This is a genomic window from Bartonella sp. LJL80 (assembly GCF_054871565.1).
This window is the reverse complement of the sequence record NZ_JBTXLM010000006.1, coordinates 1-56,703: the sequence shown is the minus strand read 5'-3', so window position 1 is coordinate 56,703 and position 56,703 is coordinate 1. Positions and strand designations below refer to the sequence as shown.

Genomic DNA, 56,703 nt, shown 5'->3' with positions numbered 1-56,703 from the left:
GCCTCTATGATCTTCGCCCCGTCGCAAAAACGGATATGAATGAAAAACTGCACCTCAGTGAAGGCGACTGCATGGCGCATAGTGCAGCCTTACTGACACCACGCAATGATATAGATGTCATGTGTATCGTAGGCGGAGAGGAGCGCACAGAACTTGTGCGCCAGACAAGACTTCTTGCAAATATCTGGTCTGGGTTTGACCTGACCATCCACGACGAAGTTGTGGCTGGCTGTCATCACCTCAGCATCGTTGAACAGGTGCTCGATAAAAACCATCCGGTCTTGCGGGCTTTCCTGTCATAGGCAAAAAAAAAACACACCCTCTTCCAAAAACGACAAAAAACCTGTATGAGGCATGCAACCATTTGCGGTGACCATACAGGTTTTGCCGTTTTTCGAAATTTCAGTGAACGAAAAGAAGATATATATGCAATTGCGCAATATTGCCATCATTGCCCACGTTGACCATGGCAAAACAACACTCGTCGACGGCCTCCTCAAACAATCAGGGAACTTCCGCGACAATCAGCGCACCAGCGAGCGCATGATGGACTCGAACGATATTGAAAGAGAACGCGGCATCACCATTCTGGCCAAGGCAACTTCGGTTGTGTGGAAAGATACACGCATCAACATCGTCGACACACCAGGACACGCTGACTTCGGTGGCGAAGTCGAGCGTATTCTCAACATGGTTGATGGTGCAATTGTGCTGGTTGACGCAGCTGAAGGCCCTATGCCACAGACAAAGTTTGTCGTCGGCAAGGCCTTGAAAGTAGGCTTGCGCCCTATCGTTGCAATCAACAAAATCGACCGCCCAGACGCTCGTGCTGATGAAGTCATCAACGAGGTATTTGACCTTTTCGCAGCACTTGATGCGACCGATGAACAGCTTGATTTTCCAATTCTTTATGGTTCAGGTCGTGATGGCTGGATGGCTGAAAATCCAGAAGGCCCGAAAGATCAGGGGCTCGGACCGCTGTTTGATTTGGTTATTCGCCACGTTCCGGCTCCGACCGTTGCCGAAGGCCCTTTCCGCATGATCGGCACCATTCTTGAAGCCGACCCGTTTTTGGGCCGCATCATTACTGGTCGTATCCATTCTGGTTCGATCAAGCCAAACCAAGCAGTCAAAGTTCTCGGGCAAGATGGCAAGCTTCTGGAAAACGGCCGTATTTCCAAAATTCTGGCCTTCCGCGGTTTGGAACGCCAGCCGATTGAAGAAGGCGTAGCTGGCGACATCGTTGCCATTGCCGGCCTGCAAAAAGGCACTGTTGCCGACACATTCTGCGACCCTGCCGTTACTGAACCATTGGTTGCACAGCCGATTGATCCACCGACAGTGACAATGAGCTTCCTTGTCAATGACAGCCCGCTTGCCGGTACTGAAGGCGACAAAGTGACAAGTCGTGTTATCCGTGACCGTCTTTTGAAAGAAGCCGAGGGCAATGTCGCGCTAAAGATTGAAGAATCAAACGACAAGGATTCTTTCTACGTTTCCGGCCGCGGCGAATTGCAATTGGCCGTCTTGATTGAAAACATGCGTCGTGAAGGCTTCGAGTTAAGTGTTTCACGTCCCCGTGTTGTCATGCAAAAAAATGAAGACGGAACGACATTGGAGCCGATCGAAGAAGTCGTTATCGACGTTGACGAGGAATATTCCGGTACTGTTGTTCAAAAAATGTCCGAACGTAAGGCGGAAATGATCGAGTTGCGTCCTTCCGGCGGCAATCGCGTTCGTATGGTGTTTTATGCTCCGACACGTGGTCTGATTGGCTATCAATCAGAGCTATTGACCGATACACGTGGCACAGCTGTTATGAACCGCTTGTTCCATGCTTATGAACCCTACAAGGGTGAGATCGGTGGTCGTGTCAACGGCGTCTTGACGTCCAACGACAGCGGTGAGGCCGTGGCTTATGCATTGTTCAACCTTGAAGATCGTGGCCCGATGGTTATTGATGCCGGTGTAAAAGTTTATCAAGGCATGATCATCGGCATCCATTCACGTGATAATGATTTGGAAGTCAACGTTCTCAAGGGTAAAAAGCTGACCAATATTCGTGCTGCAGGCAAGGATGAGGCTGTAAAATTGACACCACCCATCAAGATGACTTTGGAGCGGGCATTGTCCTGGATTCAGGATGACGAGCTTGTTGAAGTTACGCCAAAGAATATCCGTTTGCGCAAGCTCTATCTCGATCCGAATGAGCGTAAGCGTTTTGAAAAATCACGTTCAACAGGCGCTGCCTGATCTTCGAACTCAATCATGCCGGATACCTGTTGGTATCCGGCTATTTTTATTCTGGAAAGGATGTCTATATGAATATTGATGCAATACCCATCGGCAAAAATCCCCCGGAAGATGTCAATGTCATCATCGAAGTGCCGGTTGGTGGACAGCCGATAAAGTACGAAATGGACAAGAAGTCCGGTGCACTTTTTGTAGACCGCTTCCTTTATACCCCAATGACCTATCCCGGAAATTATGGCTTTGTTCCGCATACTTTGTCGGAAGATGGCGACCCGATCGATGTTTTGGTATGTAATACCCGTCCTTTGGTGCCCGGTTGTGTTATCAATTGTCGCCCAATCGGTGCCCTTATCATGGAAGATGACGGCGGCAAGGACGAAAAAATCATTGCTGTACCGACCCCTAAACTGACGCAGCGTTATGTTGATATTCATGATTATGCCGATATGCCTGAAATTACCTTGAAGCAAATTGAACATTTCTTCGAGCATTACAAAGATTTGGAACCCGGTAAATGGGTGAAAATCGGCGGCTGGCGCGATGAGGATTATGCGCGTGAATTGGTAAAGCAGGCGATTGAGCGCGGCAAAGGCACCTGATCCCGTCTTCATGCGCAATTAAGATTTTTTCAGCGCAAGACGGTCCATTGGATAGTAAAATACCCGCTTGTTTTTCAAGCGGGTATTTTTATATGGTGCTATGTCTTCAACATCGTTGTTCGTCAAGCTTACACAGCCAAAGCGGCTGCGTCAAAACCTCTGCCACATGGCCATGGATGTTCGCTTTGCGAAAAAACAGAGCATTTATTTGACAGCAGCGACGCATGCAGTAAACTGATCAACGAAGAAAAAAAACGAGATGAATCCGAAAGTATGTAAGCTTAGGATTCAGTATTTGGGGAATATCGATATAAACGTTTGAAGCAGCTTTGTTCTGCTTTGGCGTTTATGCGTTTCAGGTAGGAGGCCAAGGTCATGCACCGAGCTGAATTGAGCGGCATGAAAGGCTCACATGTTTCAAAGCATGATGTAGCGGCTGTCGCCATCGGAAATGCCGTCGAATTTTATGATTTTATCGTTTATGCCACATTTGCTGTGATGATCGGCAATACATTTTTTCCTTCAGACAACGCATTTTCCAGCCTTTTGCTTTCGGTTTCCGCTTTCGGCATCGGCTTTATTGTAAGACCCTTAGGGGCCATTCTTATCGGATCCTATGCCGACAAGGCAGGTCGAAAGCCCGCCATGCTTCTGACGATGGGTTTGATGGCTATCGGAACTGGCGGTCTGGTTATTCTTCCTGGGTATGAGACAATCGGTATCGCAGCCCCCATTCTTCTGGTCATTGCGCGGATGGCTCAAGGGCTAGCATGGGGCGGAGAGGCTGGGCCTGCAACAACCTTTATTATGGAAGCGGCTCCTCGGGGTAAGCGTGCATTTTACGCCAGTTGGCAGATCGTGGCACAAGGCGCAGCGGCTATAACGGCTGGTCTCATCGGTTTTCTGCTTTCTCTCGTGCTCAACACGGAACAATTAGGCTATTGGGGGTGGCGCATACCCTTTGCTTTAGGTTTGGCTATCCTGCCAATCGCTATCTATATGCGGCGGCATTTGAGCGAGACACTCCACCCTACGGATGTTGAAAAGGCGGTCACAACACAGAGTTTGTTGAGCGAAGTTTTTGGAAAATATCGAACTTTGGTTCTCATCGGTATCTTTATGTTGTCGGGTAGCACCATTACCCAATATTTTTTAAATTACATGACAACCTATGCACTCACTGAGCTGCATTATAGTGCAGATTTCGCTATGATATCAACGCTTGTTGTCGGTGTAAGCGTCGTCGTCTTTGCTTTAATCGGCGGTCTTTGTGCCGATCGTTTCGGGCGCGGCGTGACCATTGTAGTGCCGCGTATCATCTTATTGGTCGCTTTATGGCCCGGTCTCTACGCCGTCAATAAGTTTGATAATATGTTTGTCTTCTTCGGAGTCATAACGCTGTTTACAGCATTGCAAAATATCAGCGGTGCCGGCATTGTTGTATTTTTATGCGAAAGTTTTCCGCGATACATCCGGGCAACCGGATTTTCTATCTCCTACGCGTTTGGCATAACGATTTTCGGTGGGACAGCGCAGATTGTAGTTTCTTGGCTTTTAGAATTCACCGGCAATCCTTCGTCGCCGGCCTACTATCTCATCATCGCAAACATACTATGTCTTGCCGCGGTTTTTTGGGCGCGTGTAACTGCAAACAAATCATTGGTCCAGCGCAACGACCCAAAGGGTACGGAATCATCCATCGATCATTAGAGGAGCCTAGTTATGTCTCAATGCATGGAATGGAAAGCATGGTCGCACTATGACGCGATCGGCCTTGCCGGATTGCTCGATAAGCGTAAGGTCACTGCCGAAGAATTGGCACGTCAAGTACAAACCGCAACCCAGGCGCTCAATCCTAAAATAGGCCCGGTGGTCGAGCTGTTTGACGATGCCATAGCCGATCCATCCACCGATGGAACAAATTTACACGGTCCGTTTAAAGGTGTGCCTTTGCTGATGAAAGATCTTGGCCCCGCTATCAAAGGACGTCTTCAAGAACAAGGTTCGAAATTTCTGAAGGGCAATCGCAATATAGAAGACGCCTTTTTGACTAAGCGCATCAGAAAGGCCGGATTGAATATTATCGGACGTACCACTGTGCCAGAATTCGGCGTTTGTAGCTCGGTAGAAAATCCGGATATCTATACAACGCGCAATCCTTGGAATCCGGACTATACGTCGTTTGGCTCGTCGGCTGGTGCCTGCGTGGCGGTCGCATCCGGTATTCTACCACTCGCCCATGGAACAGATGGCGGAGGTTCCATCCGTATACCGGCAGCCAATAACGGGCTTATCGGCCTCAAAGCTTCACGCGGGGTATTCTCCATCTCACCCAACCTTTCTGACATTTCCGGCTATGTTTCAACACAAGGCTGTGTCAGCCGAACTGTTCGAGATAGTGCCGCATTCTTGGATTATTGCCGCGGCGGGGATGTTGGGGAGTTTATGCCATATTGGAAAAGCAACACCTCTTATCTTAAGCAAATTCAACAAGATCCTGCGCCTCTCAAAATTGCACTTTCACATGAATGGGCAAATTATCGCTCCGAATCCTCCTTTATTGATGCCCTGAACGAAGCTGGGTGTTTTCTGGAAGCGCTTGGTCACAAAGTCGATTATGTCGTGCCCAGCGTCGATTTTTCCGCGGCCTATCAAGCACAGACAACTTGCTATATCAGCAATTTCGCCCAATTTATCGCGCGCTGGCTTGAAAAAAAGGGCTTGCAGCGTCCACCGCAAGATTTGATTGAGCCTATCAATATCAAAATCTGGGAAGCGGGTGTGGGGATGCTTTATACTGAGCGTTGGAAAATGCAGGACATATTCAACAAAGTTTCGCGTCAACTCGGGCAATTTTATGAGGATTGGGATATTATTCTCACGCCGACTTTTGCGAAAATGACACCGCAATTAGGTGATAAAACCTATTTGACTACAAGCGATGAACCTTGCGTTCTCAATTGGTTTGAGACCCTGTGGGGAATATTTCCCTATACGCCGATTGCTAGCCTCACTGGAACGCCTGCAATATCAATTCCTATGGGCAGACAGGAAAACGGCTTACCCTTGGGAATGCAAGCTCAAACGCGCCAAGGTGATGATGGCTTGCTTTTGCAATTGGCGGCACAAATTGAACGAGCTTTAGGCCCCAATTTCAACCAGCCTATACCCATGGTTCATGTTTCAAACCTCGCCAATCACGTAGGCGGACTATAGAGGTCGAGGCGAATATAGCGATCAGATCAAAAGAACATCCCTTGATATGCACGCCACATAAAAATGCGCAGGAAATAGATGATAAGGAAAACCACAATGGGCGAGATGTCGATTGCACCAAGGTTTGGCAGGATACGGCGTATCGGTGCAAGCACTGGTTCTGTTGCACGATATAGGAAGTTACCGATGCCGGCAACCAACGGATTGCGTGGATTGACGATGTTAAAGGCATAAAGCCACGAGTAAATGGCGCTGGCTATTAGAATAAAGATATAAATACTGAAGATCAGATCAACGACCTGGAGTAAGGCAAATATCATTTTTATTTCCTTCAATGCTTTTACAGCAACGCCAACGCTCTTGCAGGTCGTCTTGCGAGCGACCAATCCCTGCACAAGGATTTAGCGTTTAACCGCTTTGTCGACAAGTGCCTTATCAATATGATTGAAACTTAAAGGCAAAAAGATGGATAGAAGCGCTATTTTTCTGCAGCTTCTTCAATCCCGATGGCAACCTGCTTTTTCTCTCCGGCAAAAATGAGATATATCCCGATGATACTTGCAAGTATTGCTATAAACACGAGATACCACATTTGCACCATTGGCAAAAAGGGCTTGAAGAGATTGATTGCCCACGGCGTCAATCCACCAAAAATAGCGTATGAAACGTTATAGGAAAAAGACAGCCCCGAAAAACGTACGGCAGCGGGAAATGCCCGCACCATCACATAGGCTACGGCCCCGACAAATCCAGCAAAGAAGCCAAGGAAAGCAGAAAGCACGAAAAGCATGGTCACCGAATGCCCGGCATAAGTGTAGAAAACATAAGAGACAAAGGCAAAACAGATACCTGCAATACTGAAGAAGCGGCCACTGCCGATACGATCACAAAGATAACCTGCCACCGGCGTTCCTAAGATGAGAAAAAGGCTGGTAATGCAATTTGCGGCAAGCGCCATATCGGCTGAATAGTTATAAGGTTCCGCTTTCATATAATTCGGCGTTAAAAGCGTGCTGATCATCACAGCGGCTGAAAGCGTCCAAGTCAGAAGCACAGCCACGACAACCCCGCTGAAATATTTGGTCACGACCAGTTTTAGCGGCACCTCTTTGGACAAAGCGCTTTTCTTCTTCATTTCTTTAAAGATAGGTGTTTCGTCCAAAAAGCGGCGCAACCAAACTGCGACCAATCCGAATACTCCGCCAATTATGAATGCACAACGCCATCCCCAAAAGGCGGTAATATCTTCAGGCCAAGGCAAAACGGCGTTATGGACAATATGGTTGATGGCAAAGGCAATGAGCGAACCGATAAGAATACCCAGCGACAGACCTGACGTTAAAATTCCCGTTGCTAGCCCTGCATAACGTTGCGGCACATGTTCGGCAACAAAGGTCCATGCACCGGGAACCTCTCCGCCCACGGCCAAGCCTTGCATCATACGGCAGACCAGAAGGATCAGCGGGGCAGCCACGCCCCAATGTGCATAAGTGGGAACAAAAGCCATACCGAGCGTAGCAATTGACATTAAAAGCACCGAGAAGGTGAAGATGCGTTTGCGTCCAATCCTGTCGCCAAGATGCGCCATGACAATGCCGCCGATGGGCCGCATAAGATATCCGGCTGCAAAGATACCATAGGTCCAGGTCGTGGCGAGCCAAGGTGACATTTCTGCGGGAAGAACGGTACGTGATATCTCTGCGGTAAAGAAAACGAAAATGATGAAATCATAAAATTCCAGCGCGCCGCCGAGGGAAGCCAAACCCAGAGTGCGCATGTCACTTCGGTTTAATCTGCGTGCCGGAACCATCACTATACCCTCACCTTTTAGAACTGTTTTGACTTAAAACAGGTTGCCTCTTGACCTTCCCCCATGGGAACCCTTCATATGTAAGAAAAACAACATTCAGTAAAGGAAAGAAATGATGTCAGGGATTGATCCTATCGTTTTTAAAGTGGAAGACATGACTTGCGGGCATTGTGTCAAGACAATTACCAATGCCGTTCAGGCCGCTTTTCCCAATGCGCAGGTTTCAACCGACTTATCCAGCCATCAAGTAACGGTAACAGGCGGCGGAGATCCGCAGAAGGTTGCAGATATTATAAAAGAAGAAGGCTATACCCCCCAAATTCCATGATTTTCTTCTCAAGCGGGCTAGGGTCAGGAGCTATTAATTTGACTGATATGGCACAATAAACAGCAAAGAGATGCGCGAAGGAAAGCGAAAACCAAGTGGTATACCCGGGTGAGCTTTTCGACCTGATGCTATCCGGCCAGCGCGTCTCAAACTTTTGATTTGTCGCGGTGCCTTATCCGATTGATGATTCACAGCAATCGGGAACTGCTCTATAATCATCCGATGATACCGCTGTCAATTTCTACTTCCGGCCTTCAAAACACGAACGGAGATACTGCTAAAGCAGCGTCTCCAACCCATTGGACGTCATACTCGGTTGAAACGGGACAATCTCCACACGGGTGAGGCCGAGTTGATAAAACGGATCGGTTTCCATCAAGTTTCTCACGGCATCAAGGCTTTCACCTTTCGACAGTATGACACCGCCAATACGCGGGACACGCCTGCCTGATGCAAGAAAATAGCCTTCATCATAGTTTTTCTTCAGCCACCGGACATGTGCCTCGATGTGTGCATCAACTTCTTCTATCGGGCGAATATAGGTCAATAGAACTACGTAGATTGTGGACATAAGTCACTATCTTCTTGATTAGAGTTGGTGATGAGCTTGATAACACGCGCCGCAGTCTGCCAAACTCTCGATAACCTGACAGTCATGCACTTTATGCCCGCCGCAATTTTCTGTCATCCTTTCAAGTTCTTTTTCCAACATTTTCAACCGCTCAATCCGTGCGCGCGTCTCAACCAATTGCTGTCGGGCGATATTATCGGCTTCACCACAAGGCTCGTCCGGGTGCTTGGACAGCGCTATCAATTGGCGAATGGAATCGATCGAAAATCCTAAATCGCGCGCATGCAATATGAAAAGCAGTCGTTTATAATGCGGATCGCCATAGCGCCTTTGGTTACCACTTGTGCGTTCAGCGGGCTGTAAAAGCCCGATTTTCTCATAATAACGCATTGTCTCGATATTGCAGCCGGTCGCCTTGGAGAGCTCTCCGATAGAAAATTGCTTTATTTTCATTTTTTCTCTTGAACCTGTAGTGACTACAGGAATTATATAGATGAAGGACAGCAATTTATCTAGCTTTTATGGCACAATAAAATGGAGATTTCCATGAGACTGACGGATAGCCACCCAAAGCATGCAACAGAGAAAGCACATCAGCATGAAAAGGCAGGGTGCTGCTCGACAGACGCCCTCTCAACACATAGCGCATGTGGGTGCGACGATCATGACCATGTTGAAAAAGGCGGATGCCACGATCACGATCATCATGGGCATGAGCATGAGCATGAGCATGAAAAAATAGATGACACTTTTGTTGAAGAAAAAAACAGCATTGTTTGGCATGTAGAGGGTATGGATTGCACATCGTGCGCTGCGACGATTGCCAAAGCGCTGCAGCGTATGCCGGGAACCGATAACGTCCATGTTTCGCTCACGCGTGAACGGCTGGCCTTGAAGTTGGATGACACCAAAACAACGCGTGAAGAGATTGAAAAAACAGTCTCGTCCTTAGGTTACAAACTCGAAAAACTGGAAGGTGACAGGAAACAGGAGACGGCTGATAAAAGCTGGTGGCAAACATCAAAAGGAAAAGCCGCTCTATCCTCTGGCCTACTGCTTGTCATCGCTTACGCAGTATCGCTGGCAATTCCTTCTTTGTCTTTCTGGATATTTACGCTCGCTGCATTGGCCGCCCTTGTACCTGTTGCAATGCGCGCTTTTTCAGCGCTGCGCAATGGCAGCCCGTTTACGATAGAAATGCTGATGACCATCGCAGCAATAGGCGCCATATTTATCAACGCAACCGAGGAAGCTGCTGTTGTCGTATTTCTATTTTGTGTCGGTGAAGTGTTGGAGGGCGTGGCAGCGGGTCGGGCCCGTGCTGGCATTAAAGCATTGGGTCAGCTCGCGCCCAAAACGGCATGGCGCGAGACCAACGGGAAGTTAGAAGAGATATCCGCCGAGAGCCTGGCGATAGGTGACGTCATTGTTGTGCGACCGGGTGACCGTATCGCAGCCGATGGCGAAATTATTGACGGTATGTCAGGGGTTGACGAATCCCCTGTTACAGGTGAATCCGTTCCCGTTGTGAAAGGGATCGGAGAGAAGGTTTATGCCGGTTCGATCAACAGCGAAGCAACGTTGAGGATAGAGGTTGAAACCAAAGCATCCGACAATACAATTGCACGCATTATAGCTTTGGTGGAAGAAGCACAGGATGCCAAAGCCCCCACAGAGCGGTTTATCGACGCCTTTGCAAAAGTGTATATGCCCATCATCGTCGGCATTGCTATACTTATAGCGGTTATACCACCGCTTTTCGATGGGTTTTGGACGCAGTGGACCTATCGCGCCCTGACATTGCTATTGATCGGCTGCCCCTGCGCTTTGGTCATTTCCGTTCCGGCGGCAATTGCCTCAGGCCTTTCAGCCGGTACACGTTTAGGATTATTGGTCAAGGGTGGAAACGTCATTGAAACACTGGCAAAACTCGACCGTATTACGTTTGACAAAACCGGCACTTTGACACAAGGCAAGCCGGTTGTGACCGATATCGTCGGTATAGGAAAAACCGACGACGCGCTTTTATCGCTTGCTTACGCATTGGAGCGGGAATCCAGTCATCCCTTGGCCTTGGCGATTGTGAAGGAAGCAGAAAGTCGTCATCTATTGCCAGTTGATGCAAAAAATGTTCGCGCCATTGCCGGTAAAGGAATTATTGCTTCGGCTGAAAATCAAACTGTGTTTATTGGTGCCCCACGTTCCGCCGCCGAGTTTGGGACCCTTCATCAGGACTATTCAAAACAGGCAGACAAGCTTGAGGCGCAAGGAAAAACGGTTATTGCTATCTTATCAAACGGCGAGGCCGCGGGTTTGATAGCCTTGCGGGACGAACCAAGGGATGATGCCTTGGAGGCAATCGCTCAGCTCAAACAACTCGGCATAGAGAGCATCATGCTTACTGGCGATAACAAACGAACGGGAGAGGCTATCGCAGCAACGCTTGGCATGTCCGCGAAAACCGAACTCATGCCAGAAATGAAAGCCACTGCAATTGCCGATCTCAGAAAAGGGCATCTGGTTGCAATGGTCGGAGACGGCATTAACGATGCACCCGCACTCGCGGCTGCTGATGTAGGCATTGCCATGGGATCGGGTACAGACGTTGCACTGGAGACTGCTGACGCAGCAATCTTGCGCAACCGTATTGGCGATATAGCCACACTAATACGGCTTGCTCGCAAAACCATGGGTAACATCAGACAGAATGTTGCGATAGCACTCGGTCTAAAGGCCATATTCTTGATCACAACCATATTGGGGATTACCGGCCTGTGGCTGGCGATCATGGCCGATACCGGTGCCACCGTTCTAGTAACGCTCAACGCTTTGCGGTTGCTGACCTTTAAAAAATAAAAAAAAGCGGTTCGCAAGAACCGCTTTTTTGATTTCAATAAGTTCCGGAGAAGCGCAATCGCCTTCCCTTGCAACGGATTACTTCTTCAGCGCATTCAAACGGTCAAGTGCACCGCCAAAACCATCAAGCTGCACGAATAAGTTATCAAGCACGGGTTCACCGTTACCGGCAGATGTTGCCGTCAGCTTAAGCTGCTTGCCTGCACGAAGACCGGCAACAGCATTTTTGTCGAAAGCGATCGGGACGATACAACCTGCGGGCATACAAGTACGAACACTCGTATCAACCACCACCTTTGAATCATCCACCTGCAAACGTACGGGCTTTGAAACGAGAATACCGAAAGGCACGACCAAAACGCCTGAAACATTGCCGTCGGCGGCTGTTGAAACGTTCATGCTAAGAACAGGCTGGTTTTGCGCATTGACTTCCTGCCGGATCATCGCGCACATTTTCTCGCCGTTCTGTACCGCGCAATTAACGGTCCACAAGCCGTATGTTTCCGTCAAAGACGACGCGCCATTCGGCAGCGTTGCTGTCCCTGGCTTATCCCCCTTGGCATCCTGTGCCATGGCTGTTGAAGAGACAGCAAGCAAAGCTGCCATAGCGATGGACCCTAAAAGCTTTTTCATTTCAATAATCTTTCCGCAAAATACAACTTAGGTTTACGACCCCAATAGTCTTGCTATATACAGGTTTATGACAAATAAAACAGCCCTGCATTTAACCGGCCGTGTTCATTGCACAACAATGTGACGGAATTGAGCGACAACCTGTTCATAAACAGCTTGCTTAAATGGTACAACCATCATTGGCAATGCCTCAATATCCACCCATTTCCATTCATCAAATTCGGCGCTATTGCCCTCTGGTGGCGGATTAATCGCAATTTCACTCTCTTGACCCAGAAATCGGAAAGCAAACCATTTCTGTGTTTGTCCACGATACTTTCCCTTCAATGCAACACCGACAAGCTCATCAGGCAGATCGTAATGGATCCATCCTTCTGTCTCTTTGATCAACTCAATAGTCTGAATGCCGGTTTCCTCGTAAAGTTCCCTTCGCGCTGCATCTAAGGGTTTCTCACCCTTATCGATACCGCCCTGAGGCATTTGCCACAACTTTGAAGCACCCGTTAGCTCATCATGTTTTTGTGTCAGTCTGCGACCGGCCCAAACCTTACCTTGCTTATTAAAAACAACAATACCGACACATTCACGATATGGAAGACTGTCACGCTTTCCTTGTTTAGCCATTCTTACCCACCCAACTCAACATTGATTGTCTTACTAACCCCGTTTTCTTCGACGTCGAAATGCGATTGATAAGAAGAACCATTTTCGGCGGCATTTATAATTGCCTGAATATCCAGCCCCTTATCTTTCAACGACGAAGCAGCAGAAGCGGGAAGGATTTTTTCCATAAGCCCAACAAACATCACCGGAATGGAATAGCTATCGACGGTTTTCCCATCGACGGTTTTTTGTATTCTTATCATTTTCATGGACTTGCACCCTGTTAAAAGAAAGGCGCGAAAAACGCGCCTTTAGATCAGTTCGGAACACCTTTTTCAGGATTTGGCGGGAAAGCAGCATTTGCCATCTCGCCACGTAAAAGCTTGTAGGCTTCATTAAGCTGGATGTCATCTTTTGGATCTTTAGGAACAAAAGCTGCTGATCCCGACCCTTTGTCATCTTCCTGATTGCCTTTAATATGGCCCTTCAGTTCGGATTCACCCAAATTGACGTCATATCCCTTAAACTCATCCGGCAAAGGCTGGTCAACCTTGATATCAGGAGTGATGCCCTTACCTTGGATCGAAGCGCCTGAAGGCGTGTAATAAAGCGCCGTTGTTAAGCGTAGGGCACCATTCTCACCCAACGGGATGATTGTCTGCACAGATCCCTTGCCGAAAGACTGCGTACCCAAAACCGTTGCACGACGGTGATCCTGAAGGGCACCGGCAACGATTTCAGACGCGCTGGCAGAACCACCATTGATCAACACGATAAGCGGTTTGCCGTTGATCAAATCACCTGGCTTGGCATCAAAGCGCATAACCTCTGCCTGATCGCGTCCGCGGGTTGAAACAATTTCACCTTTGTCGAGGAACGCATCCGACACATTCACCGCCTGATCCAGCAAACCACCCGGGTTTAACCGCAGATCAAGAACAAAGCCTTTAAGCTTATCATTCGGTATTTTTGACTGGATATCCTTGATTGCAGCCTTCAGATCATCATAAGTCTGTTCAGTGAACTGGATAAGACGCAGATAACCAATATCCCCTTCAACGCGGTATTTCACTGCCTTGACCTTGATAATATCGCGAATAACCGTAATTTCCAGCGGCTTGTCGACGCCGTTACGGATGATGGTCAGCTTGATTGGCTTACCTACCTCGCCGCGCATCTTGCTGACAGCATCATTTAGCGTTTGACCACGTACCTGCTCGTCATCGATTTTTGAAATAAGATCACCAGCAAGAACGCCGGCTTTTGATGCCGGTGTGTCATCCATCGGTGATACGACCTTGATCAAATCATTTTCCATGGTGACTTCAATACCAAGGCCACCAAATTCGCCCTTGGTTGAAACGCGCATATCTTTTGCTTCTTCAGCATTCATATAAGATGAATGCGGATCAAGCGAGGTCAACATTCCGTTGATAGCATTTTCAACCAGCTTTTTATCATCAGGCACAGTTACGTATTGCGCACGAACACGCTCGAATACATCGCCAAAAATCGCAAGCTGCTTATAGGTGTCGCCTTCACTATTGGCTGCGACCGATTGCACCATGACCATTGAACTGGCACCTAGCAATACACCGGCAGCCAAAAGAGTTATTTTACGAATCATTCTGGTTCCTTCCCGACTTACCAGCCCCCCACCAAGGGGATGGATTTACAGGTTTACCTTGTTTTCTGAATTCAATGTAGAGCATTGGAGCGCTTTTGCCTATATCCAATGCTGCAGCACTCGCAATAAGTTGTGTTCCCATAGCACCTATCGGCTCACCGGAAAGCACAAATTGTCCTTGGACGACGTCGATCCGCGCCATACCTGCTAAAAGGACATGATATTCCTGTCCGACATCAAGGATGACGAGTTGGCCATAAGAACGAAAAGGGCCCGCATAGGCAACCACCGCATCGACCGGTGCCGTCACGATCGCCGCCGGTGGTGTTTCAACTGTGTCGCCGACAGAAGTTCCGTTGCCACCACCAAACTGTTGAACAATTTTGCCGGACACAGGCAACAGCAAATGGCCTTTCTGGCTGTCAAAATCCAGATTATGGGTCAGCTGGATATTGTCGCTGCTACCGTCGGGGCCCGACGGCTGTTGCCGAGACTGTCTTTCCAATTCGGCGAGAAGATCCTCCAGCGATTTTGCTTTTTCGGCAAGTTCAAGATTCTTTCGCCTTTGAGATTGCAGCTCTTCTTCGGAGGTTTTCTGGAGCTTTGCCTTTTCTGTCAGCAATAATGCAAGGCGTTTTTGTTGTTCAGCCTGAGCCTGAACCTGATTTTTCATCGTGTCGCGCTCAGCCGAGATGGAATCGCTCACCCGTGTCAATTCTTTAAGGCTTGCGGAAAGCGCCATGGTTTTTTCCCGCATTTCTGGAACAACAGCACCCAGAAGAACCGAACTGCGCACTGAAGCAAGCGCATCATCAGGACGGACCAAGATAGCCGGTGGTGGATTCAACCCCATACGTTCAAGTGCGGCCAGCACTTCTGAAAATTCGGCACGACGGCTTTTCAAGCTTTCATCGACTTTGGATTTCTCATCCAGCAACTTTTTCAGCTTATCTTCGCTGGCGGCAATGTTTTCTGTCGCTTCGCGCTCTTCTTTCGCTGCTTTCACCAGTTCAGTTGTCAGAGTTCTTTGGTCTTTTTTCAACCCGTCGACCTGCTTGGCCAACTCGGCCACACGTTCACGCGACAAGCTCATAGTTTGTTGGATCTCCGCCAATGCCTTGCTCGCCGCATCACGGCTTTGGGTATCCTGTGCCAGAGATGATGCCGGGACTGCCATACTGGCACCCCATAAACACAAAATAGCGAGAAGAAAATCTCTCCCCGCTCTCCAATACACAGCTTGTATCGCTTTAGATTGTGTCATCATCCCGCTTATAAAGCTTAATCTTGACCAAATAAGGGATTTTTACACGTCATGTTCCTAAAACAATGTTAACATTTGACAGTAAACCGGGTTTGGAATCTGCGAAGAATTACACCCGATGGTAGGGGTGTCCGCTTAAAATTGTCGCAGCCCGGTAAAGTTGCTCTGCAAGCAATATTCGGGCAATTTGATGGGGCCACGTCATCGCACCAAAACAAAGGAGCATATCCGCTCGTTCGCGAACCATGGGGCTATGCCCGTCCGGCCCGCCAAGCGCGATAACGAGATGGCGGGTTCCTGCATCTCGCCATTCAGCCATATTCTGCGCAAATAGCGGCGATGTTTGGGACTTGCCCCTTTCATCCAGAACAACAAGTCGGCTGTTCTCGGGCAAAAACTCAATAAGCTTCTGCCCCTCCTCGTCCATTCGCTGCATTGCTGATTGGGCTCTGCTTTCCGTTATTTCATGGACCTTTCCCAGCGAAAGCCCCAATGGCGGTGCAGATTTGGCAAATCTGTCAAAATAGCGCGCGGCCAATTCCTGCTCGGGGCCTTTTTTCATGCGCCCGATGGCAAAAATATTTACCTGCACGTCAATGGCTTCCTGGAGCCGCTGATTTCAACTTATCACTATCTGGTGCAAGCCACATTTTTTCGAGGTTATAGAATTCTCGAATCTCGGGGCGGAAAAGATGTACGATAATGTCGCCCGTATCGATCAATACCCAATCTCCGCCTGCTAAGCCTTCAATTTTAGCCAATCCAAACCCTGCCTCTTTCATGGCCCGCAACAAATGATCGGCAACGGCTGAAACATGCCTTTGCGAACGGCCCGACGCGATAACCATATGATCGGCCAGTGCGGATTTTCCGCGTAAGTCTATTGGTGTAATTGCTTCGGCTTTGGAATCGTCGAGGCTCGACAAGACTACAGCAAGACTTTTGGCGACGGCTGCTGCCTCGGCAGTTTCTGTCGCCTTGGCACCTTTTGTGCCAGATAGAGAAGAAGCGTTTTTCAGAACATAACCCTTTCTGAGTAGAAAATACGTTTTACAAGATTGAGACGCCATACCATGAATATGGTTGCAGAATAGCGTTTATTTTTAAACAATAAATAAAAACGCTGCGATGCTCGTTTTCGGTTTCGTTATATCGTACCATTGTGTCAATCTCATGCTTGTCCACGCAAAACCGTGGATGATGCTGTTGAAAGGCGACCATGAATATAAACCCATGCTGGCGGCGACATAAATGGCAGCGCGGCCGCATCGGTTTCATCAATACGGAATCTCGAATAAGTCTGCGCCATTTGTGACGATAATGGTGACATGCGGGCCGAAGGTCTGTCAATAATTGCAATCGGTATCATCTGTGCAATATCGCGCCATTGATGCCAATGATGGAACGAAGCCAGACTATCTCCGCCCATGACCCAGACAAATCGAACGCCATTATTGCGTGCGATAATATGGGCGATGGTGGCCACCGACTGTCGAATCTGAATTGTCTGCTCGAAACCGGTTATCTTAATACGCGGATCATCAACCAATTGACGGCTCATCAGCATTCTTTCCTCTAGCGAGGCAAGATTTGAATGATCTTTCAGTGGGTTTCCAGGAGTGACCATCCACCATAATTGATCGAGATGAAGCCGCTTTGTGGCGGTTTTGGCAACCATAAGATGGCCATCATGCGGCGGATTGAACGATCCGCCAAATAGGCCCACGACATTGCCGCTTTCAGCATAGGGAATGCGTTTTGCGTATATCAGCCGATCATTCAAGGGCGTATCTGTCCGTTTCCGCTGACCTGATATTGAAAGGAGGTCAATTGCTCAACGCCGATGGGCCCCCTTGCGTGCATTTTGCCGGTGGCAATGCCAATCTCCGCGCCAAAGCCAAATTCTCCACCATCCGCAAATTGGGTTGATGCATTGTGGATGAGAATTGCAGAGTCCAATTCATTGAAAAAACGTTCGACCGACTTGGCATCTTCCGCAATAATAGCTTCTGTATGGTGGGATGAATATCGTTGAATATGCTCTATCGCACCCGCTACACCATCAACAGCTTTTACCGAAACAATCGCATCAAGATATTCTGTGGACCAATCTGCTTCTTTGGCGATTTCTGCCCCTTCCAACTTTGCAGCAATGTCTGGTGTGGCGCGTATTTCACAACCATGTTGCTGCAATGCAGCTAGTGCCGGTATAAAGCTCTCCACCGCGGATTGATCAATCAATATCGTCTCGACGGCACCACAGACACCTGTGCGGCGCAGTTTTGCATTAATGATGATATCACGTGCCATAGCTCTATCTGCGGATGCATCAACATAGATATGGCAAATTCCTTCAAGATGCGCAAAGACCGGCACTCGCGCTTCTGCCTGCACCCGCGCAACCAAACTTTTCCCCCCACGCGGAATGATAACATCGATATTTCCGTCAAGTCCCGATAGTAAAGCCCCTACTGCTGCGCGGTCCGTGGTGTCGACCAGTTGTATAATCTCCGGCGGCAATCCCGCCCGCCTTAGTCCTGAAACCATCGCGGCATGAATTGCCCGTGATGAATGAAAGCTGTCGGAACCGCCACGTAAAATTACTGCATTGCCCGCCTTCAGACACAAAGCACCGGCATCGGCAGTAACATTGGGCCGGCTTTCATAGATCACGCCGATAACGCCCAGTGGTGTACGCACACGGCGAATGGTCAAACCATTCGGCCTTTGCCATTCACTCGTAATTTCACCCACAGGATCGGGAAGTTTCGCAATCATGCGCACACTATCGGCGATCGCTGACAGCCTATTTTCATCCAACCACAGCCGATCGACCATCGCCGTTCCCATACCATTTTTTTCGGCTTGCTCAATATCAATCTGATTGGCGGAAAGGATAGCCGACATATTCGCTACAATTTCATCGGCCATTGCCAACAAAGCGTCTGTCTTCTTTTGGGGTGTCGTTATGCCAAGTACAGAGGCCGCCGTACGGGCTTTTTTGCCCATCCCCTCCAGATATTCAAACAATAAATCCATCGAAACGGGTTTCCTCAACAACTTGCACCAATAAATACTTTATAGGCTGTAAAACTGACGAATACAAATAGGTCTTCGGTCTTGTTTTGGCAAAGTATTTTGAGCTAGCGCTTCAGCTACTTGGAGCTATGGTGCATCGTGTAACGCCATGTCATTGCGATGCACCATGGCGGATCTTGGCTCATAGCCGAGTATAGCTTCGATTTCCGATGTTTTGCGCCCTGCGATAAGTCCCGCCTCTTCGCGGTCATACCCAATAAGACCACGCGCAATTTCAATTCCGTCGTGATCAAGAATGGCAACCGTATCACCACGGTGGAACATGCCCTCGACCTTGGCGACACCAGCAGGCAAAAGTGACTTTCCCGCCTTTAAAGCTTCGACAGCGCCATTATCGATCGTGATTTTCCCCGCAGCATCGAGATGTCCAGATATCCATGTTTTCCATGCGCTCACAGGTTTTTCACTTGGGGCAAAAAAACTGGCACGCTCGCCAGCATCAATGGCATGCAATGGCGACAATCTTTTGCCCGACGTGATAACCATAGCAGTTCCGGCATTGTTAGCAATCTTGCCTGCGTCGAGTTTGGTTTTCATGCCGCCACGCGATAATTCCGAGGCAGCAGCCCCCGCCATTTTTTCGATATCGGCATTGATGGATTCAATAAACGGTATGAATTGCGCCTGCGGATCCAAATGCGGCGGCGCAGTATATAGGCCGTCAATATCCGATAACAGGATGAGAAGATCAGCCCCCATCATCGTCGCAACGCGCGCTGCCAAACGATCGTTATCACCATAGCGGATTTCACTGGTGGCAACGGTATCATTCTCATTGATGACCGGCACCGCACCGAAACGCAAAAGCGTGTTGATGGTCGCGCGGGCGTTCAAATAATGGCGACGATCTTCGGTATCCATCAGGGTCAATAATATCTGCCCTGTTTTTATCCCATGCTGCTTTAATGCATCTCCATAAGCGCGTGCCAATTCTATCTGCCCCAACGCGGCACAGGCTTGGCTTTGTTCAAGCCTTAACGAGCCAGCCGGCAACTGCTGCAAACTGCGCCCAAGCGCTATAGCACCGGAGGAAACCAAAAGGACATCAACTCCTTTATCACGCAACGCCGCAACATCAGCGATAAGGCTGGCAAGCCATGCGGTTTTCAGCCCATGCTTGGGATCGACAAGAAGGGCTGAGCCAATTTTGACAACGATGCGTTTATATTGACCAAGCTTCTGCAACCCCTGCACCATCTCTGCCTATTCCTTTATTGCTTCACCAGCTGCTTGTGCCCTATCGGCTTCAATAATGCGCGCCACCGCACGCAAGGCATCTTCCAGCCCCTCACGACTAACAGCAGAAAGCAGCATAACCGGTTTCCCGACTGCTTTTTCCAACTCTTTCTGTTTGATTTTGCGCGCGTCCTTATCGAGCGTATCAATCTGACTGAGAGCCACAATCTCGGTTTTGTCTATCAGGCCGTGGCCATAGGCCTCTAACTCACCACGGATAACTTCGTAAGCTTTGGCAACGTCTTCTTCCTGCGCCGATACAAGATGAAGAAGCACACGACAGCGTTCAACATGCCCTAGGAAACGGTCGCCGATGCCAACACCTTCATGCGCACCTTCGATCAAACCCGGAATATCGGCCAACACGAATTCGCGCGCGTCGATCCGCGCTACGCCAAGGTTGGGATGTAATGTCGTGAAAGGATATCCTGCTATTTTCGGCTTCGCAGCTGTAACAGATGCCAAGAATGTCGACTTTCCAGCATTCGGCAATCCAACCAGTCCGCCATCAGCAATCAGCTTCAAGCGCAACCAAACAGTGCGTTCCTCACCCTCCAGGCCAGGATTGGCACGGCGCGGCGCACGATTGGTCGATGTTGTAAAATGCAGATTGCCAAAACCACCATTGCCACCTTTCGCAAGCCGAAAACGCTGCCCGACCTCGGTCAAATCGCAAATAAGTGTCTCGTTGTCTTCCTCAAAAATCTGGGTGCCAACCGGTACTTTCAATACAACGTCATCACCTTTGCCGCCCGTCATATTGCGGCCCATGCCATGCATACCGGTCTTAGCCTTGAAATGCTGTTGATAGCGGTAGTCAATCAACGTATTCAGACCATCAACAACCACCGCCCAAACGTCACCACCGCGTCCGCCATCGCCGCCGTCTGGCCCACCAAATTCCAAAAATTTCTCGCGCCTGAATGAAACCGCACCGGCGCCACCAGTCCCGGAACGAATATAGACTTTTGCTTGATCAAGAAATTTCATATCGGCTGCTCTTATTTTCGAATTGGCTGTTTCATAGCGTAAACTTGTCTGCAATGCCATAGCGACATCACACAGCACTGTGCGTGACTTTTTCGACTACACCCAACAGACGCCGATTTACTGGGTTACTTACGCGCTGTTGCAGAGTTTTGCTTCACTTTGAGATGGAGTGCCCATCGAGAACGAGCGACGTTTTTGCAGAAATCGTCTTGATTATCGTCACTTGTCGTCAAATATGCAAAGATGTTTCGCTTCAAAGCCCTCAAAACAGAATAAATTTGTCTAAGACGCGACTATTCTTTAAAGCGTCAACCTGCCCTAGACGAAACATCTTCGGTTTTTTTTCCCTTAAAATCACGTGCTAACAGATAAAGCTCAACCGATTCAGCCCGACTGGCCGGCGGCTTGACGTGATGAACGGTTTTAAAGTTCTGCTTTAACGTTGTCAGCAATTCATTTTCCGCACCACCTTGGAATGTTTTTGCCAGAAAATGTCCCCCGGGTTTCAATACCGATATCGCAAAGTCCGCTGCAACCTCGCAGAGATAGATCGTGCGTATGTGATCTGTCTGTCTGTGACCTGTTGTTGGCGCTGCCATGTCTGATATGACCAAATCGGGTCGCGCACCGAGCGCTTCCATCAATTTTTGCGGAGCATCTTCATCCAGGAAGTCCATTTCCAACATGGTTACACCGGGCAGCGGATCGACATGGAGATAATCGATGCCGACAACCGATGGATCCGCATCGGTAGAACCGACAATTCGCGCTGCCACTTGGCACCAGCCACCGGGCGCGGCACCAAGATCGATAACCTTCTGACCTTTTTTGAGCAGCTTGTAGCGATCATCAATCTCGATCAATTTGTAAGCAGCACGCGATCTATAACCGTCTATTTTTGACTGGTGTACATAGGGATCGTTTAAATGTCGTTCCAACCAACGCCTTGACGAGGCTTTAATCGTCCCTGCTTTTTTCTTCACACGGGTATGTAACTCGCGTGAACCAGCACCACCGCGCCCGCCTGTCCGTGTTCCCGTTGGCTTTTTCATAAAAATTCACTTTCATTCCGATTGGCTGTTCGTGGATGTTGTATAGCAGGGCGTTTGCGCCGTCTCCATGCTCCATCTCGCGACATTAATTCAGTCAATATACCTTCACGCAATCCTCTATCTGCTACCCGCAAGCGTTCACTAGGCCAGATTTCACGGATTGCCTCCAGAATTGCACACCCCGCAAGCACAAGGTCTGCCCGATCCTGCCCGATACACGGATTTGCTATCCGTTGCGCCAGATTCCATGAAAGCAGCCGTTCTGTCATACGTGTCACATCGGTGCTATCCATCCAAACCCCGTCAATCCTACGGCGATCATAACGCTCCAGATCAAGGTGAATACCCGCCAATGTTGTCACCGTCCCAGATGTTCCCAGCAAGTGGAATCGCGGGCTTTTCGCCAAAGCGCCCAATTTATCCCGTCCACTGAAAGACTGTAAAAGATTGCGCACATGATCTTTCATCTTTTCAAAGTCTTCCGCAGTCACATCTTCCCCACCAAAACGTTCTGCCAGTGTCACGACACCAACGGGCAAGGATGTCCATGCCGTAATATGTTCTGCGAGACGCGGTGAGCGTTTTTGCGAGATATCGATCAACGCTATTTCAGATGATCCACCCCCAATATCAAAGAGCACAATGGCATCCGTATCGTGTTCGACCAGCGTACCGCAACCGGAAACGGCCAAACGAGCTTCAGTTTCCCGATCAACAATTTCCAGATCGAGCCCTGTTTCATCCAAAACACGCTGGATAAAAGTCGCACCGTTTTCCGCCGAACGACAAGCTTCGGTTGCAATCAGCCTATGCCTGCGAATATGTTTCTGATCAAGTTTTGATCGGCAGATTTTTAACGCTTCGATTGCGCGATCCATAGCCTTATCATTTAACCGGCCACTATGCCCTAGACCTTCGCCCAGACGGATAATGCGCGAAAATGCGTCAACCACGCGAAAATGACCGGGTTTTGTAGGTGTTGCGATCAACAGGCGACAATTATTTGTGCCAAGATCAAGTGCTGCATAAAGCGGCATTTTACGCTGCATGGCATATTGAATAGAACCGTGATGGTGCGGCTTTTCATGCGGCTGCGATACAGCACCTGCTTTCGGCCTTTCGGCATCAAGGGCTGGAGACGTTAAAGGCCTCTTTGCACGCTTTCTTCGGCGCCGCTTTTTTTGCTCGGCCACACCATTTTGAGTGTCCGTATGGACAGCTATTTTTCCACGCTGGCGCCGACGTGCGCGTTTTTTCTTCAAGGGAACAGCATGTGACGTGTCACCCGGCGACGATGGGTCGCCGTTTGCATGACTATCGGCACGGACGTGCAGTTGTTCCGCACATTCCCTGCCAGCGTTCCCCCGCTCCGGCCCTTTCGGACTCTGATCCAACGGAGTCATTTTTCTCTTTCCTTCAAGTGCAACCGAGCAATTCACTCTAAGGTTCGCACCAAATTTTCTATCGTTGCATATAATGTAACAGCGTTGACCGAAATTACCAATAGGAAGACCGTGAGTTGTGATAATTTCGTTGAAATATAATACTTGATTTTCATAAGTGAGTGAGCGTCGAGTTTCATCGCGACGATCATATAGCGCCATACAATCAGGATGAAGTCTCCGACTGTCGGCGATTGACTGACAAATCCGCGTTATATTTGTTTTGCAAAATTTGGGCTTGTATCTTCAATCGAATCTGATAAAAGCCTTGCTATTCTGGCAGTCTGGCAGAAATGCTGGGGAATAGTTTAATGGTAGAACAGCGGACTCTGACTCCGTCAGTCTTGGTTCGAATCCAGGTTCCCCAGCCACTTCTCTTCCTAGAAAAATATAAGTTTTAACTCTCTAGAATAATCCGAAAAATGAGAACAATTGGTGGTTTTGCGCTGCACAAAAGTCGGCACAGTCTTTGCCGTATGTTCTTCGTGGCCTGTTCACTTTTCACTTACCCCACAAACACTTGAAGAGAAAACGTTGGTGCTGCGTTTTTGGCCTGATTATTATCTGAAAGATATGAAGCCGAGAATTTCTTACATTTATTTCCTATAAAACCGGCCCCAATTGCTTAGCGCAAAACCGGATACTAACAATTATGGTTTCAGATACACGGGCATGAGGTTCAACTGGATAGCTTTACTTACCGCATGCGCAATTGATGTAGCATTTAGTTCTCGCCGTGCAGATTCGATATACGCTCTAACCGTATTTTGAGATATTCCCATAATGATGGCTGTCTCGTGCGTGGTCTTGCCTTGCGAAGCCCAATATAAACAGTGGAGTTCACGAGGCGTCATTCCAAGGTGCATATCGGATTCAATACGGGAATTTGATTTTTTAAGGTTTAAAGCAGTCGCATGAATGAGCTGCGCTATTATCATGAAATCTTTCATGTAAACTGACTTTAATCGCTCCCATGTTCTTGCATTTCCGTCGTGCGTTATGGATACGATAGCACGTTCTGATCTTGGCCCACGCAATGGAATACTCAAGCCATAATCACCTACTCCAAATTCTCGAGATGCGGTCATTATCTCTTTTATTTTGGCCGACCTCATTTCAAAGTCACGCCAATCTGTTGGCAATACTTGCTCAAAAGTCTGATAGAGGACAGGATCGTAAAGGTAAAATTCATTCTGTCGATAATAGTCTTGCCACTTTTGGCTGTATGTTGTGATAACAACCGGTTCTTCCGTCTTCAGCCCGTTATCATTGATGCAGAAATATGTGATATTCTGCAGATTGAAGAACGTAGTCAACTCCATGCATTTTTCGCGTAAAACTTGCAAATCTGAAATAAGCAATGGATAAAAACCCATTATTTGTGCGGTATCAGATCGAAACTCAAATTTTTCTAACATTTCGACTTATGCCAGATAGCCCCCTGTAAATCTTCAGGGTATCGATCATTACTTCAATACCTTAGAGTTTACCCATTGATTGTTTATGTCCACTTAAAATGAGTACGCTTTTTATGCGGCTTTTGCAACCAACGGCAGCAATAATGAGGAGGCGCTCTAAACCACATAATCGGATTGTTCAACGGATTTTTTCGTCGAGCAAAGAGGCTAGAAATTCAAATATTTTTCCCTCCGTTCGAGCATTTCTGTAAAATGCCTCAGCCGCCCATGTTTTCAATATGCGCTGCTTTTCTAAACTACTCAAACAACAGTACATTGGGTCCTCCCAATAAAAATTGCGCCGATCTTTTTGCACAATAAACAGGTCTTATAAATGTAGGCATCATTAAATCGTTGTTATTATTACCGCTTAATACCTGTTGAGAACGTTATTGAAGTTACAGGAAATTTAATATTTCCATGATATGCGGAACGTTCAAAATTTGTATGTTAACATTATCATTACTTATTATGATGTCTTATCCGTCGACTAGTCCGATAGCCGCACTAATCGCTCTAACGGCAAGTGCACAAAATAAAAATCCATTCAATCCTATAATGTTTTGAGTAGCGACAGAGATATTATGGATAAGGTCATAATCACCGAGCAGGTGAAAAATCGTTCCCGCCACTATCTCAGCACCGAACACAACGCATAACGCCCGCCTATCCTTAAGATAACTGATTGTAGGCATTTACGGGCAGCGGCCTATTTATCTTTCACCCATAGGCACTAGCGAAGGCAGTTATATCGGTATCCCACAGTTAACGACTATCCGGTCTCAGACTACGTTCCCATGGGAAATGGCATAGTATCCATAATAAACTTACCGTAAAGGTGGGTTTACATTTCCAATACTGATCTTCAAAATATTACTACTCATGGGTCATATTCAGAATATTCATACTTTCCGCCGGATTCAACGTATAACCTATGAGTTGACCGTTTTCGTAATGTGCATATTTCTGACTATAACGTATCGTCCGAATATTACCGCCACTTTTTGTTTCTTTTATTTATCGTGAAACAGTTATATCTTTACCGAAATTTTTAAATAACATCATGCCCGTTTTTTTTCTAAAGCCTTTGCATCATCATTATAGCTGGTTAAAAATAAAGCAGAGATAATGAGAGACTTATCCGTCAAGGCCCTGACTTGACATTCCATGGTAGGTGAAAAAATAACAAATTCCCGCGCATCATCAGCGGTTGTCATTCTCGTAGAGGTGATCGATTCGGATCTATATTTATGAGTTTTGGTAGCTTGATTTTTACACTATAGGCTTTTGCTGCTTTAATCATTTTATCTGTCGAGAAGGCGTTATCTACACAAAACCTCTCCAAGGTGGTAATTGCCAATGGTGTAGCGGTATTCATTGCTCTTTCAAAGACTTTGCTTAAAAGATTCGGAATAGTATGTATTTGACTACTACTGCATCCCGTTAATAGAATCAAAAAAACGTAATGAACAGAAATTTTCGAATATACGCAAGTATTATCATCCCCATATATTAATATTGTTTTCCTCTAGAATTTTTATGCAATATTGACAACAGAAAAAACCGAACAGTAAAACAATTATCTAGCGAGTACTTTCATTCATTACGCTTCTGTTTCTAAGTGCAGCAGTCTGTTGCGATGACCTGCACAGTCATTTCAGCATTGACCTGAATCGTTCTTACAATTTATTCCCTTCACGCATTGAAAGATGGGTTGCTGCCAATAATCTCGGTTTGAAACGTTATCAGAAAGATGTGAGATAAGCCTTGTAACTGACATTACGAAAGCGCAGTATTATGCATAGCGACAAAATTAGGAGCTCTAAGTATGACCGACCAGAACAAAAATAAACACATGAAAATTATTGACGTCGAAGCCATTGATGATGCGGATGTCGCTGCTGGTGGGCCTGTTGATACGGTCGATATCTTTGATGACTTAGCGAATGGCTCTCATAGTGCAGAGCGCAAGCGTAATAAGTCATTGGAGGATGTTGAAAATCCTCTAAGCGATGAAGATAAAGATGTTGTCGAGGAAAATCTTTATTCCAGCGAACCGGATAGTGACGAGGCCGAATAGTGCATAATGGCCGTACAGCAACTCTTTATGATGTTACTGTACGGTTCTGTTTTCCTTCAATATGTCTTTTGGGTTCATCACCAGTGTTTGCAGCGTCTTGTGCAGAACGTCTGTTGCTGTTTCAGCCGCGCCCGAATTGTTGATGCAGATATGCGTTATTCCCTCCGGTACGTCCAATGGCATTGCCGCACGTTTTAAGCGTCGCTCAATATCATTCATCTGCTCACGCCCACGCTGTTGTAAACGGTCCCGAAGCACATCGTGATCAGCAGTAATTTCTATGACCACAACATTCTCAAAGAGATTTTGGCAGCGTCTTATGACGTTGCGCGATATATTTGCAATCACAATCTTGCCGGCATTTATATCAGCGATCACAGACCTTGGTAGCCCATAGAACAAACCATGGGCTGGCCAATCGATGCAAAAGGCACCATGAAAACGTTGTCTTAGGAATTCCGGTTTGGATATACTCGTGTGGTCTTCACCTTCTGCTTTTCGTGTCACCACACGGCGTACAAAAACAAAACGTTGATCGTCGCCAAGCAGCGCACGAACTGCATTAAGAACGGTATCCTTACCAGCACCACTTGGCCCGACGACAGCTACAAAACAACCTGTATCAGAAAGATGTATGCCCGGCGCAGAATAAGCGTTTTTATTACGCAACACGGATCCCCTCCCTCCAAACACCGCTGATAACAGGCACTGCATCCTGCTTTCGAACGCGTACAATATCTGCACGTAAGCCTTCTTTCAGGCAACCTCTGTCATCTAAGCCAGCCGCGCGGGCGGGATTGGTACTTACATAACGAACAGCTTGCGGTAGTTTTTTTTCATCCTGGCATGCAAGAGCAAAGACAGCTTGCATCAAGCTAAAGGGGACATAATCAGAAGACAAAATATCAAGGCAGTTTGCATCAAGAAGGTCTGCAGCCGAAATATTACCGGAATGGGATTTTCCGCGTACAACATTGGGTGCCCCCATTAACACATGCAATCCGTTCTTATGTGCGTGACGGGCAGCTTCCAGAGTGGTTGGAAACTCCGCAACGACAACCCCGAGATCGATTCCCTCACTCACATGATCGATTGTCGCATCGTCATGACTTGCCAAAGCGATACCTTTTTCGGTTGCCTGTATCGCTATGGTCTCACGGTTGCTGCGAGAATAACGTTCCGACTGCGCAATTCTGCGCTTTGCATAATCATCAAATTCGGTATCGGAGATGCCATATTTCCCTTGATAATAAGTTTTATAGGCATCAAGGGATGCAAATTGGCGCTGTCCGGGCGCATGATCCATCAGCGATGCCAACCGCACCTGCTTATTATCGGCAATCCTGTCAAACGCGCCAACTGTGTCTGGCAGAGAAACCTCGCAGCGCAGATGAATGAAATGTTCCGATTTCAGAAGGTTATCAGCTTGCGCCTTCGACACAGCATCGGCAATCTCCAGCAGCTCTTCCATTGCATCCTTGGATTTGACCCGCAATTCTTCATGCCCTACCCGTAAACCATCAAAAACGGTGGTAATTCCTGAACCACATACTTGCATATCATGCGCTTGAAGAGCAGCCATTGTATCCCAACGTACTTTGGGTCTGGGATGTAAATGCGCCTCAACATTATCGGTATGGAGTTCTACGAGACCGGGAACGAGATATTGTCCATCGCAATCCTCCCCGATTGTGCCATTTCCCTCATCGATGTGCTGGATGAGACCGTCTTTGGTAACCAGAGTTCCATGGATGACCGCATCTTCCAGAACAATACGGGCATTGCGAAATATCTGCTCTGATGACATTTTTATAGAAACTCCGATTTTGTTTTTTTGCCGAGCATGTGTCGGCTATGGCAATAAAAAGGCTGCTGGGGTGAAGGCTCGACAAATAAAGACAAAGCGTCAAAGGCAAGCGGACGGCCGATAAATTTATCGAAATGCTTGTAAATACTTTCTTCGACGATGTTTTGGTGCTCCTGTGCAACAGAGCCGGAAAGCGTCATATGGAAACGGTAAAATTCGAAAATATAAGGATAGCCGAATTCTTTTAGATAGTGATTTTGCCGTTCTGTTAAAAATTGCGGATGGCGCCTGGCAATATCCTGCAGCGTAATATCCGCACGAAAATGTTCAAAAAAACGTACTGTCTCATTGGCCAAAAGCGTAAGATGTTTGAGGTCGCCTTGTGGAACGAGGGCGAAAAAATCTTTTATCTTACGAACTTCAAGTGCGGGAAGTTCGAATGGCCCCGCATCGCCACAATAATCGGTCAGAGCAGACTGCAATGCATCAAGCGTTTGCATCGGCGCCAAATGGAAAGGTGCCTTGATGGTGGCATGGAAACCATAGTGAGCCGGCTTGGAAACTGCTGCTCGGTCATCCGCGACAGCGCGTTCGATCAAGGATGCAGAATGCGGATCCCAACCAAGCCATTTGGCGGCGGCCGCACTCAATCCATGCTGATCGTCCGGTGTAAAATAAACAGCGACACGCATTATATAAAAAATTTCCGTAATTGTTGTGAGACGAGATCCATGATCGTCACGGCAAGTACCACTATGATAAGAATTGCCGATGCCTGCGGATAATAGAAAGCACGGATGGACTCAAACATAACCTGTCCTATTCCGCCAGCACCGATAATGCCGAGAACTGTTGCCGATCGCACGTTAGATTCAAGGCGGTAGAGCGAGAACGAAACCCAAAGCGGCATAACCTGCGGAATGACACCATAGACCACCTGCTGGATACGACTGCCACCAGCTACCTTTATCGCTTCGACAGGGCGCGGATCAATTGCTTCGACCGCCTCGGAAAATAGTTTGGCAAGCACACCGGTCGTATGGACGAAAAGCGCCATGACACCGGCAAAAGGACCAAGACCGACAGCAACTACGAATAGCACGGCAAACACGACTTCGTGGATGGCACGACAAAGATCCATTAGTCGGCGTACCGGTTGCAAAACAATAGGTCGCACCATATTACCCGCCGAAGCAATGCCAAGCGGAATGGCTAAAATAACAGCCAGGAACGTGCCCCATATTGCTATTTGGATAGTAACCAGCATTTCCGACAAATAGTAACGCCACTCCGAGAAGTCCGGACTTAAGAAACCGGAGGCATATTCCGCCATATTTCCCGATTCAGAAAACAAAAGCGGCCATCGGTTCATTTCAGCAGGGCCCCAGCTCCAAGCGAGAGCGCCAAGAACCAAAGCTGGAAAAATCCATCGTTTCCAGCGGCGCGGCCTATCCAAGGCAGAATATTGCGCGGTCATTTCAGACATTTTTTACCCTGTAAAAAAGGGATGGAAGCGAAGGCTTCCATCCTGACATTTCAAAAAAATCAGCTTTTATTCAGCGATGCCAATTTGTCTTCGAAAGCAGCCTTCTGCTCATTCAACGTCTTCAGCTGTTCTGCTTTTTGAGCTGCATCAAGCTTGCTGTCATTTTCAACCTTGCTGATTTTTTGTGCCATTTCCATAATGCGCACTGGCAACAATTGATTATTGTCAGAAGCACGGAAAGGCGACCAGCTCAAACCCTTTAACACGGTAAGCTCTTCCTTTACATCGCCTGTGGATTTATCCGTACCATAGGTCAGGAAGAAATCTTTGACCTTGGTTTTGGTCGCATCGGGAAGGTCTGATCGCCACACGATCGGATCACCGGGGATAAGAGGGGAACGCCAGATTTCGCGAATTTTGGCATAAGCTTTAGGATTGTTCTGTTCGAGCTTGGCCATGTTCTCAGTATTGTTGGCTGCGACATCCACTTGTTTGTTGGCAACTGCCATGGCGTTTGTTTCATGATTGGCATTGCGAACTGTCTTGAAGCAATCCTTGGGATCAATTCCTTTTGCCGCAAAAAGGAATGTCATGGGAACAAGATAACCCGATGTGGAATTCGGATCACCAATACCGAAATTGAGCGTCTTGTCACATTTTAAAACATCGTCAACTGATTTGATCGGGGAATCTGCCGGAACAAGCAACGTACCCCAATAGCCCGGATTCCCGTCATCTGCGATTGTCTGGGCAAACACTTCACCCTTTGCGCGATCAACGGCCTCCATGGCGGATTTATTGCCATACCAAGCGATATCGACCTTGCCGAAACGCATTCCCTCGATGATACCGGCATAATCTGATGCAAAAAACGGCTTGATTTCAAAACCCGTCTTCTTTTCCATGTCAGCCAGGAAAGGTTCCCATTGGGTGCGCAAATTGGATTGGGATTCAGTCGATATGATGCCGAAATTTAAAGTTTCAGCGAAAGCGGCTGTCGCTGTACTGGACATAACACAAGCAAGGACAAGCCCTTTTAGGAACTTTTTCATAAAGAATTCTCCGTTGGTAAAAGGAAGCAATCAGGCAGGCTGGAAGCGCTGCACCGGTTTTGCATTATACGTGGATTGACGCGCTGCAATCGGCATATCAGCCGCATCCGGAAGAACCAACTCCTCGGAAGCAGCACCGTAAAGCTCTGATAAAAATTCATTGGTTAAATTACATGACGGCCCATCATAAACGATGCGCCCATCGCGCATAGCAATCGTGCGCGGACAGAAGCGACGAGCATATTCTACTTGATGCAGCGACACCATCATGGTGATACCATCTTCACGATTGATGGTTGAAAGCATATCCATAACTCTGCGAGCGGATGCCGGATCGAGCGCTGAAATCGGTTCGTCAGCTATCAGAATTTCGGCATTTTGCACCAGTGCCCGCGCTATCGCAGCGCGTTGTTGCTGGCCACCCGACAAAGTGGAAGCACGCTGCAATGCAGCATGGTCAATGCCAACACGAGCGAGAGCCTGAAGCGCCACGACCTTTTCGCGGCGATTAAAGATGCCCAAAATTCCGCGCCATTGCGGAATACGTCCCAAGAAACCGATCAGCACATTCGTCAACAGTGACAAGCGATTGACGAGATTGAATTGCTGAAAGATAACCGAAATTTTTCCCTGCAGCATTTTTGCCGTTGGCAGAACCTTGCCATCTCTTTGCATAGGCTGACCAAACACGCTGATTGTCTGGCTGCCTTTATCTGCCGACTCAAGCCCGGCAATATGACGGATCAAAGTGCTCTTACCGGAACCAGACGCACCAATCAAAGCAACCATTTCGCCTTTGGCAACTTGCAGGCTCACATCATTCAAAGCTTTGGTGCGGCCATATGTCTTCGAGATTCGTGTAACGTTTACAGCAATCATAGAATGCATATCCCTATATTCATGAAAGATTTCGGGCAATACATACGCATGCTGCATGAAACTTTTATGACACCAAAAATTATAAAAATATGAACAATAATAAAAATATTATACTCATAAATACTGTCATATGACTGCAATAAAATGATTGTATTACAAATTCATTCGAATGAATTGCTTGGATGGATTATGAAACCGCATGCAGGAAAATGGAGAGAGGTAAGAGATGTTCTGGATCAGGAGATCTCTTCCGGCATCTTGCAAAAAGGGATGCGGCTTCCGACAGAACCCGCTTTATGTGCACGCTTTGACGTGGGGCGTCATTCTGTCAGGCGTGCAATATCTGCGTTGGCGGCCAAAGGCAAAATACGGGCCGATCAAGGGCGCGGAACCTTTGTCAAAGACGACAAGCCCCTGCAATACACAATTTCCCAACGAACACGTTTTCACGTCAATATCGAAAGTCAAGGCAGAACGCCTCATATAGAAAGTCTGCATGCAGATATCATCCGTGCGGATGCAGAAAAAGCAGCATTATTGGATATCGCTCCCATGGATGAAGTTGCTTTTGTAAGGCAGCGCAGTTTTGCCGATGACCTGGCAATCAGTCTAGCGACTTCCTTTCACCCGGCGCAGCGTTTTCCTGACCTTTTGAAACTGCATCAAGACGGCGCAACCGACAGTGCGATCTATCATCATCACGGCGTAGCCGACTATCTACGTTTGGAAACCATTATCTCGGCACGCATTGCCACCGAGGAGGAAGCCCGCCTTCTCAACCTTGTACCAAACCAGCCGGTCATCATTATGGAAAAAAGAGATATCGATATGCATAAAAAACCGATCGGATACTCGGTTTCTGTATGGCCGGCCGAACATATCCGCTTCAGTCTCGAAACCATGTCACAAAACGAAGTTCATCAAAAATAGGTGCTCGAAAAGCTGCGAGCAGAACCGTCCCATACCCGTCGATATATCTCAAGTCATTTGCATTCTTGCGAGGTAAACCATGTCACAACACATTGGAACAGAAGAGAAAGAACTTCCGAAATCATTTCCCCACGATCTTGCCCTTACCATATTGGCAAGGGCGGAAAGCGGTGCCATCAAGCATTTGGCCGAGAAGCTGCTTGACAAACTAGGAGATGTTGAGGTCATGGAAAATCGTACCGGTCTGGTTATGGCACCGATGCGGGACACGGTCAAAGGAAGCCAATTCCATCTTGGCGAGGTGCTCGTTGCCGAGGCCCGCATTTTTTCGCCCCTTAGTGCAACGGAAGGCTACGGGATGGTTGTCGGGCGTGATCTTGAGCATGCCATGGCGATGGCCATTATTGATGCTGCCTATCAAGCTGAAGAAGAAGCTGATCTCTTAGCCGACTTCTTGAAAAGCCAACACGAAAAACAGCAACTGCAGGACAATGAACGTCTTTGCGATGTCAATGCTACACGCGTCGAAATGGAAACTTTCTAAATGCAACAGAACATTATCAGCCCGACAGAACAGGATTGCCGCGACAATGGTAATTTTGAAAAGATGATGAAAGCGCTTGCAAGACCGGGAACACGAATTGATTTGGACGGTCAGGATATGACCCATCTTGCATCAGCCATTCTTGATCTTGAAACAAGCTTTTATGCCGAAGACCAAAAGCTGCAACAGCAATTGCGCGATACACAAGCAAAATCCGTGGCACTTCCCGACGCCGAATATATCTTCATGTCACTCTGTGACAAACAAAAAGTTGCCCAGCTGAGCAACATTGCAACCGGCGACTTGCTTTATCCGGAAACCGGCGCGACGATTTTTGCACCCGCTGATTTCACTGGTGGCGGAACGATCCGTCTGAGTGGCCCCGGTATAAAAACATCCTGTGATCTGCAGTTGAACGGCATAGATCCTGATCTTTGGACGTTTCGACAACAGCACATACACTATCCCCTAGGATTTGACCTGTTTCTTATCTCAACCGACAGTTTAGTCGGCATTCCCCGTTCTACAACAATAGAGGTATTATCATGGCCTATGTAGCAAGCAGAGGCGGCGAAAAAGCCATTGATCAGGCCGAACGCCTTTACCGGCAAGATATTGGTACGATCGACAAAAAGCGTGTCGATGATATCTGCCAAAACCTGCCTTATCTGGTGGATCGCGTCATGGGGGAAGCATCTCTTTATGCTCCGGAACTCGCAGCTTTGGCAATCGCGCAAGGCGGGGGCGATCTTTATGAAGCGGTATTGCTCTTGCGTGCTTGGCGCACCACCCAGCCACGCCTTGCTATCGCCGCAACAATCGAGCAAAAGAACCTCTTCACATTACGGCGCATATCTGCCGCGTTTAAGGATATACCGGGCGGGCAGATACTTGGGCCGACACTTGATTATTCACACCGTATTCTTGCCACATGGGTTTTAACCGGCGATAAGTTTATCCCACCGGTTGTGGAGCGGGCGATGACACCCTCTCCTGCAACTTTTCCCTCTCTTGCCGCATGGCAGCAAACACAGGGACTTGTTGAAAAACCTGTCATCAATGATTTGGCCGATGACGACATTCCGGATTTGACCCGTGAACCGCTTTTATTCCCGGCAAGCCGTGGCCATCGTTTGCAGAGCCTCGCACGAGCCGATACCGGCGGTGTTCTGGCACTCGGATATTCGGCGATGCGCGGTTATGGCAACGCGCATCCAACCGTTAATGAATTGCGATTGGCAGAAGCTGAAATTATCGTCAAACATCCCAAAGGCACAATGTTTAGCGCAGGACGCATCAAAATATCGCAAGCCGAGGTTATTTCCAAAACCAAAAAAGATAAACTGGAATTGGGTTTTTCTGTGACACTCGGCTGGAATGAGATGAAAGTCATTGCAGCAGCGACGCTAGATCTCAATGCCGCCGATGACAGCCAGTCCGATGCGGTATCAGAAGAGTTTTTTCTCTACCATACCGAAGTTGTCGAGGCGTCAGGCTTCTGCATTCACTTCAAGTTACCCCACTATGTCACCTTCCAATCAAGTCTGGATGCATTGCGCGGCATAAAAAGACGCAAGGCCGACGGAACGGAAGACCGTCAAGACCATCGCGAAATGGAAGAGGCAATGATATGAAACTGACCGATCTTACCCGCCCTTGGAGTTCTTTTTCCTATGGGTTTCTGGATGCTTCCGCCAAACGCGAATTGCGCCGACGCATGTTGAAAGCCATCGCTATTCCCGGTTGCCAGATACCCTATGCCAGCCGTGAAGTTCCTATTGCCCGCGGATGGGGAACAGGTGGTTTGCAGGTGACACTGACATTGATCAATCCACAATCCATCATCAAAGTAATCGATCAGGGCGCCGATGACAGCGTGAATGCTGCAAGTATCCGTCGTTTTCTACAAACCGTCAGCGGTGCGCAAGAAACATGGAATACGCTTGATGCGAGCATCATCCAGTCGAGGCACCGCATTCCCGAGGAGAAGCTCGGTGCGGATCAAATACTCGTATTGCAAGTTCCAAATCCCGAGCCATTGCGGCCTGTTGAACCCAATATGTCAATTGCCCGCGAAATGCATGGCGATGCCAATTACAGCAAGCTTTGGCTGATCCTTTATGAACAGATGGTTCGTGCTGGTCGTATTCTGCAAGGGGCATCATATCCAAGTCTGGTGAATGGCCGCCATGTCATGACCCCCTCGCCTATCCCGCGCTGGGATGTGCAAAAACTCCATATGGCCGAAAATTTGACGTTTCTTTCTGCTGGTCGTGAAAAGCGCTTATATGCTGTACCGCCCTATACACGGGTGGAGCCTTTGGTTTTTGACGATATACCCTACCAAGTTGAAAACCACGCGCAAGCCGTCTGTACACGCAGCCACGTCAAAGGCTTTTTCATGAATGAACTACCACAAGACGATGGAAGTGCGCTCTATGAACTTTCAGATAGCAATTTCGGTATCAAACATATCCGGTTGAGCGAAGGTGACGATGAAACAATAGGTGAAACCTGGTACAAAAACGGGAGCATGGCGTCATGTTAAATGTTGAACAAATGCAGTTGAAACAACCACAACTCGTATCCACGACACCACTTCTTCAGTTACACAATATCCATAAAACATTTGGCTCTGTTCAAGCATTGCGCGGGGTCAGTGCCAAGGTCTATCCAGGGGAAGTTCTGGGCATAGTCGGTGAAAGTGGATCGGGAAAATCCACTTTCTTGCGCATGATGAATTTGGAAGATATTCCCGATCAAGGCCATTACGAACTTGATCTACCAGATTATCGCAAGTGCAATCTCTTTACGCTGGACAGATTTTCTCGGCGTATGTTGCGGGCCCATCACATCGGCATTGTCTATCAAAACCCGCATCTGGGCTTGTTGATGAAGAACTCCAGCAGCGGCAATGTTGCCGAACGATTGTTGGTCGCCGGGGAAAAGACATTTGCCAATTTGCGCAGCAAGGCAAAGTCAGCACTCGCTGCTTCGGAATTTCCGATTGATCGCATGGATGCCCGGCCGATTGAACTATCCGGTGGCATGCAACAGCGCGTGCAATTGGCCAAGGCCATTGCCCTTGAACCCGAACTATTGCTTCTCGACGAGCCAACAACCGGTCTTGATGTTTCCGTTCAAGCTTTGGTTCTGGATACGTTGAAGCGTTTGCAACGAGAACGGTCGATGACGATGGTGCTTGTCAGCCATGATCTGGGTGTTATTCGCACAATGGCAGATCGGGTGATGGTCATGCGTCAGGGCTTGGTTGTGGAGGAAGGCTTGGCGGATCAGATCTTCCATGACCCGCAACATCCTTATACCCAACAACTTGTCCATGCAAAACTTTGATTTGACAAAGGTCAAAGTTACCATCGCAGAATTTGACTATAACCCTGCACGTTTGAAAACGCTTGGCTTACCGCCATATTAATCAGGAAAAGTCCCATGAATATAGCCGTCCCTAAAGATCAGCTACAGCCGTTATTGCGGGTAGAAAATCTTACAAAGTTTTTTGATATCCATTTGCTTGAAACGCGATTACCGGCCTTTGATCGCATCAGTTTCACGCTTGATGCTGGCGAGTTTATTCTCTTGCGCGGGCCGAACGGAGTTGGCAAATCGACGCTGCTGCGTACGCTTTACCGCTCATGTATTCCGCGCGGCGGACACGTCTACTTTTCTAGCAGCCTTGGTGTCATTGATATGGCGCGCGCTGCCGATATCGATATTGCTTGGCTACGACGCAATGAAATAGGATTTGTTACGCAATTTCTCCAGTCACGACCACGCGTCAGTGCGCAAGACCTTGTCGCCGAACCTCTGCTGAACAGCGGAGCGGCTAAAAGCGACGCTTTATCTGAAGCGCAACGATATTTGTCAGATTTTGGCGTTAAGCCGGAACTATGGAAAGCCTATCCGTCAACTTTTTCCGGCGGAGAACAACAAAAAGTCAATCTGGCCCGCGCTTTGATTGTACCGCAGAAACTGCTTTTTCTTGATGAACCGACAGCTTCGCTCGACGTCAAGGCACGAGAGGCACTGATGAACCGGCTAAGACAGCTCAAAGCACAAGGCACTGCGATGATTGGTGTTTTTCATCACCCCGAAGATATTGCCGAGCTGATTGACCGTGAGATTGTGCTGGAACCACCACGAAAATCATGATGTATGGCAGCATGACGCTTTCCGAGGCCTCTCAGCGCCAGCCAAGTGCTGGCGCTATATGGGTCAGAATGGATTCGATCACATGGGCATTATAATCCACGCCTAATTGATTGGGGATTGTCAGAAGCAGCGTGTCTGCTTCTGCAATAGCCTCGTCCTGTTTCAGTTGGTCAATCAGAATATCGGGTTCAGCAGCATAGGATCTTCCGAAAATGGCTCGGGTGTTTTCGTCCAGATATCCCACATGGTCCTGCGACGCACCGGATTGACTGAAATAAGCACGGTCGCGATCATTCATCAGCGCAAAAATACTGCGACTAACCGAAACCCGCGGTGTTCGTTCATGACCCGCATCTTGCCAAGCCTGCCGATATATCCGTATTTGTTCAGCTTGCTGGACATGGAATGGATCACCCGTTTCATCGTCCTTCAATGTTGAGCTTTGTAAATTCATGCCGAGCTTTGCCGCCCAAATGGCTGTGCTATTTGAACCAGAGCCCCACCAAATGCGTTCGCGGAGGGTTTCGGAATAAGGTTCAATCCGCAATTTGCCGGGAGGGTTTGGAAACATCGGATGCGGGTTTGGCTCCGCAAAAGCTTTTCCTTGCAGCAGGTCAAAAAACACTTCGCCATGGCTTCGCCCCATGTCGGCATCACTTTGGCCGGGCTTCGGGCTGAATCCGAAATAGCGCCAACCGTCAATTACCTGCTCGGGCGATCCGCGGCTGATGCCAAGTTGCAATCTGCCACCGCTGATTAGATCAGCTGCACTGGCGTCTTCCACCATATAAAAAGGGTTTTCGTAACGCATATCAATCACGGCAGTACCGATCTCTATTCGACTGGTTTTTGCTGCAACGGCCGCTAGAAGCGGAAATGGTGACGCCAATTGTCGCGCAAAATGATGGACACGAAAATAGGCGCCATCAGCGCCCAACTCTTCGGCCGCGACCGAAAGTTCGATGGATTGCAACAGTGCATCAGCGGCAGATTGCGTTGCTGAGTGTGATGACGGTTGCCAATGGCCAAATGATAAAAAGCCAATCTTTTTCATATCGATCTACCCTTTTAAAAATTACTTCACAGATAACGCCGCGAATGCAGCCGCGTGCCCAAAGGACATCTCAGCGCTTCTTCGCGAGACATCGGTTGCGCAAATCCGAACTGCTGATAGAGTAACAATTTCCTTTGCCCTGTTTGACCAGACAATAGGCGCGTTCGTCGGAATTGCGTATGGAATAGCAGCTGCCTTTACCCTGCGCTGCCAGACAACGGCTGCGCAGATCAGAATTTCTAACGCTATAACAGCTGCCTTTGCCCTCCTTGGCAAGACAATACGCGCGGTCATCTGAACTCTTGATAGAGTAACAACTGCCTTTACCCTGTGATGCAAGACATGCACTGCGCATATCGGATTTTTTAATTGCATAGCAACTGCCTTTGCCTTGCTTGACAAGGCAAAAGGCCCTCTCATCGGCATTGTGAATTGAATAGCAACTTTGTGCTGCAGAAGCGCTGTAAGGTATGAGCAAAGCAATGTAGCAGCAAATACGGATGAGTATCTTTATCATCGGAATACAATCATATTTTCAACAATCGCAATCGTTTGTTGGCAGATTGCGCGGACTCGTTTATCAGATAATCCAACGCATCCAGACAGAGTATAACGGAAAGCACATGTCAAATCTTATTTTCACGGTCACTTGTCCGGCCAAGCGCGGCATTATCGCCGCGATCTCCAGTTTTCTGGCGAATAATGCATGCAATATTGTCGATAGTTCACAATTTGACGACGCACTGTCGCAAAAATTCTTCTGCCGTATCCGCTTTGACAGCGAAGGCGGTAAAACACTGGCGCAATTGCAACATGATTTCCAACCATTGGCGGCAGAATTTTCGATGGACGCGCAATTTTTCGACGCGCAAAACCGTATGAAAGTGCTTCTTATGGTTTCGCGTTTCGGCCATTGTTTGAACGATCTGCTTTACCGCTGGAAAATAGGTGCGCTTCCAATCGATATTGTCGGTGTTGTATCCAACCATCTCGATTATCAGAAATTGGTCGTCAATCACGATCTGCCCTTTTATCATATAGCTGTCAATAAAGACCGTAAAACCGAAGCTGAAGACCGCTTGTTGGAGATTGTTGAAGAAACCGGTACGGAGCTTGTTGTTCTTGCCCGTTACATGCAGATATTATCTGATCGCCTATGCCAGAGAATGTCAGGACGCATCATCAACATCCACCATTCTTTTTTGCCAAGTTTTAAGGGTGCCAATCCTTATAAACAAGCTTTCCAGCGCGGCGTGAAACTTATCGGCGCAACGGCGCATTATGTTACTGCGGATCTCGATGAAGGGCCGATTATCGAGCAGGATACGGTGCGTGTCACGCATGCACAAAATGCCGATGACTATATCTCGCTCGGCCGCGATGTAGAGTCGCAGGTGCTTGCCCGCGCAATCCATGCCCACATCCATCACCGTGTTTTCCTCAATGAAAGCCGGACGGTGGTTTTTCCCGCGAGTCCGGGCAGCTACGCGTCTGAACGTTTGGGTTGAGATTTCCTCCGTTTAAACAGCCACTTTTATACTGAACGATTGGAACCTATTCGAAAGCCCATCGTTGTATCTCCACTGGAGATAGCAAAATGGGCTCAAAAATTATTTGGAACGGAACCGTGGAGTTTGCCGGACAGTATTGTCCGGTAAATATCTTACCCGCTTTTAGAACGCGCGTCGAAACGCACATCCCCGCACACAAAGCTGGTCTTAGTGATGTCATTGAAGATTTCACACAGGCAAACTACGCGCCTTCAAAATGGAGCTATGACAATGTCGGCCAGCGTCAACCGTCTTTTCAAGAATTTGGCAAGTCGGACTTTGCGCAGACCGCCCCGCGCGCCTCAACTCTTCTCATTGATGGTTTCATCAATGCAGCCGATGTCGACTGGCTATGGCTTGATCAGCCTTATGCTATTCAATCGGCAGGAGAAGATACAGACAATGTATATTTATCGCTGCAAACCGCGATGCGGCAGTTGCACTCCATCGGCTTTGGGCTGATTGATCTACATGGTCAAACGCAGATGGTGATGATAGATGCCAGGCAACCAACTTTGAACCTTTGGACGCTGAATAAAGATATCGGTACGCGTTATGATAACATCGCACCAGTAGTCAACAATCGCACCAGTCAACATGAAGCGTTGACCCAAGCTTTTCTACGTTCCATTGATGAATCAATCAACGGTTGGGCGCATCGCCCTATTTAGTCAAAGGACAAATTGCTTGGGATTTTGAATTTCTCTGTCCGGTCTGGATTGTAGATTGTTGAAGTCATCAGTTCAGACCGGAATTTTTTCTTCCATTTCGATGGTAGCGAAGAGACTTCAAAAGTCCAGCTTATGCGCTTACTTGTTCGGCAAAGTATTTTCCCGACGTTTTACCGGTAACAATGAGCTGGTTTTTACAGACTCTGGTAAACTCTTGATTTGGCACGATCATTGCGGTATTATTTGATTAAGCTTATGAGGAGCTTGAAAACCGGCAAGAAAAATCATGATGATTGGATCTTGTTGACTGTTTTGGAGAACAACCCATGCAACCGGTTGATGCCACATCCAGCTTGCGCTCGATATCGACAGCGCGCGTGATGGAACCTGCGGACAGCGCGGTGCAAACAGATAAAATTGTCGAGACTATTCCGATTGTCGAGCCAAGACCGCATTATCCTCTTTCTTCCAATGTGTCGGAAATGATGGCACATATAACGGAACTTATTGAAGAGCAGCAGACCGCTTCGAAAGAAGCAATGCATGAAAAAAATCTTGAGAATGCGAGAGCAGAGATGGCGCGTTTGTTTGACGCGGCACGTCAGCCCAGCGATGTCGATCCTTCAACTTCACAGGTCAATGCAAGACAGGCGACTGTTTCGACAACACAATCGGGGGATAGCGAATATTCATCGGATGACCAGGAGCCATCCAAAGATCAGCAAACTTTCGGTTCAGTTAAGGATACTGGTCGTCCAAATTTAAAGGACGGCAGTTTGCCGCCGATTGTTTCGACTGACAATAGAGACGGTGACAGCAACAAGGCGGAAAGTCCGAAACAGACAACATTGCCGACTTCCGGTGACGCGGAAGTTGAAGCACTGGAGCCTGCTCTTTTATCCACCCGAAAGGGGTAGGTTGCAGCAAGAACAGCACATGCGAATTTGATGTGCTCGGCGACGTGTATTAAGCATTCTATTTTCCAATGCTGAAAACACATTGAACGTTACCAAGACTTATTGCCTTTTTGATTACACATCACGAGACTTCCGCGTTAGCAAAACGAATACGCCCTAGCATGTCTTCCTACCGAATACGGTAGAAAAAACTAGAAACCCGATTCAATACGGCCATAAACAAGTTGCGTGAATGCGTAAATCTGCCCCCCAACAAAAGGTGCGGTTAAAGCAAGCACGACAAAGATGACGACGATTTTCGGGATAAACGTCAAGGTCATTTCTTGAATTTGCGTCAGGGCTTGGAACAAAGCAATCATAATACCAACTGCCATAGCGGCAACAACAGCCGGACCGCTTGCAATCAAAACGGTCCAGATCGCTGATGTTACCATGTCTATGGCGTCGGCTTCATTCATGCTTTTTCGCTGGTATCCGGCTTTTTATCCATAACAGTCACGCCCGGGCCGATAACAATTTCTTTGCCGTTATCGAGTTTTGCCGTCAAACCATCACTATAGATCGTGACAGACTGCACGGTGCCTTCAACTTTGGTACCATTGCCATCGTCATATTTCAGGTATTTTCCGATATAGCCTTCGGCTTGCGAAATGGGACCATTGACCAAGATTGAATCAAGCTTGCTATTGGTCTGAATAGCTTGTTCAACGGCAGAAAAGCTTGCCAATTGCGATACAAACTGGGTTGAATCCATCGGTTCTGTTGGATCCTGATTTTTCATCTGGGCAACAAGCAGCTTTACGAAGGTTTCATAATCCGCATTTGGTGCTGCTGCATTTGTCGTACCACCACCACTGCGCGTCGTGCCACCAGAATTGTCTACGGGACTTACACTCATGAGTTCATCTCCTTAAGCTGTTCCAACTGTTCTTCCAGCTGATCTTCGGTTTTGCGCCCCATAATCGCCGCTTCACGATCAAACAGACCACGTATAACTTTTAAAACTTCAAAAATGCGCTCTTGTTCAGTCAGATAGATACATTCGCGCAAACCTTCCAGAATATCAGGATCGGTAAAGGTGCGGAGCAATTTTCCCAACAATTCTACGAAAACATGCAATGCCTGATCGGCAGCTGCCGGATCTATCAGCATGATTTGTGCCGCGAAATAAAGCTGTTTCAGCGGCGTATTGGTATCCTCTGCCTGCAGAACATGTGCTTCCAAAAGAAAGGTCGCGTCATTCAACAGTTCAAGCGTCACTTTACGATCGGCACGGAGTACCGCGCCATTCAGAAAGATTTTCTCGTTCGGCCGTAAGGTAAGATGCATGGTTTTTTTCGTCATTCACTTTTCCCCGGATTTGAAGCCAGACCATCTCTAATGGATTCAGAAATCTCCACCAAAGCATCGAAATCCGCTATTTCCCCATTTTCCAACCGCTGTATCTCTTTCAGTATGAAAAAACCAATCGAAATCAACGACGCTTTCAGCTCCTTCGGTAATGCATTTTCAGCCTGCCCCAGATCTTCAATCAAGATGATCCATAGCTTACGCGTAAAAGCGACCGCCTCCGAAGCTTCGCGCGTGTCAGGGCCTGAAACCTGCGCTGCGCGTAATAATTTTATACAGCGGTCAAACAAGATACTCTCGCGCTCTCGCGCACCAACAGAGTCTTCTTCCATCACGTCTTCGTATCGCATCTGATACATCAAAATTCCGCAGACAAAATATCTGCCCTCAATTTACCATTATAATAGGCCGAATGCTTTATATATAGTTGACCAAACTCATTTTAGAAATGCGTGCAGTCATATTGTAGGAGATGTTAAGCATATTCTCCAACGTAATCATTCGGTTGCTTGCTTCCGCAGGATCTACGCCAATCAAGTCGTTCCGAGTACTGTTGAGAACCTTGACCTGAGCATCAATGCGCTTATTGGCTTGTGACACGCGGTTTTCAGAGTTGCCAAGGCTGGACGCGGTTGTGATAATTTGACTTATAGCACTGCCTGTCGCTTTACTATCCGACGAAGCACGCGCCCGATCTCCTACTGCAGCCTGCGCATCATCCGAAAGGCCGATATTTCCAAATTCGGCCACCAATATCATATTTTTCATTGCATGGCGGAAACCATCCTCATTGGCGGATACCGATATATCTACGGTTTCACCATTAGGCGATATGCGATTCATGACCGCACCATCTTCGGCTTTAGAGAAATTGGTGCTCCAGCTTGGCTCTTCAAAAAGATCATTGAAAGGACCATCAATAAATTTCTTCATGTCATCGGCGGAGATATCTGCAACCTTTGGGTCATCGGGACCGAAACCAAAATGATTACGGAACGCATCCTGAACAACTTTACTGCCACCGGTGTTGCTGCCCGCTTTATAATAATCGAGTGGTGGTTGACTGGTGTTTGTGCCGCCAAATACATACTCGCCATTGTAACTCGTATTCATTGCTGAAACGAAAGAATCCAAGGCTGCCTGTGCTGCAGATTGGATGGTCTTCGGTGTCGTTGTGACCGGATCACCCATCAAAGCATTGTTAAACTGTACCAGCGAACCACTGGCGGTATCCTTATCGCCGGCAAATACGAGGCTTTGCATTGCAGCCTGTGCCGATGCCATACGCTGGGCGGCCAAACTATTGCTGGTTTTCAAACCATTCAACGACGTCATCTGATTTTCATTGCCAATAAAGCGGCCTGTCTGCCGACCGAGCGTCAAGCCAGGATCATAAACGCGCCCCATCGTAGCTTCATAGCTCGCCTTCATAAGGTCTGACTGGCCTTGCGCGATCAGGGGGCGTTGATAATTGCCCATCACATATGTCGAAACTGAACTTATCTTCATTTCACACCTACCGGATTGCACTCATAAGGTCATCTAGCATTTTTCCAACAGTACTTATTATACGCGCTGTTGCCGAATATGTCTGCTCTAATTGTAGCATCAGTGCCATTTCATCGTCTGTATTTACACCGGTTTCGTTTGATAACGCTTCCGACGCCCGCATGAATTGCGTTCCCTGATATTGCGCCGTGCTCACAGCATTGGACCGCGTCCCTTCAAGCCATGAAGAAGAATTCTTGGCAAAGGACATAATACTCTGATTTGTTGCCAAACCGGTATCCGAACCGAAAGTGCGGCTTTCATCGAATTTATCGACAAGCGCCTGTATGTCTGTACCGAAATTCTCCGGCCCGCCACCTGTTGTTTTGCTATCAAAAACAGGATTTAGGCTGATACGACCGGAAAGGCCGTTGACGGATGAATCACCACCATCAAGAAACAAAGGCGGAGGTCCAGGAAACATATCAACGAGCGCTTTTGCGGTTTCGTCGAGTTGTTTTTGATATTGCGGCGCAATTTCATCCCGGACCTTCAACAAACCGCCGAGGTTTCCACTGCCATTCGGGTCTGCGAAAGAAGAATGCCCCAGAGGCACACCGTCAACAAACACCTGATTGCCGGTTGCTCCAGCCGGTAACGAAGCACTGGGCTCGAATGTCAGCTTACGCGGCTGCTTGTCATAGAGTGTACTGCCATCCATGCCGTAGATAGTGGTGGTACCATCGGAATGGCTTACTGTCGTAATACCGATTTCCTGCGATAACTCTTTTAGAACGGCATCACGTTGATCCATATAGGAATATGCATCGCGCCCTGCGGTCGTTTCATTGAAAACCGCACGGTCCAACTCATGAAACTGTTGCAATAGATTGTTGATGTTATCGACTGAGCCTTTGATGTCGTTATCGGCATCATTACGGATTTGCTCAATTTCCTTGGCACCCTGATTGAGGCCGTTTGCCACATCGCGTGCCCGATCAACCGCCGCGTCACCGGCTGAACGTTGACTTGGATTATTGGCATAAAACTGCAATGCTTCCTGAAAATCAGTCAATAACCGTGACGGCGAATTGGAAAAATCGTCTGCACCGTAGATATTCGACAAACGGGTTGCCCCGTTTGCTATCGTCGAGGATGCCGCAGATTGGCTGGATTTAACCAGATAATTGTTAAGCAATTGCGGATTATTGTCACGACGGATTGTTGCATAAACAGCGCCATTTGGTCCAGACTGAACATAAGTCGTGCGCCGCGTGTAATTAGGATCACGCGCGCCGGCAATGTTTTGCGACACGACATTCATCTGCCCAGACGTTGTCTTGAGTGAATTTCGTGCCGTCGAGAGTGCTGAACCAAGCGCCATTTCCGCTTTTCCTTCGCTTTAGGTAAGGCTACACTTAACGTTTCAAGTTGACAATAACATCCATCAATTCCGAGCCGGTCTGAAACACCTTGGAATTGGCCGTGTAGTTGCGTTGCGCTTCGATCATATCAGTTAACTCATCACCGATATCGGCATTGGAATCTTCCAAAACGCCAGTGTTAAGCTGGCCAAATGTGCCTTCACCGGGACGACCGAACATTTGCGATCCTGTCTCAGAATTAACCTGAAAGACCGTACCACTCAAAGTTGTCAACATATCCGGCGATGTCACAGTCGTCATACCAACGGTAGAATGCTGTACCGTTTTACCGTTGCTATATGTCACCATAACCTCTCCATCCTTACCAAAGGTAAAGGATTCATAAGCTCCGGGTGCCATACCATCGGGTTTCATCTCGAATGCATAGGTACTGCCCTGCTGTGTAACATTATCATTAAGATTGAGTGTGACTGGAAACGTCGCACCGTTGTTACCTGGAACAGTAATTTGTGGTGCTGGTGAAATTGGATTCAGTTTTCCATCTGCATCAAACGTCAATTGCTGATTGCTCAAAACTGATTGGTGTGTTGGCGGAGTTGTCGTGTTGTCCGCTTTCATAATGTTCATTGACCATGTGTTGTCAGCGGTTTTTGTCAAATAAACATCCAAGACAACGGCCGATCCTTGCTGATCATAGACAGTCACGGATTTCTTTTGATGATATGTCGACGAATCATTCGCATCGAACGGGGTCGTAATATTCTTTTCATCCGCTTTTAGATTCATGGACATGTCCATCTTGGTCGTCTGTTCAGCCGGCATCATATCCGATGCACCACCTTTGATCTGAATTTTTTGACCGTTCTCGTCCAGCAGGAAATAACCAGCGGCATTTTGTAAGAATCCATCGCCATCACGCTGGAAAGAACCCGCCCGCGTCATATATTCCGCACCGGTAGAATCTTGAACACGGAAGAAACCATTGCCATTGATCATCGCATCGCCAAGACGCATCGTCGAGCGCGCGACACCCTGCATGGTAATATCGTGGCGGACATGTGTGTTGACGCCACCGGATGCATAAGCGTTTCTCGTCGAAGGCATAACGAGACTGGAAAACTGGGTATCTGTCCGTTTGTAGCCGATTGTGCTTGAATTGGCGACGTTATCGGCGACGCCGGAAAGCCTGTTTGATTGCGCATTCATGCCCGAAACACCGGTGCGCATCATTCCATAAATACCCATCATCATCTCCTTCGATTGAGGACTATGATGACAACATAGGCAGCTTTCCTTGCGCGAAGCTGTTCACCGTTGCGATTATTTCTATCAGGCATCGCTTAAACAGCCGACATCTTCTGGCTGCATATCTCTATCAATACATCAACTGTCGAAGGTCGCAATCGAAACAAGCGGTCTACTATCCCCTTGCAAACGGAATGTGGCAATGGTCAAAGCGCAACCAAAAACAAAAAAGCCCGCTTTATCTCGCGGGCTCTCAATCACTTATGAAGCAATAATCAATCTTCGATATTCAGGCTATAGCCAAGGAAGCGCTTCGAGTCTATCACATCATAGCCAAGCTTTAATTTGAGCTTTTTACGCAGCTTGCTGATGTGGCTTTCTACGACGTTCTCTTCAACCTCGGCATCAAAAACGCCATAAATTGCGTTGAAGATTTGTGTTTTATTGACACGGCGGCCGCGGTTGGCAACAAGATATTCCAAAATGCGACGTTCACGACGCGGTAAAACGAAGTCAACACCATTCAGTTTGGGATCTCGACCATCATTGAATACACTGATCGGGCCGACCTCTACCGCTGCATCAGCGCTGCGCACATCGCCGCCCATGCGACGACGAATAGCAGCAACGCGTGCAAGAATTTCGCGAACATGAATAGGTTTACGCAGCACATCATCAATGCCCGCCTGAAACAATTCCAATGTCTGCTCGAGTGAATTGCTTTCCGTCACAGCCAATACTGGTGCGCCGCAACGCTCACGGATTTTTTTAGGCAATTCAATACGGTTCTGACAATCGCCCAGAAGGATCGCTTCAACGGCAGACATTTCAGAATGCGGTGCGGTCTCAACCCAATCGTCAAAATCGGCAGACGACAAACCAGTTGCCGAGATACCTTCCCGTGCAAATAAAGCGGAGTAACCATCCGTCACCAGCTTACGTTCGTCTACGATTACTATCATGACCCTAAAATCTCACTACAAACTACAGAACCCACTCTTCCCCAGAAGAGCTATTCCCCATGAGGGTGTGCCGTTAAGATATCTTTTACCATCCAAAACACAAGCTTTTTTTAACTTTTGTCCCGAAACATGACCCAGAAAACGGCAAAAAAGGCAATTTTCGAGCACTGAATCCCATTTTAGAACACGATGTTTCGCTGGGAATTATCCAGATAAACCAATGAAAACATGATTCTGTCGGCCATTAACCATGAATCTTTACCATAGTGTCTAAAATGCCACTTACATCTCGCTACGACAGAACTGCTGCGAAGGCTTTGTCCATTTTCCAAACCCGGATGCAATCATGTTACGCATGACGCGACAAACATAGCGTTTTTGCGCCGGATCGTTGTTGGGTCCAGCATGGTAACGCGCAACCGCCATAGTCCAGCTGCCCTCCCGCACATGAAGTTCTTTCAAGAATCGGGCGGCATAATCGACATTCATATGCGGTTTAAACATCGCAGCAACAGAGGGAAAGCGCTCGCCATGATAATAATGGTTGATCTGCATACACCCGACGTCGATAAGCTTGGCACCCCGGCGTTTTGCAGTCTGGAAGATCCTTAATGCCTCTGTTTCATTCTTTGCAAAAACCGCCTTACCATCGATGTTCAGTGCGTATGGCTGAAGCGATTCTTTATGTCCTGTCTCTGTGAGGCCTACCGCATACAAAATGCCCAAAGGCACATCGTAGCGTTTGGAAGCATTGATCATTTCCGCTTCACAAATATTTCCTGCATATGCCAGCGAAAGACATGCAAAAACACTAAACCACCAGACGACGAGGATCGCGATAGACTGTTCTTTCAACCGGTGAAACATCTTGAACCGGCGTATCGGTAAAAGGAAATTGCTCGAAATTCTGCCTAGATCCATTCTGTCCACCTTGGCCATTCTGGCCAAATGATTGGCGCTGACCATTGAAGTTCTGTCCACTATTGTCTTGACCGGCGCCCTGTCCAGAATTGGACGCCTGTGCCTGCTGCACTGCCTGTGGACTCTTATCGATAATCGCTATGGAAAGGCGACCGTCATCGTTAAAACCGGACTTTTCCAATGCTTTGCTCAGCATTTGGTGGTCGCCAGCCAATAATCTCGCGGTCTCCTGCCTTTCGGCATGAAGTTCAATGTGCAATCCGTTATTGGTCATTCTTAAACGTGCATCGACCGCGCCTAGATCATCTGGATTGAGCTTGATATGGAGCACACGCATGTCTCCTACCTGTTTATTCTGGGTCACCTCGATATCCGCTATACGCCCTGCGGCTTTCGTTTCGGGGCCAGCGTCATGCATGGCAAGCTTATCGCCAATCTGTATTGTTTTCAAAGGTTGCGCTTTTTCCGGTGATACGTCCAGACGGTTCGCTATGCTTTCACCGCCAGTTTTTTTCGTCTCATGTGGCTGCTTATCACCAAGCGCTGCTTCAGCAGAACCATCTTCGTCAGTTTGCCCTTCGGCTAGAATTCCCGTGCCAAGCTCGGTTTCGGAATCTGGCGATACAATGGAACCAGCCTTTAGGTCTGCACCGGCTTTTGCCAACCTGTCACTTGCCTTACCATCGGCTTTGTCCGCCGTCTTACCGCTTTTTTTATCTTTACCCAGAGATACGGTTGTATCCTGGTCTTCAACGCTTGCGTCTTCCGCGGCCGTTTGACCTGCCTGTTGTGCTGCTGCCAATTGATGAAAGAAACCGTTTACATTTGCCAAGTTAGCGTTATCAGCAGTTTCTTTTGCCGCTTCGGCGTCTGCATCCACAGAACCTTTGCCATCAACATCCTTGTTTTTATCTTCCTTGGATTGTTCTGCCGTGGTTTCTTTCGGCTTATCTTGATCCGAAGTGCGTGGCGGCGTTGATTTATTCTGCTGCGGACTGGCCAAAACATCATCAAATCTCGGTTGTTTGGACGAAGATGGCGCAGCTTTGCTACTGTCAGCACTCACCGAACGAGGTGATGGCACAATGCTTGAAAGATCACCCATTACCATCATGGTTTTTTCTCCAGCAACTTATCTACGGCCTCAAGTTTTTCTTGGGCCTGTTTCATAAACTGATCAATTTCGCCTGAAGTCTTGGTGGCATCGCTGCGGCCTGCCGAAACATCAGTGGGAACCGGCAGTGGCGTTTCCGCCTTTGCATCGACCTGATCGACCGGTAAACCAACGGCTTCAGGAATTGTGGTCTGGCTGTCATCTTCTTCATGAACCTGCGCCGGCAATGCGGTTGTATCAAGAACAACACCCTTGGCGACGGCTTTTGCCGCTAATAATAAAGGGCGATCCCGTTCAGGTAGATCGTTGATGGAGATGGTTTTCAGCATCTGTCCGGCTTCTTCAGCCGAGGTCGAACCTACAGAGCTAGCCGCATAATAAAGACGGGCAGACGTATCATCGGTGTTAAGCTTACGGGCAAGTTCCAGAGCTTTACCTGCACCAAAATGGGCGCGTTGCATGCGTGCATCAATCAGGGCCGCACGGCTGACTTTCATGTAAACAATGAATTGTACCATGACTGGCGCATAACCAATCAGATCGTCCAACTGTTGATCGGTTAGATGTGTATCGAGTTGCGGCAGCGAAAATGAAAATTCCCGCCAGAATTCGTTGGCATAAGGCGATTGGGAAAAACGGTCAACATAATTGCGCGTCAACAACCGCAAGCGCGGTATATCGCCGGTCATCGTTGCGACCTTGATTTGGCGGCGGATTGCAGCCTCTTCAAAAAGCGAACCAGGAGCCAGAAGCCTTACCCTGTCGAGCCGTTTCATCGCCGCAACAGGATCCTGTTCAGCCATATCCGCCACCGTGCTAAGTGCTATAGAAAGAAGAAGCGCGGATGGCACATGAGCACTTTCATCCGGCATATTGGCGAATGCTTTCAAAAAGGTGGCTTTGCGATGATGAGCGTAAGCAAGCGCGCCATCAACCATATTTTTGGAGATGACACCTTCCGGACTGGTTTTCAAAATTGTTTCGACAACCTGCGGGTTTCCGCCATTAAAAAGGTAGGTCAAAACCGCATAGAGATTTTGCGCATTTTCCCATGTGGATGGATCGGCAGCCAGAAATTTCTGTCCGATTTCAGCAAGAACACGTGGCTGCATCTGCAAGGCACCCGCTTGCCCGGCGGCAATATCATCCTGCAAGCTTTGTAAAGAACGTACAAGCTGCACTGGCTCCAGCGCGGCGACCGTAATCTGCGCGTGAACCGGACTAAGTGCGATAGGCCAAGCAACACCTGTCAAATAAATGATCTTCAAGAAACGCGCGATCATGGCGTTTTCCCACCCTGTCCGGCCGAAGCAGCTTGATCTGGCGATGCATTTTGCGGCAGACGCATGAAAATTTCTATTCGACGATTTTCCGCAGCATATGGATCCTTCTTATTTTTCAATTCCCGGTCCGCATAACCTTCAACCCGCAGAATACGCTTTTCATCAAGACCGCCACGCACCAACATATAATAAGCCATTTGCGCGCGTGAACTTGAAAGTTGCCAGTTATCATAGGTCGATGTTTTATAAGGGCGAGCATCGGTGTGGCCGCTTATGACAACCTCTCCCTCACGTTTTTCCAGAATCTTTGCGATACCTGCCAAGAGGTCAACCGTCTGTTTATCCGGCTTTGCCGAACCAACGGTAAACATGCCGTAATTGGTCTGATCCATGAGCTCGATCGCCACACCGTCATTCACCGGTACAACGCGCACCATTGGATGAGCGCCACCCGGTTGGTCTTTGACAAGCTTGTTCAACTCGGTCGAAATTTCTTTGACCGTTTCCCCCACGCTGTTACCTTTTGCTTCCTCGACAGAAGTATCCGGCTTTTTCACTTCCGGCAGATCCGGGGCTGCTTTAGCGGCCTTATCATCTTGCGCCGCTTGCGTCGCTGGACCAGCATTTCCTGCTTCCAAACCGCTATCGCCCTGCTTTTGGCCGCTTAATGTACCAGCGTCATTTTTGCCGCCGGTTTGCTCGCCTTTATCACTGCCAGCCGCTTTATCCTCTACTTGTGAACGCTGATCGGTTGCCTGTACAGCCTTACCACCCGTTCCTTCAATCATCGCCTGAATTTGCGCGCTTCCGGCGCGATCGCCGGCATTCTGATTGGGGCCACCCGCCGATGCCAACATATCGGGTGCGGCATTTTTACTCCAATAATCTGGAGAAAATGGATCGCGATAGGCAGTCCCTTCACTTGCGCCTTTTTGCGCTCCGCCCTCGGAAGCACCGCCGGCGCCATCAAGGTGAACATCCGCATCGGGCGACACTTCCGCTATTTCTTCGAGCACCTCATAAGGCTCGCTCATCATTTTTGCTTCTTCAGCACTGCTTTGTGCTGCAGAACTTTGCGCCTTTGCACCTTGTTGTCCTTGCGCATCTGTTCCAGATTTTTTTTCATTGTCACCCACAGCATCATTTTCCTGGATGCCACGTGGATTCGTGCGTCGGTCAACCAATTTGATCGGATTGAAATAGCTGGCAACAGCCGCTTTGGTTTCTTCATTGGCAGCGTTAATAAGCCACATTACCAGAAAAAATGCCATCATTGCGGTCATGAAATCGGCATAGGCAATCTTCCAAACGCCACCATGATGCTCATCATGGTCGCCACCGCCGCCACGACGCACAATGATAATTTCATTATGTGTTTCAGGATCAACTGATTTCATCGCACCAGTTCCTTCAATTCAACAATGAGCGGATCAAGCCTTGTGGCGATCACAGCATCTCCCTGTCGCAAGCGGATATCAGCGGAATCATTGGCGCGAAGTTCGAACTTTGTCGCATCGAAACCGGCCTGACGGGAAAGTGCATCCAATAATTCCGCATTTCCCTCCACCACCATGGGCTGCCCAGCCGATACTGCTTGATCGGCTATTCGGGCGGCAAAATCGCGCAGCGCATCATCACTTAATTTGTTACCAATAAATGTTGCCAGCACTTTCGCCACATCATTTCCGATTGTATCCAACACCATCGCCAAACCGTTTGACAAATCTGACTGCATATTCGCAGCCAATTCATTGACTGTATTTTGCTTCATATCTGCCAAGGCTTTTGTCTGCTGTTCTTCCAAAACGCGTTTTTCATCTGCAAATTTTGTCTGCAATTCAGAAGTTGTTTGCTCGACGGCCTGTTCAAAAGCTTCCCGGCGGATTTGTTCAACATCCACTTTCGGCTCGCTCATCAAAGGCTTTTCGTCAAGCGGCGACATTTCTTCTTCTGCTGCTTGCGGAAAATCGACGGCAGTTTCAACAATGTCGGGATGTATCGGCTCGTCAAATGGTAGAACTTCAACATCTTCATCAGCAATGCGACGAGGTGCAAAATCGCTTAGAAAAGTGGAAAGGGCAGCACCTGCCTTTTTCCCGATTTCTTCCTGCGTATCATTCATTGCACTTGCATCTTTCACTTATCATCCAACCGTCGCGGCCTACGCAGCCTGTGCGGTTGTCGTTTTATCGTCGTCCTGCACCCAGTCCCGCAACACGCCAGCAAAACGCTCTTCATCCATGGATATCATTTGTTCCAGACGGTTTTGTGGCGGCACACGCATGCGACTGCGCAGGTCTTGCAACGTATCATTATCCGGCAGCATATTACCATCAAAACCATCATTCTTGCCAGTCTGATTTGGCAATGCTGGCATATTCTCGGGGCCAGCCAATGCGCTCTCGCCACCTTCAAGGGCACGCTGACCACCACGCATTTCACGCATAAGCGGACGTACACCCAAGAATAGAATGAGCAAAACAGCAATGACAAGAGCGGCACCGTTGACAAGGCCCGAAGTATAACGAGAAAGCGATTGCCACATAGGCGCCTCGACCGGCTGCATGTTGGCGTCTGCACTATTAATGAAGTCAACAGCGGTCACATTGATCACATCGCCACGCTCTGTATCGAGACCTGAAGCTGTCGCCACCATCTGGCGGATACGGTTGACCTGGTCGTCAACATAGTTTGCCGGCGCTGGCGATGTCGCATCGCTCGGCGTCAAACGTGCGCGGTCAATAACAACGGCAACGGCAAGTTTCTTGACATTATAACCATCGCTGACGGTTGAAATGGTTTTTGAATTAATTTCATAATTGGTTGTTTCTTCGCGACGATCTTTTTTATCAGTGGAGTTTTCACCCGTACCGCCAGCGATCTCTTCCTGAGGGATATTCTGCTCCACACCAACCGCGTCATTATTGCGGCTATTCTGGCTATCGCCTTGATCGCGTACGCTGCGGACAGAACGTGCAACCTGGGAATCGGGATCGAAAATCGTTTCATTGGTTTGGCGACGATCGGTATCCAACTCCACCTGAACACTTGTTTGGAAATGATCCATGCCGAGATAGGGGGCCAATTGCTTGCGGATATTTTCGTCGATTTGCGAAGCGACCTGATGCTCAAGCGAAGCCATCATGATAGGTGCGCCATTCATCGCATCGGCACCTGATGCCAACAATCTTCCGTTTGTATCCAGAACCGTTACCGAACTTGCCTCAAGTGAAGGAACCGCCGCAGCAACCAATTGCCGGATAGACTGGGCCGATTCTGCTGCAAAGCCACCCTCTGTACGAATAACAACAGAAGCCGTGGGCTTTTGATTGGCACGCCGGAATGAACCTTTATCCGGCAAAACAATATGGACTCGCGCTGCTTTAACACCCTGCACAGCTTGGATTGTACGGGCGATTTCACCTTCCAAAGCGCGTTGCCTTGTAATTTCCTGCATGAAAGATGTCAGACCGAGCGAACCCATATTGTCAAACAGTTCATAACCGGCGTTATTGGAAGTCGGCAAACCTTTTTCGGCCAAGAACATACGTGCTTTTTCTGCCTGTCCCACCGGCACTTGCACCGAACTACCATCAGATGACACGTCGAAAGCAATCCCCGCCTCTCCCAGCGCCATACCCATACGGTTGACATCATCACGCGACAAACCGACATACAACGTTTCATATGTCGGGCGCGTCAGATAAAAGCTGGAAAATAGAATGGTTCCGAACAAAGCGGCACCCACCAGCCCCAGAGCTATCAGGCGTTTTGCACCCAATTTTCCGAATGCTGTGCCAAGCGATGAAAGCAGAGCCTGTAACCTATCCATGAATCCGTACCGTATTTATGGGTAAAACCCGTTTTTACTGACTAGGGTAAACCACCAAAAAACCATGGATACCCCTGACCTCAGTTTGCACCATAAGAGGCGAAGCTTGCGCGAAGGTGATCACATCGACAACGTCTTGCTTTATCGACAATGCTATGTTGCAGCCTTAGTACCCACCTATCAAAAGTGATGGTCGGCAGGTCGAAAACCATTTCTATGACTGGAAGTTTTCACGGTGATGCACCTGCAAGATTTATAAACTCAAAAGCCTTCACACTTTTTCAAGTTTGGGTTAAGCAGTGATCAGCAGATAGAATGGAACGTTTGGTTCACTTCCCTTCTCGCTGTACTGTATGCTCGGCAAAGTAAAGGAAAATCTATGCGACGCTTGATCTTAACATCCATATTGTGTTTGCCATTGGTTGCGTGTGGAGGAAGTGAGAAAAGTTGCGATTCCGACGATGTTCTCAAAGCTCTCCATTCAAAATTGGTGGAGGGACTAAATTTCGAGATAGGTGTCAAAGATTATTATAGTAGCAACAAAGGTAAACTTACACTGAAAGACCCGCGTGAAGTCGGTAAAAGCGGCGAATTTACACGCTGCAGCATCACAATGGTGATGACACACTATGTTGATCCCAAAACCAATGCCCGCTATCCGGCACCTCAGGAAAAGAGCCTGCCTATGCCCTATAGTTTCAAAGTTATCGATGCCATGATTACGCAAGTGAAGGTAGCCGAATAAAAAACCTACGGCATCAGCCCAAATGCAAAGTTCAGCTAAAGAATTTTAGATCTGTTTTTCCAAAAAATAATCCAAACAGCAAAAGGCCGTGCATTGTGCACGGCCTCTCAATTTTAAAAACCAATCGTTGATTACTGACGGAACAGAGAAAGAATATTCTGGCTGTTCTGGTTAGCAATCGACAAAGCCTGAATACCAAGCT

General features: G+C 48.1%; 60 protein-coding genes and 1 tRNA gene (1 of these 61 only partly in view). 20 read left to right on the top strand and 41 right to left on the bottom strand.

What is annotated here, in order from left to right:
• The 5 genes from ACYSNS_RS10580 to ACYSNS_RS10560 form a co-directional block, all read left to right on the top strand.
• Positions 1-302: the end of an alpha/beta hydrolase gene (locus tag ACYSNS_RS10580; protein ID WP_461723127.1), read on the top strand. The gene continues 514 nt to the left of window position 1, outside the view; 302 of the gene's 816 nt are visible here — the last part of the coding sequence; its start codon lies off the left edge, out of view; its stop codon occupies positions 300-302.
• Between the two features lie 124 nt (positions 303-426).
• The gene (gene typA / locus ACYSNS_RS10575; RefSeq protein WP_461723126.1) at positions 427-2,253 is read left to right on the top strand and encodes a translational GTPase TypA; all 1,827 of its coding nucleotides are present in this window, start codon (positions 427-429) and stop codon (positions 2,251-2,253) included.
• Between the two features lie 68 nt (positions 2,254-2,321).
• Positions 2,322-2,852, top strand: a complete 531-nt coding sequence (gene ppa, locus ACYSNS_RS10570) for an inorganic diphosphatase (RefSeq protein WP_461723125.1) — start codon at positions 2,322-2,324, stop codon at positions 2,850-2,852.
• A gap of 375 nt (positions 2,853-3,227) precedes the next feature.
• Positions 3,228-4,562, top strand: a complete 1,335-nt coding sequence (locus ACYSNS_RS10565) for an MFS transporter (RefSeq protein WP_461723124.1) — start codon at positions 3,228-3,230, stop codon at positions 4,560-4,562.
• 12 nt (positions 4,563-4,574) lie between these two features.
• Positions 4,575-6,068, top strand: a complete 1,494-nt coding sequence (locus ACYSNS_RS10560; protein WP_461723123.1) for an amidase — start codon at positions 4,575-4,577, stop codon at positions 6,066-6,068.
• 26 nt (positions 6,069-6,094) lie between these two features.
• On the opposite strand, the gene ACYSNS_RS10555 is transcribed toward ACYSNS_RS10560, so the two are convergent.
• Both ACYSNS_RS10555 and ACYSNS_RS10550 read right to left on the bottom strand, forming a co-directional pair.
• Positions 6,095-6,388, bottom strand: a complete 294-nt coding sequence (locus tag ACYSNS_RS10555) for a YggT family protein (protein WP_461723122.1) — start codon at positions 6,386-6,388, stop codon at positions 6,095-6,097.
• A 158-nt stretch (positions 6,389-6,546) separates the two neighbouring features.
• Complete coding sequence (locus ACYSNS_RS10550; protein WP_461723121.1) at positions 6,547-7,878, bottom strand: MFS transporter; 1,332 nt, start codon at positions 7,876-7,878, stop codon at positions 6,547-6,549.
• A gap of 112 nt (positions 7,879-7,990) precedes the next feature.
• Here ACYSNS_RS10550 and ACYSNS_RS10545 point away from each other — a divergent pair, with 112 nt between their 5' ends.
• Positions 7,991-8,206, top strand: coding sequence for a heavy-metal-associated domain-containing protein (locus tag ACYSNS_RS10545; RefSeq protein ID WP_461723120.1), 216 nt, complete (start codon positions 7,991-7,993; stop codon positions 8,204-8,206).
• 277 nt (positions 8,207-8,483) lie between these two features.
• On the opposite strand, the gene ACYSNS_RS10540 is transcribed toward ACYSNS_RS10545, so the two are convergent.
• Positions 8,484-8,777 (bottom strand): YciI family protein, encoded by a 294-nt coding sequence (locus ACYSNS_RS10540; RefSeq protein ID WP_461723119.1) that lies wholly within the window; start codon positions 8,775-8,777, stop codon positions 8,484-8,486.
• 18 nt (positions 8,778-8,795) lie between these two features.
• Positions 8,796-9,230, bottom strand: a complete 435-nt coding sequence (locus ACYSNS_RS10535) for a MerR family transcriptional regulator (RefSeq protein WP_461723118.1) — start codon at positions 9,228-9,230, stop codon at positions 8,796-8,798.
• Positions 9,231-9,323: 93 nt separating this feature from the next.
• Here ACYSNS_RS10535 and ACYSNS_RS10530 point away from each other — a divergent pair, with 93 nt between their 5' ends.
• Positions 9,324-11,633, top strand: coding sequence for a heavy metal translocating P-type ATPase (locus ACYSNS_RS10530; protein ID WP_461723117.1), 2,310 nt, complete (start codon positions 9,324-9,326; stop codon positions 11,631-11,633).
• 78 nt (positions 11,634-11,711) lie between these two features.
• Here the strand turns inward: ACYSNS_RS10530 and ACYSNS_RS10525 are convergent, their stop codons facing one another.
• The 13 genes from ACYSNS_RS10525 to ACYSNS_RS10465 all read right to left on the bottom strand — a co-directional run bounded on the left by ACYSNS_RS10525 (position 11,712) and on the right by ACYSNS_RS10465 (position 23,540).
• On the bottom strand, positions 11,712-12,266 hold the full coding sequence (locus tag ACYSNS_RS10525; RefSeq protein ID WP_461723116.1) for an invasion associated locus B family protein: 555 nt from the start codon (positions 12,264-12,266) through the stop codon (positions 11,712-11,714).
• 105 nt (positions 12,267-12,371) lie between these two features.
• Positions 12,372-12,890: an RNA pyrophosphohydrolase gene (locus ACYSNS_RS10520; RefSeq protein ID WP_461723115.1), complete on the bottom strand. Its 519-nt coding sequence runs from the start codon at positions 12,888-12,890 to the stop codon at positions 12,372-12,374.
• 2 nt (positions 12,891-12,892) lie between these two features.
• Entirely contained in the window at positions 12,893-13,138 is a 246-nt protein-coding gene (locus tag ACYSNS_RS10515; protein WP_461723114.1) for a hypothetical protein, read from the bottom strand.
• A 47-nt stretch (positions 13,139-13,185) separates the two neighbouring features.
• Complete coding sequence (locus ACYSNS_RS10510; protein WP_461723113.1) at positions 13,186-14,496, bottom strand: S41 family peptidase; 1,311 nt, start codon at positions 14,494-14,496, stop codon at positions 13,186-13,188.
• Positions 14,486-15,673: a murein hydrolase activator EnvC family protein gene (locus ACYSNS_RS10505; protein WP_461723112.1), complete on the bottom strand. Its 1,188-nt coding sequence runs from the start codon at positions 15,671-15,673 to the stop codon at positions 14,486-14,488. Before ACYSNS_RS10505 ends, ACYSNS_RS10510 begins: the two co-directional genes overlap by 11 nt.
• A 196-nt stretch (positions 15,674-15,869) precedes the next feature.
• On the bottom strand, positions 15,870-16,352 hold the full coding sequence (rlmH, locus tag ACYSNS_RS10500) for a 23S rRNA (pseudouridine(1915)-N(3))-methyltransferase RlmH (protein ID WP_461723111.1): 483 nt from the start codon (positions 16,350-16,352) through the stop codon (positions 15,870-15,872).
• Between the two features lies 1 nt (position 16,353).
• Entirely contained in the window at positions 16,354-16,830 is a 477-nt protein-coding gene (gene rsfS, locus ACYSNS_RS10495) for a ribosome silencing factor (protein WP_461723110.1), read from the bottom strand.
• Positions 16,831-16,931: 101 nt separating this feature from the next.
• Positions 16,932-17,513 carry a nicotinate-nucleotide adenylyltransferase gene (locus tag ACYSNS_RS10490; protein WP_461723237.1) on the bottom strand — a complete coding sequence of 194 codons (582 nt, stop codon included), beginning with the start codon at positions 17,511-17,513 and terminating at the stop codon, positions 16,932-16,934.
• 26 nt (positions 17,514-17,539) lie between these two features.
• A complete protein-coding gene (locus ACYSNS_RS10485; RefSeq protein ID WP_461723109.1) occupies positions 17,540-18,820 on the bottom strand; it encodes a glutamate-5-semialdehyde dehydrogenase in 1,281 nt (426 codons plus the stop codon).
• Between the two features lie 105 nt (positions 18,821-18,925).
• Complete coding sequence (gene proB / locus ACYSNS_RS10480; protein ID WP_461723108.1) at positions 18,926-20,056, bottom strand: glutamate 5-kinase; 1,131 nt, start codon at positions 20,054-20,056, stop codon at positions 18,926-18,928.
• A 6-nt stretch (positions 20,057-20,062) separates the two neighbouring features.
• On the bottom strand, positions 20,063-21,085 hold the full coding sequence (gene obgE, locus ACYSNS_RS10475; protein ID WP_461723236.1) for a GTPase ObgE: 1,023 nt from the start codon (positions 21,083-21,085) through the stop codon (positions 20,063-20,065).
• Positions 21,086-21,393: 308 nt separating this feature from the next.
• Positions 21,394-22,137, bottom strand: a complete 744-nt coding sequence (locus ACYSNS_RS10470; protein ID WP_461723107.1) for an RlmE family RNA methyltransferase — start codon at positions 22,135-22,137, stop codon at positions 21,394-21,396.
• Positions 22,134-23,540, bottom strand: a complete 1,407-nt coding sequence (locus ACYSNS_RS10465; RefSeq protein ID WP_461723106.1) for a Ppx/GppA phosphatase family protein — start codon at positions 23,538-23,540, stop codon at positions 22,134-22,136. Before ACYSNS_RS10465 ends, ACYSNS_RS10470 begins: the two co-directional genes overlap by 4 nt.
• A 336-nt stretch (positions 23,541-23,876) precedes the next feature.
• On the opposite strand from ACYSNS_RS10465, the gene ACYSNS_RS10460 reads away from it, so the two are divergent.
• A tRNA-Gln gene (locus ACYSNS_RS10460) sits at positions 23,877-23,950 on the top strand.
• Positions 23,951-24,229: 279 nt separating this feature from the next.
• On the opposite strand, the gene ACYSNS_RS10455 is transcribed toward ACYSNS_RS10460, so the two are convergent.
• A complete protein-coding gene (locus ACYSNS_RS10455; RefSeq protein ID WP_461723105.1) occupies positions 24,230-24,997 on the bottom strand; it encodes a LuxR family transcriptional regulator in 768 nt (255 codons plus the stop codon).
• Between the two features lie 518 nt (positions 24,998-25,515).
• A complete protein-coding gene (locus ACYSNS_RS10450) occupies positions 25,516-25,731 on the bottom strand; it encodes a hypothetical protein (RefSeq protein ID WP_461723104.1) in 216 nt (71 codons plus the stop codon).
• A 1,133-nt stretch (positions 25,732-26,864) separates the two neighbouring features.
• Here ACYSNS_RS10450 and ACYSNS_RS10445 point away from each other — a divergent pair.
• Positions 26,865-27,116: a hypothetical protein gene (locus ACYSNS_RS10445; RefSeq protein ID WP_461723103.1), complete on the top strand. Its 252-nt coding sequence runs from the start codon at positions 26,865-26,867 to the stop codon at positions 27,114-27,116.
• Between the two features lie 33 nt (positions 27,117-27,149).
• Here ACYSNS_RS10445 and phnN read toward each other — a convergent pair whose 3' ends face one another.
• Genes phnN through phnC form a run of 6 tightly spaced genes read right to left on the bottom strand, consistent with a single transcriptional unit; the run spans position 27,150 to position 32,340 of the window.
• Positions 27,150-27,788, bottom strand: a complete 639-nt coding sequence (gene phnN, locus ACYSNS_RS10440) for a phosphonate metabolism protein/1,5-bisphosphokinase (PRPP-forming) PhnN (RefSeq protein WP_461723102.1) — start codon at positions 27,786-27,788, stop codon at positions 27,150-27,152.
• Positions 27,778-28,923 (bottom strand): alpha-D-ribose 1-methylphosphonate 5-triphosphate diphosphatase, encoded by a 1,146-nt coding sequence (locus ACYSNS_RS10435; RefSeq protein ID WP_461723101.1) that lies wholly within the window; start codon positions 28,921-28,923, stop codon positions 27,778-27,780. Before ACYSNS_RS10435 ends, phnN begins: the two co-directional genes overlap by 11 nt.
• 2 nt (positions 28,924-28,925) lie before the next feature.
• Complete coding sequence (locus tag ACYSNS_RS10430) at positions 28,926-29,615, bottom strand: DUF1045 domain-containing protein (protein ID WP_461723100.1); 690 nt, start codon at positions 29,613-29,615, stop codon at positions 28,926-28,928.
• Positions 29,615-30,409 (bottom strand): phosphonate ABC transporter, permease protein PhnE, encoded by a 795-nt coding sequence (gene phnE, locus ACYSNS_RS10425; RefSeq protein ID WP_461723099.1) that lies wholly within the window; start codon positions 30,407-30,409, stop codon positions 29,615-29,617. The genes ACYSNS_RS10430 and phnE overlap by 1 nt, the downstream gene beginning before the upstream one ends.
• 59 nt (positions 30,410-30,468) lie before the next feature.
• Positions 30,469-31,461: a phosphonate ABC transporter substrate-binding protein gene (gene phnD / locus ACYSNS_RS10420; protein ID WP_461723098.1), complete on the bottom strand. Its 993-nt coding sequence runs from the start codon at positions 31,459-31,461 to the stop codon at positions 30,469-30,471.
• 30 nt (positions 31,462-31,491) lie between these two features.
• Positions 31,492-32,340 (bottom strand): phosphonate ABC transporter ATP-binding protein, encoded by an 849-nt coding sequence (gene phnC, locus ACYSNS_RS10415; RefSeq protein ID WP_461723097.1) that lies wholly within the window; start codon positions 32,338-32,340, stop codon positions 31,492-31,494.
• 189 nt (positions 32,341-32,529) lie between these two features.
• Between phnC and phnF the strand changes: the two genes are divergently transcribed.
• From phnF to ACYSNS_RS10380, 7 genes are all read left to right on the top strand, one after another.
• On the top strand, positions 32,530-33,270 hold the full coding sequence (gene phnF / locus ACYSNS_RS10410; RefSeq protein ID WP_461723096.1) for a phosphonate metabolism transcriptional regulator PhnF: 741 nt from the start codon (positions 32,530-32,532) through the stop codon (positions 33,268-33,270).
• Positions 33,271-33,349: 79 nt separating this feature from the next.
• Positions 33,350-33,814, top strand: coding sequence for a phosphonate C-P lyase system protein PhnG (phnG, locus tag ACYSNS_RS10405; RefSeq protein ID WP_461723095.1), 465 nt, complete (start codon positions 33,350-33,352; stop codon positions 33,812-33,814).
• Positions 33,815-34,372, top strand: a complete 558-nt coding sequence (phnH, locus tag ACYSNS_RS10400; protein WP_461723094.1) for a phosphonate C-P lyase system protein PhnH — start codon at positions 33,815-33,817, stop codon at positions 34,370-34,372. It abuts the gene before it with no gap.
• Entirely contained in the window at positions 34,360-35,448 is a 1,089-nt protein-coding gene (locus tag ACYSNS_RS10395) for a carbon-phosphorus lyase complex subunit PhnI (RefSeq protein WP_461723093.1), read from the top strand. The genes phnH and ACYSNS_RS10395 overlap by 13 nt, the downstream gene beginning before the upstream one ends.
• Entirely contained in the window at positions 35,445-36,362 is a 918-nt protein-coding gene (locus tag ACYSNS_RS10390; RefSeq protein WP_461723092.1) for an alpha-D-ribose 1-methylphosphonate 5-phosphate C-P-lyase PhnJ, read from the top strand. Before ACYSNS_RS10395 ends, ACYSNS_RS10390 begins: the two co-directional genes overlap by 4 nt.
• Complete coding sequence (locus tag ACYSNS_RS10385; protein WP_461723091.1) at positions 36,356-37,168, top strand: ATP-binding cassette domain-containing protein; 813 nt, start codon at positions 36,356-36,358, stop codon at positions 37,166-37,168. Before ACYSNS_RS10390 ends, ACYSNS_RS10385 begins: the two co-directional genes overlap by 7 nt.
• 96 nt (positions 37,169-37,264) lie before the next feature.
• Positions 37,265-37,984 (top strand): phosphonate C-P lyase system protein PhnL, encoded by a 720-nt coding sequence (locus tag ACYSNS_RS10380; RefSeq protein WP_461723090.1) that lies wholly within the window; start codon positions 37,265-37,267, stop codon positions 37,982-37,984.
• 31 nt (positions 37,985-38,015) lie between these two features.
• On the opposite strand, the gene ACYSNS_RS10375 is transcribed toward ACYSNS_RS10380, so the two are convergent.
• Positions 38,016-39,038 carry an LLM class flavin-dependent oxidoreductase gene (locus tag ACYSNS_RS10375; protein ID WP_461723089.1) on the bottom strand — a complete coding sequence of 341 codons (1,023 nt, stop codon included), beginning with the start codon at positions 39,036-39,038 and terminating at the stop codon, positions 38,016-38,018.
• 70 nt (positions 39,039-39,108) lie between these two features.
• Positions 39,109-39,555 carry a hypothetical protein gene (locus ACYSNS_RS10370; protein ID WP_461723088.1) on the bottom strand — a complete coding sequence of 149 codons (447 nt, stop codon included), beginning with the start codon at positions 39,553-39,555 and terminating at the stop codon, positions 39,109-39,111.
• Positions 39,556-39,661: 106 nt separating this feature from the next.
• Between ACYSNS_RS10370 and purU the strand changes: the two genes are divergently transcribed.
• The 3 genes from purU to ACYSNS_RS10355 all read left to right on the top strand — a co-directional run bounded on the left by purU (position 39,662) and on the right by ACYSNS_RS10355 (position 42,176).
• Entirely contained in the window at positions 39,662-40,546 is an 885-nt protein-coding gene (gene purU, locus ACYSNS_RS10365; protein WP_461723087.1) for a formyltetrahydrofolate deformylase, read from the top strand.
• A gap of 89 nt (positions 40,547-40,635) precedes the next feature.
• Positions 40,636-41,259: a hypothetical protein gene (locus ACYSNS_RS10360; RefSeq protein WP_461723086.1), complete on the top strand. Its 624-nt coding sequence runs from the start codon at positions 40,636-40,638 to the stop codon at positions 41,257-41,259.
• 326 nt (positions 41,260-41,585) lie between these two features.
• The gene (locus ACYSNS_RS10355; protein ID WP_461723085.1) at positions 41,586-42,176 is read left to right on the top strand and encodes a hypothetical protein; all 591 of its coding nucleotides are present in this window, start codon (positions 41,586-41,588) and stop codon (positions 42,174-42,176) included.
• 191 nt (positions 42,177-42,367) lie between these two features.
• Here the strand turns inward: ACYSNS_RS10355 and fliQ are convergent, their stop codons facing one another.
• From fliQ to fliF, 14 genes are all read right to left on the bottom strand, one after another.
• Positions 42,368-42,634, bottom strand: coding sequence for a flagellar biosynthesis protein FliQ (gene fliQ, locus ACYSNS_RS10350; RefSeq protein ID WP_461723084.1), 267 nt, complete (start codon positions 42,632-42,634; stop codon positions 42,368-42,370).
• A complete protein-coding gene (gene flgD / locus ACYSNS_RS10345; RefSeq protein ID WP_461723083.1) occupies positions 42,631-43,074 on the bottom strand; it encodes a flagellar hook assembly protein FlgD in 444 nt (147 codons plus the stop codon). The genes fliQ and flgD overlap by 4 nt, the downstream gene beginning before the upstream one ends.
• Complete coding sequence (gene flbT / locus ACYSNS_RS10340) at positions 43,071-43,520, bottom strand: flagellar biosynthesis repressor FlbT (protein ID WP_461723082.1); 450 nt, start codon at positions 43,518-43,520, stop codon at positions 43,071-43,073. Before flbT ends, flgD begins: the two co-directional genes overlap by 4 nt.
• Entirely contained in the window at positions 43,517-43,885 is a 369-nt protein-coding gene (gene flaF, locus ACYSNS_RS10335; protein WP_461723081.1) for a flagellar biosynthesis regulator FlaF, read from the bottom strand. Before flaF ends, flbT begins: the two co-directional genes overlap by 4 nt.
• Positions 43,886-43,943: 58 nt before the next feature.
• Positions 43,944-45,035 carry a flagellar hook-associated family protein gene (locus tag ACYSNS_RS10330; protein ID WP_461723080.1) on the bottom strand — a complete coding sequence of 364 codons (1,092 nt, stop codon included), beginning with the start codon at positions 45,033-45,035 and terminating at the stop codon, positions 43,944-43,946.
• A gap of 7 nt (positions 45,036-45,042) precedes the next feature.
• Positions 45,043-46,398 carry a flagellar hook-associated protein FlgK gene (flgK, locus tag ACYSNS_RS10325; RefSeq protein ID WP_461723079.1) on the bottom strand — a complete coding sequence of 452 codons (1,356 nt, stop codon included), beginning with the start codon at positions 46,396-46,398 and terminating at the stop codon, positions 45,043-45,045.
• 34 nt (positions 46,399-46,432) lie between these two features.
• Positions 46,433-47,644, bottom strand: coding sequence for a flagellar hook protein FlgE (locus ACYSNS_RS10320; protein WP_461723078.1), 1,212 nt, complete (start codon positions 47,642-47,644; stop codon positions 46,433-46,435).
• A 275-nt stretch (positions 47,645-47,919) separates the two neighbouring features.
• The gene (locus ACYSNS_RS10315) at positions 47,920-48,606 is read right to left on the bottom strand and encodes a response regulator transcription factor (RefSeq protein ID WP_461723077.1); all 687 of its coding nucleotides are present in this window, start codon (positions 48,604-48,606) and stop codon (positions 47,920-47,922) included.
• A 282-nt stretch (positions 48,607-48,888) separates the two neighbouring features.
• Positions 48,889-49,473 carry a transglycosylase SLT domain-containing protein gene (locus ACYSNS_RS10310; RefSeq protein WP_461723076.1) on the bottom strand — a complete coding sequence of 195 codons (585 nt, stop codon included), beginning with the start codon at positions 49,471-49,473 and terminating at the stop codon, positions 48,889-48,891.
• The gene (locus tag ACYSNS_RS10305; RefSeq protein WP_461723075.1) at positions 49,418-50,641 is read right to left on the bottom strand and encodes a flagellar hook-length control protein FliK; all 1,224 of its coding nucleotides are present in this window, start codon (positions 50,639-50,641) and stop codon (positions 49,418-49,420) included. Before ACYSNS_RS10305 ends, ACYSNS_RS10310 begins: the two co-directional genes overlap by 56 nt.
• Positions 50,638-51,924, bottom strand: coding sequence for a chemotaxis protein (locus ACYSNS_RS10300; protein WP_461723074.1), 1,287 nt, complete (start codon positions 51,922-51,924; stop codon positions 50,638-50,640). Before ACYSNS_RS10300 ends, ACYSNS_RS10305 begins: the two co-directional genes overlap by 4 nt.
• Positions 51,921-53,321, bottom strand: coding sequence for a MotB family protein (locus ACYSNS_RS10295; protein ID WP_461723073.1), 1,401 nt, complete (start codon positions 53,319-53,321; stop codon positions 51,921-51,923). Before ACYSNS_RS10295 ends, ACYSNS_RS10300 begins: the two co-directional genes overlap by 4 nt.
• Positions 53,318-54,064, bottom strand: coding sequence for a hypothetical protein (locus ACYSNS_RS10290; RefSeq protein ID WP_461723072.1), 747 nt, complete (start codon positions 54,062-54,064; stop codon positions 53,318-53,320). Before ACYSNS_RS10290 ends, ACYSNS_RS10295 begins: the two co-directional genes overlap by 4 nt.
• Positions 54,065-54,085: 21 nt before the next feature.
• Positions 54,086-55,756 (bottom strand): flagellar basal-body MS-ring/collar protein FliF, encoded by a 1,671-nt coding sequence (gene fliF / locus ACYSNS_RS10285; protein WP_461723071.1) that lies wholly within the window; start codon positions 55,754-55,756, stop codon positions 54,086-54,088.
• 379 nt (positions 55,757-56,135) lie between these two features.
• On the opposite strand from fliF, the gene ACYSNS_RS10280 reads away from it, so the two are divergent.
• Positions 56,136-56,501 carry a hypothetical protein gene (locus tag ACYSNS_RS10280; protein WP_461723070.1) on the top strand — a complete coding sequence of 122 codons (366 nt, stop codon included), beginning with the start codon at positions 56,136-56,138 and terminating at the stop codon, positions 56,499-56,501.
• Positions 56,502-56,703: the final 202 nt, after the last annotated feature.

What these genes read in the sequence shown, in the direction of transcription:
- ACYSNS_RS10540 (WP_461723119.1), bottom strand. Translation starts at nt 8,777, where the DNA reads ATGTCCACAATCTACGTAGTTCTATTGACCTATATTCGCCCGATAGAA.
- ACYSNS_RS10380 (WP_461723090.1), top strand. Translation starts at nt 37,265, where the DNA reads ATGAATATAGCCGTCCCTAAAGATCAGCTACAGCCGTTATTGCGGGTA.
- ACYSNS_RS10520 (WP_461723115.1), bottom strand. Translation starts at nt 12,890, where the DNA reads ATGGCTAAACAAGGAAAGCGTGACAGTCTTCCATATCGTGAATGTGTC.
- proB (WP_461723108.1), bottom strand. Translation starts at nt 20,056, where the DNA reads ATGGTGCAGGGGTTGCAGAAGCTTGGTCAATATAAACGCATCGTTGTC.
- phnG (WP_461723095.1), top strand. Translation starts at nt 33,350, where the DNA reads ATGTCACAACACATTGGAACAGAAGAGAAAGAACTTCCGAAATCATTT.
- ACYSNS_RS10560 (WP_461723123.1), top strand. Translation starts at nt 4,575, where the DNA reads ATGTCTCAATGCATGGAATGGAAAGCATGGTCGCACTATGACGCGATC.
- ppa (WP_461723125.1), top strand. Translation starts at nt 2,322, where the DNA reads ATGAATATTGATGCAATACCCATCGGCAAAAATCCCCCGGAAGATGTC.
- ACYSNS_RS10355 (WP_461723085.1), top strand. Translation starts at nt 41,586, where the DNA reads ATGCAACCGGTTGATGCCACATCCAGCTTGCGCTCGATATCGACAGCG.
- ACYSNS_RS10445 (WP_461723103.1), top strand. Translation starts at nt 26,865, where the DNA reads ATGACCGACCAGAACAAAAATAAACACATGAAAATTATTGACGTCGAA.
- ACYSNS_RS10310 (WP_461723076.1), bottom strand. Translation starts at nt 49,473, where the DNA reads ATGTTTCACCGGTTGAAAGAACAGTCTATCGCGATCCTCGTCGTCTGG.
- ACYSNS_RS10525 (WP_461723116.1), bottom strand. Translation starts at nt 12,266, where the DNA reads ATGAAAAAGCTTTTAGGGTCCATCGCTATGGCAGCTTTGCTTGCTGTC.
- ACYSNS_RS10315 (WP_461723077.1), bottom strand. Translation starts at nt 48,606, where the DNA reads ATGATAGTAATCGTAGACGAACGTAAGCTGGTGACGGATGGTTACTCC.
- ACYSNS_RS10430 (WP_461723100.1), bottom strand. Translation starts at nt 29,615, where the DNA reads ATGCGTGTCGCTGTTTATTTTACACCGGACGATCAGCATGGATTGAGT.
- ACYSNS_RS10515 (WP_461723114.1), bottom strand. Translation starts at nt 13,138, where the DNA reads ATGAAAATGATAAGAATACAAAAAACCGTCGATGGGAAAACCGTCGAT.
- ACYSNS_RS10530 (WP_461723117.1), top strand. Translation starts at nt 9,324, where the DNA reads ATGAGACTGACGGATAGCCACCCAAAGCATGCAACAGAGAAAGCACAT.
- phnD (WP_461723098.1), bottom strand. Translation starts at nt 31,461, where the DNA reads ATGAAAAAGTTCCTAAAAGGGCTTGTCCTTGCTTGTGTTATGTCCAGT.
- fliQ (WP_461723084.1), bottom strand. Translation starts at nt 42,634, where the DNA reads ATGAATGAAGCCGACGCCATAGACATGGTAACATCAGCGATCTGGACC.
- ACYSNS_RS10385 (WP_461723091.1), top strand. Translation starts at nt 36,356, where the DNA reads ATGTTAAATGTTGAACAAATGCAGTTGAAACAACCACAACTCGTATCC.
- rsfS (WP_461723110.1), bottom strand. Translation starts at nt 16,830, where the DNA reads ATGGCGTCTCAATCTTGTAAAACGTATTTTCTACTCAGAAAGGGTTAT.
- ACYSNS_RS10395 (WP_461723093.1), top strand. Translation starts at nt 34,360, where the DNA reads ATGGCCTATGTAGCAAGCAGAGGCGGCGAAAAAGCCATTGATCAGGCC.
- ACYSNS_RS10545 (WP_461723120.1), top strand. Translation starts at nt 7,991, where the DNA reads ATGATGTCAGGGATTGATCCTATCGTTTTTAAAGTGGAAGACATGACT.
- typA (WP_461723126.1), top strand. Translation starts at nt 427, where the DNA reads ATGCAATTGCGCAATATTGCCATCATTGCCCACGTTGACCATGGCAAA.
- obgE (WP_461723236.1), bottom strand. Translation starts at nt 21,085, where the DNA reads ATGAAATTTCTTGATCAAGCAAAAGTCTATATTCGTTCCGGGACTGGT.
- ACYSNS_RS10470 (WP_461723107.1), bottom strand. Translation starts at nt 22,137, where the DNA reads ATGAAAAAGCCAACGGGAACACGGACAGGCGGGCGCGGTGGTGCTGGT.
- ACYSNS_RS10555 (WP_461723122.1), bottom strand. Translation starts at nt 6,388, where the DNA reads ATGATATTTGCCTTACTCCAGGTCGTTGATCTGATCTTCAGTATTTAT.
- ACYSNS_RS10535 (WP_461723118.1), bottom strand. Translation starts at nt 9,230, where the DNA reads ATGAAAATAAAGCAATTTTCTATCGGAGAGCTCTCCAAGGCGACCGGC.
- phnF (WP_461723096.1), top strand. Translation starts at nt 32,530, where the DNA reads ATGAAACCGCATGCAGGAAAATGGAGAGAGGTAAGAGATGTTCTGGAT.
- flgD (WP_461723083.1), bottom strand. Translation starts at nt 43,074, where the DNA reads ATGAGTGTAAGTCCCGTAGACAATTCTGGTGGCACGACGCGCAGTGGT.
- fliF (WP_461723071.1), bottom strand. Translation starts at nt 55,756, where the DNA reads ATGGATAGGTTACAGGCTCTGCTTTCATCGCTTGGCACAGCATTCGGA.
- ACYSNS_RS10375 (WP_461723089.1), bottom strand. Translation starts at nt 39,038, where the DNA reads ATGAAAAAGATTGGCTTTTTATCATTTGGCCATTGGCAACCGTCATCA.
- purU (WP_461723087.1), top strand. Translation starts at nt 39,662, where the DNA reads ATGTCAAATCTTATTTTCACGGTCACTTGTCCGGCCAAGCGCGGCATT.
- ACYSNS_RS10505 (WP_461723112.1), bottom strand. Translation starts at nt 15,673, where the DNA reads ATGGCAGTCCCGGCATCATCTCTGGCACAGGATACCCAAAGCCGTGAT.
- ACYSNS_RS10450 (WP_461723104.1), bottom strand. Translation starts at nt 25,731, where the DNA reads ATGCCTACAATCAGTTATCTTAAGGATAGGCGGGCGTTATGCGTTGTG.
- flaF (WP_461723081.1), bottom strand. Translation starts at nt 43,885, where the DNA reads ATGTATCAGATGCGATACGAAGACGTGATGGAAGAAGACTCTGTTGGT.
- ACYSNS_RS10435 (WP_461723101.1), bottom strand. Translation starts at nt 28,923, where the DNA reads ATGTCATCAGAGCAGATATTTCGCAATGCCCGTATTGTTCTGGAAGAT.
- flgK (WP_461723079.1), bottom strand. Translation starts at nt 46,398, where the DNA reads ATGGCGCTTGGTTCAGCACTCTCGACGGCACGAAATTCACTCAAGACA.
- ACYSNS_RS10320 (WP_461723078.1), bottom strand. Translation starts at nt 47,644, where the DNA reads ATGGGTATTTATGGAATGATGCGCACCGGTGTTTCGGGCATGAATGCG.
- ACYSNS_RS10370 (WP_461723088.1), bottom strand. Translation starts at nt 39,555, where the DNA reads ATGATAAAGATACTCATCCGTATTTGCTGCTACATTGCTTTGCTCATA.
- ACYSNS_RS10305 (WP_461723075.1), bottom strand. Translation starts at nt 50,641, where the DNA reads ATGATGGTAATGGGTGATCTTTCAAGCATTGTGCCATCACCTCGTTCG.
- ACYSNS_RS10360 (WP_461723086.1), top strand. Translation starts at nt 40,636, where the DNA reads ATGGGCTCAAAAATTATTTGGAACGGAACCGTGGAGTTTGCCGGACAG.
- ACYSNS_RS10510 (WP_461723113.1), bottom strand. Translation starts at nt 14,496, where the DNA reads ATGATTCGTAAAATAACTCTTTTGGCTGCCGGTGTATTGCTAGGTGCC.
- phnC (WP_461723097.1), bottom strand. Translation starts at nt 32,340, where the DNA reads ATGATTGCTGTAAACGTTACACGAATCTCGAAGACATATGGCCGCACC.
- ACYSNS_RS10455 (WP_461723105.1), bottom strand. Translation starts at nt 24,997, where the DNA reads ATGTTAGAAAAATTTGAGTTTCGATCTGATACCGCACAAATAATGGGT.
- ACYSNS_RS10330 (WP_461723080.1), bottom strand. Translation starts at nt 45,035, where the DNA reads ATGAAGATAAGTTCAGTTTCGACATATGTGATGGGCAATTATCAACGC.
- phnE (WP_461723099.1), bottom strand. Translation starts at nt 30,409, where the DNA reads ATGTCTGAAATGACCGCGCAATATTCTGCCTTGGATAGGCCGCGCCGC.
- ACYSNS_RS10565 (WP_461723124.1), top strand. Translation starts at nt 3,228, where the DNA reads ATGCACCGAGCTGAATTGAGCGGCATGAAAGGCTCACATGTTTCAAAG.
- ACYSNS_RS10280 (WP_461723070.1), top strand. Translation starts at nt 56,136, where the DNA reads ATGCGACGCTTGATCTTAACATCCATATTGTGTTTGCCATTGGTTGCG.
- ACYSNS_RS10295 (WP_461723073.1), bottom strand. Translation starts at nt 53,321, where the DNA reads ATGAAATCAGTTGATCCTGAAACACATAATGAAATTATCATTGTGCGT.
- ACYSNS_RS10465 (WP_461723106.1), bottom strand. Translation starts at nt 23,540, where the DNA reads ATGACTCCGTTGGATCAGAGTCCGAAAGGGCCGGAGCGGGGGAACGCT.
- ACYSNS_RS10390 (WP_461723092.1), top strand. Translation starts at nt 35,445, where the DNA reads ATGAAACTGACCGATCTTACCCGCCCTTGGAGTTCTTTTTCCTATGGG.
- ACYSNS_RS10300 (WP_461723074.1), bottom strand. Translation starts at nt 51,924, where the DNA reads ATGATCGCGCGTTTCTTGAAGATCATTTATTTGACAGGTGTTGCTTGG.
- flbT (WP_461723082.1), bottom strand. Translation starts at nt 43,520, where the DNA reads ATGACGAAAAAAACCATGCATCTTACCTTACGGCCGAACGAGAAAATC.
- phnH (WP_461723094.1), top strand. Translation starts at nt 33,815, where the DNA reads ATGCAACAGAACATTATCAGCCCGACAGAACAGGATTGCCGCGACAAT.
- ACYSNS_RS10550 (WP_461723121.1), bottom strand. Translation starts at nt 7,878, where the DNA reads ATGGTTCCGGCACGCAGATTAAACCGAAGTGACATGCGCACTCTGGGT.